Genomic DNA, 52,231 nt, shown 5'->3' with positions numbered 1-52,231 from the left:
GGAGCGGTAGTTCAGTTGGTTAGAATACCTGCCTGTCACGCAGGGGGTCGCGGGTTCGAGTCCCGTCCGTTCCGCCACTAATTAAGAGCCCTGAGCTAACGCTCAGGGCTTTTTTCTTGCCTGCTGTTCCATTATTGCTTATTTCGCAAAAATCCTCTGCGTTCTACGATCTTTTTCCGCATAAAAACAACCGCGATAATCCTCCTCAGTTAACGACACAACAATTAATGAGGAATTCAATGACAATCCCTGCATTTGGTTTAGGTACTTTTCGCCTGAAAGACGATGTTGTTATCGCATCGGTCAAAACAGCGCTGGAACTGGGCTATCGTGCAATTGATACTGCACAAATCTATGATAATGAAGCGGCTGTTGGTCAGGCGATTGCCGAAAGTGGCATCCCGCGCGGCGAGCTGTACATCACCACCAAGATCTGGACTGAAAATCTCAGCAAAGAGAAGCTGATCCTGAGTCTGAAAGAAAGTCTGGAAAAACTGCGCACTGATTATGTGGATCTGGCATTGATCCACTGGCCGTCACCAAACGATGCGGTATCTGTCGAAGAGTTCATGCAGGCGCTGCTGGAAGCAAAAGAGCAGGGACTGACGCGCGAAATCGGTATTTCTAACTTTACTATCCCGTTGATGGAAAAAGCCATTGCCGCTGTCGGCGCAGAAAACATTGCGACTAACCAGATTGAACTGTCTCCGTATCTGCAAAACCGCAAGGTCGTGGATTGGGCAAAACAGCATGGAATTCACATCACCTCTTACATGACGTTGGCTTATGGTAAGGCACTGAAAGATGAAGTGATTGCCCGTATTGCCGCTAAGCACAATGCGACTTCGGCGCAGGTGATCCTTGCATGGGCAATGGGAGAAGGCTACTCCATAATTCCTTCTTCTACTAGACGTGAAAATCTGGCAAGCAACCTGCTGGCGCTCGATCTGCATCTGGATGCCGAAGATAGAAAGGCGATTGCCGCACTGGACTGCAACGATCGCCTTGTCAGCCCGGAAGGTCTGGCGCCAGAGTGGGACTGATCGGCTAACATTCTCTCTGTATCCTTAACCCTCTTTTACAGCTCCTTCGGGGGCTGTTTTTACATGATCGCTGAGAAAATCGATAAATGCCCGAATGCGGGTACTGACCGCACGATCGCTGTAATAAACGGCACTGAAAGGCATCTCTACCGGTAGGCGCTTATCGGCCATCAGCTCCACAAGCTCTCCCCGCGCGATTTCTTTATCAATCATATAGTCAGACAGGCAGGCGATCCCGTTACCACTCAGACAAAGCTGCTTGAGCGTCTCACCGCTATTTGACGACAGACCGCTGCTGATTTCATGGAGTTGTCCGTCGCTGCATGCTACAGGCCATGTATTGAGCGAAGCCGGTTCAGTGAATCCGAGACATAGATGCTGTTTTAACTCTTCAATGGTTTCGGGTTTGCCAAAGCGGGCAATATAATCCGGCGACGCGATAATCTTTCGATAACTGGTAAAGAGCGGGCGGGCGCGCAGGCTTGAATCGGTCAGCGTCCCGGCACGTATGGCGACATCGACCTTTCGTTCAATCAGATTGATGAATGTTTCTGAGGAAACCAGTGATAGCGTCATTTCTGGATAACGCTCGCGAAAAGGCTTAACCAGCGGCATCAGAAAGTGCAGTATCACCGGCGTGGCGGCGTCGATACGCAACAGACCGCGTGGAGTGCTTCGCGTTTCCATCACCTCCGTTTCAGCGGCGGCCATGTCTTGTAGTATTGACTGCACGCGACGAAAATAACGTTCGCCTTCTTCCGTCAGACTCAACTGGCGTGTTGTGCGATTAAGCAGACTCACGCCCAGTTTCATTTCCAGCTTTTTGACCGCCCGGCTGACCGCAGAATTCGCCTGTCCAAGTTGCTCCGCAGCGCGGCTAAAGCTACCGCTTTCGACTACGGCAACAAATATCACGAGTTCTTCTGAAGTGGCTTTCATTTTTGCACCTGAAGCAAAATTACATTGATATTTTGGCTATTTTTTCATTAAAACATCCTGGGCTGTTGGTTTCAATCTGCGCGTGAGGTGTGGTGGCCGGAGCGCCTGTTCTGACGGCGTTAACCTGTGATCGGTTGGATAGGCCAGTTCGCGCTGTTCCTGGTTAAATTTACGGAGGTAAGCGCTTGCTTACAAAACAATATGTAACTGCTCGTTGAAAGTGTGAGCTAAAATCCCTATAACAGAATAACCAGTCCGTGCCCGGGCTGGTTGACGTTACAGAGGTTTTAAAGTCAAACGTGCGAAAAAATACTTATGCCATGCGCTATATTGCCGGACAACCCGCCGAGCGGATTTTACCGCCTGGGTCGTTTGCGAGTATTGGCCAGGCATTACCCGCTGGAGTGCCGTTAAGCAGTGAAGACCGCATTCGGATTCTGGTGTGGAATATCTTTAAACAGCAGCGGGCCGAATGGTTATCGGTGCTGAAAAACTTTGGCAAAGATGCGCACCTGGTTTTATTACAGGAAGCGCAAACCACGCCCGAACTGGTGCAGTTTGCGACCGCTAACTATCTTGCAGCCGATCAGGTTCCCGCTTTTGTGTTACCTCAGCATCCTTCGGGTGTTATGACGCTTTCTGCTGCTCATCCCGTCTACTGCTGCCCGCTGCGCGAACGTGAGCCTATCTTACGTCTGGCGAAGTCAGCGCTGGTGACTGTTTACCCTTTGCCTGATACGCGATTGTTGATGGTGGTAAACATTCACGCCGTTAACTTCAGTCTTGGGGTGGATGTGTATAGTAAGCAGTTACTTCCTATTGGCGATCAAATTGCACATCACAGCGGCCCGGTGATTATGGCCGGTGATTTTAATGCCTGGAGCCGACCACGAATGAACGCGCTGTATCGCTTTGCGCGCGAGATGTCCCTGCGGCAGGTGCGTTTTACTGACGATCAGCGCCGACGGGCGTTTGGCCGTCCTCTTGATTTTGTGTTTTATCGAGGTTTAAACGTTAGCGAGGCTTCCGTACTGGTCACGCGCGCGTCCGATCATAACCCGCTACTCGTTGAATTCAGTCCCGGCAAACCTGAGCAATAAGGTGTGTCAGGTCTGCCGTGGGGCAGACCTGAAGTGGTGCTGCCCTTTATTTTGCAAACAACCAAAGGACAACACGATGACAACACACTCCCACCATGACAACGTCGAAAAGCAGTTTGGCTCTCAGGCAAATGCCTATTTAACCAGTACCGTTCATGCTTCTGGTCGTGACTTACAGCGACTGGCGGAACGGCTGTCCTCTTTTCCGCATGCCAGCGTACTGGATATGGGATGTGGCGCCGGGCACGCCAGTTTTATTGCTGCGCAGAACGTAAAGCAGGTGGTGGCTTACGATTTGTCTTCGCAGATGCTTGAGGTCGTCGTACAGGCGGCGAAAGAGAAAGGTTTAGAAAATATCGCGACCCGACAGGGGTATGCTGAAAATCTGCCGTTTGAGGATCACGCTTTTGATGTGGTGATTAGCCGCTATTCTGCACATCACTGGCATGATGTTGGGCTGGCACTGCGTGAAGTCAACCGGGTTCTGAAAGCGGGTGGCGTGTTGATTATGATGGATGTGATGTCGCCTGGGCATCCGGTGCGCGATATCTGGTTACAGACTGTAGAAGCGTTACGCGACACTTCTCATGTACGTAACTACTCCAGCGGTGAGTGGCTGTCCCTGGTGAATGATGCGAATCTGATTGTCGATACGTTGTTAACGGACCGCTTACCGCTGGAGTTCAGTTCATGGGTAGCGAGAATGCGTACGCCTGCGGCGCTGGTTGAGGCTATTCGTTTGTATCAGAAGAGCGCATCCGCGGAGGTAAAAGCGTATTTCGCTTTGCTGGAGGACGGTTCGTTTACCAGCGATACGATTATGGTTGAGGCGCATAAAGCGGCATAAATAAAAAAGGCACTGGGGGGAAACCAGTGCCTTTTCTGAGTCATGCTATCAGGAGTCAGGTGTGCTGCTGTTCTTCACAAACAACGTTAGCTGATCTCCTGGTTGCAGATTTGCTGTATCGCTGTTCCAGCGCATCACATCTTTGATGTTCACCCCGTGACGTTTGGCGATACTCGAAAGCGAATCACCTTTCCGCACACGATAGGTAATGCTATCGCTGTTGTTGGCCAGACGCTGTGCGCTACTGCCTGCGCCAATCGTCAGACTTTGGCCCACTTTCAGGTTAGATCCGCGCAGACTATTCCACTGCTGCAAATCTTTCGTGCTCACGCCAAGGCGTGCCGCGATGCCGGAAAGCGTATCGCCAGAGCGAACTTTGTAGCTACGGCTGTTCAGCGGCGTATTGTCTGCGACCAGCGTAGACTGTACGGCAGCAATTTCGCCTGAAGCCAGAGACTCACGCAGTTGTTCTGCATGCTTCTTTGGCACCATCACGTACTGTGGGCCGCTAACACCTAGCGTAGAGCCTTTCACGCCAGCATTAAACGCCTTCAGCTTGGTGACGGACATGCCCGCCATATCTGCAACTTGTGCCATCTCAACCGGGCTGCTCAAACGAACGCGCGCCAGCGCACGACTTTCGTCTGTGGTTGGCAGACGCACGCCATAGCGTTTGCTGTTTTTGAGAATATCGCTCAATGCCAGCATTTTTGGCACGTACAGCTTCGTTTCCTGAGGTAACGAAAGCGACCAAAAGTCGGTGGCTTTGCCACGCGCCTTATTCGCTTTGATTGCCTTCATCACGCGACCTTCGCCGCTATTATAAGCTGCAACGGTCAACAGCCAGTCGCCATCAAACATCTTATTCAGACGCTGCATCATGTCTAACGCGGCCGTTGTGGAAGCCACAACGTCACGACGCGCATCATAATTGCGGGTCTGTTTCAAACCATAATTGCGCCCTGTGCTCGGAATGATCTGCCAGATGCCTGCGGCATTGGCGCCAGACGTTGCGTGTGGGTCAAAAGCGCTCTCCACTATGGGTAGTAGTACCAGTTCCATCGGCATGTTACGTTTCTTAACCTGCCCGGCTATCCAGTACATATACGGCTCTGCCCGTAAAGTTACATCGTGGAGATAGCTCTTATTGCGTAAATACTTCTGTTTCTGTTCGCGTATCCGGTTGTTCTCCGGAATTCCCATCTTTAGCTCGTCGCCAATGAAAGCCCACAAGTCTTGATCCGGCGCGAGAGACGTCCCATCGTCCATCCATCGTGCCTGACTCGTAAACTTTCCTGCTTCCCCTTGACCAGCTGCAGAAAGGCTCTGTGCGTGCTGTTGGACGTTGCCAGTGTTCTGAGACGACTGGCACCCCACAAGCAGGACAGAGGCGAGTAATATCGCTTTTGCCTTCATGTGTGTGTCAATAGTTGCTTAAAAGACGACCGATCATAACGGCGAAGTTCGCCAATGACAAGTAGGAATTGTCAGAAGCTGTCTTTCTTTGACCTTAACCAGGCAAAACGCTCTTCAGGTTGTTGCAACTTTGTTTCTTTGTTTATTTCATTAATTAAATCAGGATCTTCCGTTCTCAAAAAAATATTACTTTTCCGCTCATTTTTCAGAATTACGGGGAGTGTAATTTGGTTTTTTGCGCGTAACTCATTAACTTTACGATAATATTCATTTATGAACGAATCGTGCGGTAGGATGCTCAATGCAAACTTCATGTTTGCTAAAGTATACTCATGTGCGCAACAAATCAGCGTATCGTCGGGAAGGGCGCTGATTTTTTTAAGTGATTGATACATCTGTGAGGCTGTACCTTCAAACAGGCGTCCACAGCCTCCAGAGAAAAGGGTGTCGCCGCAGAAAAGGTAAGGATGGCTAAAGTAACAGATATGTCCTAAAGTGTGACCCGGTGTGGCAAATATACTAAATTCATGCCCTAAAACGAGGGCGCTATCGCCATCTTTGACTACGTGCGTGGTTCCCTTATCTTGTGTTTCTGCCGGTCCGTAAACCACTACGTGCGGAAAATGTTGAAGAAGTTCTTTCACGCCGCCAACATGGTCGTGGTGATGGTGAGTGAGGAAAATCGCTTCCGGCTGCCAGTTCTTCTCTTTGATGGCGTTTAGCACGGGAGCCGCTTCGCCAGGATCAACGATCAGACAACGTCCTTCATTATTACTCAGAACCCAGATGTAATTGTCCTGAAATGCGGGAATACTGTTAAGATTCATAAATTACCTCTTAGTGCGTAGCGGAAGGTTGTGATGAAACCGGCAAGGATCCCTCAAACAGTCATAGCTCCCCATCGCTGGGGCGATTTGCCCTGGGGTGAATACTATCGTGAGGCGCTGGAGCATCAGCTTAACCCGTGGTTCGCCAAAATGTATGGTTTTCATTTGCTTAAAATTGGTAATTTAAGCGCAGAAATCAACTCTGAAGCGTGCGCCGTTTCTCATCAAGTCAATATTTCCCTGCAAGGCGCGCCCGTCCAGGTTCAGGCCGATCCTTTACATCTTCCCTTTGCCGATAAGTCTGTTGATGTTTGTCTGTTGGCGCATACGCTACCGTGGTGCGTCGACCCACATCGGTTACTGCGTGAAGCCGATCGGGTGTTAATTGATGATGGTTGGCTGGTTTTGAGTGGTTTTAACCCGATTAGTCTGATGGGCCTGCGTAAGCTGGTGCCCGTCTTGCGTAAATCTTCACCTTATAACAGCCGGATGTTTACGCTGATGCGCCAACTGGACTGGCTCTCGTTATTGAATTTTGAAGTGCTGCACTACAGCCGTTTTCATGTTTTACCCTGGTCAAAGCAAGGGGGAAAGCTGCTGAGCACGCATATTCCGGCGCTGGGCTGCCTGCAACTGATTGTGGCGCGTAAGCGAACCATCCCGCTTACGCTTAACCCGATGAAACAAAATAAAAGCAAAGCGCGGATTCGCCAGGCCGTGGGTGCGACCCGGCAATACCGTAAGCCAGACGCTTAAGCCTCTGCCTGATAGCCAACGTCTTCCTGCGTAGGATTCATCGCTGCCGCACGCGCCAGCTCATCGCAACGTTCGTTTTCAGGATGGCCGGCATGGCCTTTTACCCATTCCCATTTGATTTGATGTTGGCCCAGCGCGGCATCAAGGCGCTTCCAGAGATCGACATTCTTTACCGGCTTTTTCTCTGCTGTTTTCCAGCCGCGCTTTTTCCAGTTGTGGATCCATTGCGTAATTCCCTGACGGACATACTGGCTGTCCGTGCTTAATGTGACTTCACAATGTTCTTTTAACGCTTCCAGCGCGACGATGGCCGCCATAAGCTCCATGCGATTGTTAGTTGTGAGGCTATATCCTTCGCTAAAGGTTTTTTCATGGCCGCGATAGCGTAAAATAGCGCCATAACCACCTGGACCTGGATTTCCCAGGCAAGAGCCATCGGTGAAAATTTCTACCTGTTTAAGCATCTCTGGTAGACTTCCTGTAATTGAAATCGATCGTAAAACGACAAGTCTGACATAAATGACCGCTATGAGCACTGCAATTACACGACAGATCGTCCTCGATACCGAAACCACCGGTATGAACCAGATCGGCGCCCACTACGAAGGCCATAAGATCATTGAGATCGGTGCAGTCGAGGTCGTGAACCGCCGCCTTACCGGCAATAACTTCCACGTCTATCTAAAACCGGACCGACTGGTGGACCCGGAAGCGTTCGGCGTACACGGTATTGCGGATGAATTTCTGCTTGATAAACCCGTTTTTGCCGATGTGGTTGACGACTTCCTGGAGTATATCCGTGGCGCGGAACTGGTGATCCATAACGCATCGTTTGATATCGGCTTTATGGATTATGAGTTCGCCAAACTCAGTCGTGGTATTCCGAAAACAAGCGAGTTCTGCAAAATCACCGATAGCCTGGCGCTGGCGAGGAGGATGTTCCCCGGCAAGCGTAACAGCCTTGATGCGCTTTGTTCACGCTATGAGATAGATAACAGCAAACGTACGCTGCACGGCGCATTGCTCGATGCCCAGATTCTGGCCGATGTCTATCTGGCGATGACCGGTGGGCAAACGTCGATGGCCTTCTCAATGGAAGGGGAAACGCAGCAACAGCAGGGTGAAGCGACAATCCAGCGTATTGTCCGCCAGGCCAGCAAGTTACGCGTTGTTTTAGCGACTGATGAAGAGCTGATGGCGCATGAGTCGCGTCTCGACCTGGTGCAGAAGAAAGGCGGAAGTTGCCTCTGGCGGGCGTAATTCGGGGTTTTACGACGTAAAAATAGCCGTCCGGGTGATTTTTACAGCAAACGATTCAAAACGTGAGAAAAACCGTTGACGAGGTGCGAGGCAATCCGTAATATGCGCTTCGTTCCCAAGAGGAACACAACGCGGAGCGGTAGTTCAGTTGGTTAGAATACCTGCCTGTCACGCAGGGGGTCGCGGGTTCGAGTCCCGTCCGTTCCGCCACTATTCAGAAAGCCTGAATCAGAAATGATTCAGGCTTTCGTCGTTTTAGCCTTCAACAAAAATTATCCTTCTCTGTAGAAATGCCAGAATCGTTGCAGAGAAGGATGAACAATCATCAGCGTAACGTGAATGGGTCGGCGTCCTGCCATGCCGGAAATTTCTCGCGGTATTCCCGTAACGCCGTGAGTGACAGATCTGCATCAATACGTGTCGCCTGATGTGGCTCGGCGGTGGCGATAATCTCTCCTTGCGGGTTAATCACCCGACTGTCCCCACGGTAATGGTGCCCGTTGCCGTCAGTGCCAACACGGTTGCAGCCTGCAACATAGGCCTGATTTTCAATCGCGCGTGCGGTGAGCAGCGCCTGCCAGTGTAGCGAACGTGGAGCAGGCCAGTTCGCTACATACAGCGCCAGGTCATAATCATTAAGATTGCGGGACCATACCGGAAAACGCAGGTCATAACACACTAACGGCAGAATACGCCAGCCGCGCCATTCAACGACAACACGTTTATCGCCCGCCTGGTAATGATGATGTTCATCCGCCATGCGGAACAGATGGCGTTTATCATAGCAATGAACGTTGCCGTCAGGTTCAACCAGTAAAAAACGGTTTACCGGGCCACGTTCGGTTTGCAACGCAGCGCTGCCCGCAATCAGGGCATCAGTCTGTTGTGCTTTGGCCAGCATCCAGTCGATCGCATCTTCTTGCGGGAGTGACTGAAGTGCGGCTTCCATTGCAAAACCGGTGGTAAACATTTCAGGTAAAACAATGACGTCACGTCCGGTGATGGTTTCCAGCAGTCTGTCAAAATGACGTAAATTGGCCGGACCGTCCATCCAGACCAGCGGTTGTTGCAACAGGGTAATTTTCAAACCAGGCACGATCGGGGCTCCTCGTTGAACAGCATTTTTACACTGTAGCATGAGCATCAACGAAAATGTGGCAATAAAAAGCCCCGCAGAAGCGGGGCTTTCAGGGGAGATGAGGATTAAGCGGCTTCTACTTTACGCACTTGCTTCTCTGGCAACTTTACCGGCTGAGTCGCCAGCGCGTCGGCATCAAAATCATCAACGTTAATGCTGCGCAGACGGCTTTCTTCCGCTTTCACCAGAATGGCGGCTTCATCGTTATCAATCAGCCCTTTTGCCAGCGCGTTATGCGCCAGTTCATCCAGACGGGTAAACGGCAGATTTTTACCCAGCTCTTTGCAGATCCGCTGGTGGATAGGATCTGCCGCTATTACGTCCAGCAGCGCTTCTTCCAGCAAACCGACCGGGTTATGCTCGCTCGGCGTCAGGTATTGACCGCGACCGATACGTGAACGGGTTGCGCTCGGTACTTGTAGAATCTGCGCGACCTTATGATCCAGCTTGTCGGAAGGGGCAAGGTAGTGACGACCGGTTGGGAAGATCACCACGTTCAGCAGACCCGCAACAAAACGGTTCGGGAAGTTTTGCAGCAGTTCATCCATCGCTTGCTCCGCCTGATACAACGCATCCTGTACGCCCCAGTGCACCAGCGGCAGATCGGCTTCGTTACGGCCTTCATCGTCATAGCGTTTCAGCACGGCGGAGGCCAGATACAGCTGGCTTAAAATATCGCCCAGGCGTGCGGAGATACGTTCACGACGTTTCAGGCTACCGCCCAACACCGCCATTGAGACATCAGACAGCAGGGCCAGGTTGGCGCTCAGTCGGTTAAGGTGCTGGTAATAACGTTTCGTTGCGTCGCTGGTTGGGGTGTAGCTGGTCAGGCCGCGGGTCAGACCGAGCCAGAAGCTGCGTACTTTGTTGCTACCGACATGGCCGATATGTTTAAACAGCAGATTGTCGAACGCATTCACATCGTTGCTTTGCGCGGCGGCCATCTCTTCCAGAACATACGGATGGCAGCGAATCGCCCCCTGACCGAAGATCATCATGCTGCGGGTCAGGATATTCGCACCTTCAACGGTGATGGCGATAGGCGCCCCCTGGTAAGAACGCGCCAGGAAGTTGCTTTCGCCGAGCATAATGCCTTTACCACCGGTAATGTCCATTGCGTCGATGATGGACTGCTGGCCGCGATGGGTACAGTGGTACTTGACGATAGCTGACAGCACCGCCGGTTTTTCACCCAGCATAATGCCGTAGGTAATCAGCGACGCTGCGGCGTCCATTACGTAGGCGTTACCGGCAATGCGCGCCAGCGCCTCTTCAATACCTTCCATCTTGCCGATAGAGATTTTGAACTGGCGACGAATATGGGCATATGCCCCGGTTGCCAGCGCGACGGATTTAACCCCGCCGGTCGAGTTGGACGGCAGCGTGATACCACGGCCTACCGACAGGCATTCCACCAGCATACGCCAGCCCTGGCCTGCCATCTTCGGCCCGCCAATGATGTAGTCGATCGGCACAAAGATATCTTTGCCGTGCGTAGGCCCGTTCTGGAACGGTACGTTCAGTGGGAAGTGACGGCGACCAATTTCTACGCCAGGCGTTGAGGTCGGGATCAGCGCACAGGTGATACCCAATTCTTCTTCGCCACCCAGCAATTTTTCCGGGTCAGAGAGTTTAAAGGCCAGGCCCAGCACGGTCGCGATAGGGGCCAGCGTAATGTAACGTTTGTTCCAGGTCAGGCGCATACCCAGTACCTGCTGGCCCTGCCATTCGCCCATGCAGACGACGCCGGTATCAGGAATTGCGCCCGCATCGGAGCCCGCTTCCGGGCTGGTCAGCGCGAAGCAAGGGATCTCCTGACCACGCGCCAGACGCGGCAGGTAATGGTTTTTCTGCTCTTCAGTACCGTAGTGTTGCAGCAGTTCACCTGGGCCTAATGAGTTAGGCACGCCCACGGTAATCGCCAGAATCCCGGAAACGCCGGAGAGTTTTTGCAGCACGCGAGACTGCGCATACGCCGAAAACTCCAGGCCGCCGTACTCTTTCTTGATGATCATCGCGAAGAAGCGATGCTCTTTCAGGTAGTCCCACAGCTCCGGCGGCAGATCGGCTAATTCGTGCGTGATCTGGAAATCATTCGCCATACGGCAGGCTTCTTCTACCGGGCCATCCAGGAACGCCTGTTCTTCAGCAGTCAGATGCGGTTGCGGATAGTTGTGCAATTTTTTCCAGTTAGGTTTGCCCTGGAAGAGATCGCCTTCCCACCATGTTGTACCGGCATCAATGGCCTCTTTCTCCGTGCGCGACATCGGCGGCATCACTTTACGGAAGCTACGAAACGCTGGCGCAGAGATCATCGACTTACGCATCGGCGTAACGTTAAACGGTACGAGGATAATGGCCAGAGGAACCAGCACCCAGATAGACCACAGGCCAGCAACGCCCAGCGCGGCTGTCCATGCGAGTAAAATCAGGCTGCTGAGGAATAAGCTCACGCGGTGATAAAACAGCGCGCCGAGCAGAACAACCGTTGCGAGAATACTCAAAATCATCATAACGAAAAGCTCCCTTGCTTGTAGGAGGTCTGACCACTTGTGATGATATGGTTGTAGTGGATGTCATTTCTTTTAGCAATGTGTTTACAAAATAATTACAACGAAGCTCACATTGTTGCCGTTTTCACCGGCACAAAAAATCAAAAGCCAGCGGCATTCCTGTGGCTTGTACTTCTCGCTTTCTGCGCTATCCGGTACACTGCATCTGTCAATTACATTCATGCTGAAGGATATCCTCATGTACCAGGATCTTATTCGTAACGAACTGAACGAAGCGGCGGAAACGCTGGCCAATTTTTTAAAAGATGAAGCCAATATTCACGCTATTCAGCGCGCGGCGGTCCTGCTGGCAGACAGTTTTAAAGCGGGTGGCAAGGTACTTTCCTGCGGTAACGGCGGCTCTCATTGCGACGCGATGCATTTTGCCGAAGAGCTGACCGGTCGCTACCGCGAAAACCGTCCAGGCTACCCGGCGATCGCTATTTCTGACGTCAGTCATATCTCCTGTGTCAGTAATGATTTTGGTTACGACTATGTTTTCTCTCGCTACGTTGAAGCGGTTGGCCGTGAAGGGGATGTGCTGTTAGGGATCTCAACTTCGGGCAACTCTGGTAACGTGATTAAAGCGATTGCCGCAGCACGCGAGAAGGGAATGAAAGTCATCACCCTGACCGGGAAAGACGGCGGTAAAATGGCAGGGACGGCGGATATTGAAATTCGCGTGCCGCATTTCGGTTATGCTGATCGTATTCAGGAAATCCATATCAAAGTGATTCATATCCTGATCCAATTGATCGAAAAAGAGATGGTTAAGTAAGCGGATAATTCTTTACTGTGTTTTTGCCGGATGACGACGTTAAAGCGTCTTATCCGGCCTACATTTGATTTGTCCAGGCCTGATAAGCGCAGCGCCATCAGGCGGTTCAGCGTTTTAAGGTAGGTGATGTATGTGCGAACTGCTCGGGATGAGCGCCAATGTGCCAACCGATATTTGCTTTAGTTTCACCGGGCTGGTTCAGCGTGGTGGAGGAACCGGGCCGCACAAAGACGGCTGGGGCATTACGTTTTATGAAGGTAAAGGGTGTCGCACATTTAAAGATCCGCAACCCAGTTTTAATTCGCCCATCGCCAGACTGGTGCAAGACTATCCCATTAAATCCTGTTCCGTCGTCGCCCATATTCGCCAGGCGAATCGTGGGGAAGTGGCGCTGGAAAATACGCATCCGTTTACCCGTGAGCTTTGGGGGCGTAACTGGACGTATGCGCATAACGGGCAGCTCAACGGCTACAAATCGCTTGAAACCGGTAATTTTCGCCCGGTTGGTGAGACGGACAGCGAAAAAGCGTTCTGCTGGCTGCTGCATAAGCTGACGCAGCGTTATCCGCGTACGCCGGGCAATATGATGGCGGTATTTAAATATATTGCGACGCTGGCAGAAGAACTCCGTAAGAAAGGTGTCTTCAACATGCTGCTGTCAGACGGGCGCTATGTTATGGCCTATTGCTCGACCAATTTATTCTGGATCACCCGCCGCGCGCCGTTTGGCGTTGCCACGCTGTTGGACCAGGATGTGGAAATCGACTTCAGTTCACAAACCACACCGAATGATGTGGTTACCGTGATTGCAACGCAGCCGCTGACGGGAAATGAAACCTGGCAAAAGATTATGCCAGGCGAATGGCGATTATTTTGTCTCGGGGAGCGTATAGTTTGACGCCAGCTGTGGCTGAACCACTTCATGGCTCAACGGTTTGCTGACCACGTAACGGCCATCAACAACGGAAACTGTTGGTGGCTTACGGGTTTGCTCAAAGTAGTCGTAGCCCGGTTTTAGCTGCGTCCAGAAATCTTTGTAATACGAATACTTATGGCGCTGCATATTTGCATCGGTCATGCGGAAGGGATAGATGCTCACCTGTACGCTGGATTGCCCGAATACCAGGGCGCCGGTTACAAACTGGAAAATCTCATCAATGCCGCTGTCGGTCATGGCATAGCAACCGACGGAAACGCAGGCGCCGTGGATCATCAGATACTTACCTTCATAACCGTGTGCGCGGTCATAGGCGTTCGGAAAACCGATATTAATGGCCTTATAGAAACGGCTGTCCGGTTTGAGCTGATTACGCTGGACGCTGTAAAAACCTTCCGGGCTTTTAAAGTCACCCTGGCGCTGTTTGGGGCCTAAGCCACCGGAATAGTTGCAAATTTTGTAGCTGTCGAGCAATTGATATTGCTCACCCATCTTGACGTACAGATCGAGCGTACGCTCTTCTTTAAAGATCTGAATATAGACAGGCGACCCCATCAACTGCTGCTTATATTCTTTACTGACTGGCGTGGTTGGGCTGCTACTGCTTAGCAAACCGGCAAATGAGACGCACGGGATCAGAAGCATCGCAAGAAAAAATGCGATTTTACGCATACTGCTTATTCCTTGATAAAACGGTTACACACGCCAGAACGGCAAACAGAGTCCCCAAATCAGACTAATCCGTATTTGGTGCGCTCACATTATCACCACGGCAGTTTTTCGCAAGCCCCAGGCGATGCGTTTACAATTTAGTTTCTCTTTATACTGAAATTTAGCCGTCAAGGCAGTCAGAACCCGGCGCATTCTGCCGCGGCTTAATTTCCACTCGCTTCTCACAATACAAAATATACTGTATACTTAAACAGTATTGCAGAGGTGAGCCATGCGCAAAATCATACATGTTGATATGGACTGTTTTTACGCGGCGGTTGAAATGCGCGATAACCCGGCCCTGCGTGATATTCCCATTGCTATCGGCGGCAGCCGCGAGCGCAGGGGCGTTATCAGTACGGCAAATTATCCCGCCCGCAAATTTGGCGTGCGCAGCGCGATGCCGACCGGTATGGCGCTTAAGCTTTGCCCGCACCTCACGCTATTGCCGGGGCGGTTTGAGGCGTATAAAGAAGCGTCGCAGCATATCCGTGAAATCTTCTCTCGTTATACCTCGCGTATAGAGCCGCTTTCGCTGGATGAAGCCTATCTGGACGTCACCGACAGCACTTATTGCCACGGCTCCGCCACGCTTATCGCTCAGGAAATCCGTCAGACGATTTTTAACGAACTCCAGCTCACCGCATCAGCAGGTATTGCTCCGGTTAAGTTTCTGGCAAAAATTGCTTCTGATCTTAATAAACCGAATGGGCAATATGTGATTACCCCCGCCGATGCTCCTGAGTTTCTCAAAACCTTACCGCTGGGGAAAATTCCGGGGGTGGGTAAAGTGTCTGCGGCCAGGCTGGAAACGATGGGGCTGCGTACCTGTGAAGACGTGCAAAAGTACGATCTGGCGATGTTACTCAAGCGCTTTGGTAAGTTTGGCCGCGTGTTATGGGAGCGTAGCCAGGGGATTGATGAGCGGGATGTGAACAATGAAAGACTGCGTAAATCGATAGGCGTTGAACGTACGCTGGCGGAGGATATTCACGAATGGGCGGAATGCGAGGCGATCATTGAGCGGTTATATCCAGAGCTGGAAAGGCGGCTGGCAAAAGTGAAGCCTGACCTGCTCATCGCCCGTCAGGGGGTTAAATTAAAATTTAACGATTTCCAGCTGACCACTCAGGAGCACGTCTGGCCGCGTTTAAGCAAGGACGATTTAATCACGACGGCGCGTAAAACCTGGAATGAGCGGCGGGGAGGGCGGGGCGTGCGGCTGGTAGGGTTACACGTTACGCTACTGGATCCGCAACTGGAAAGACAGCTTCTGCTGGGGCTGTGACTTTGATGTATTGCCGGATGGCGGCGTAAACGCCTTATCCGGCCTACAAATCAGCGTGTAGGCCGGGTTAGTTGTAGGCCGGATAAGCGCAGCGCCATCCGGCATTTAGCGCAGAATTTTACTTCGCCGGAATAGACTTCAGCAGTTCAGTCAGAAGCCGCCAGTAGTGACCGACGCTTTCGATATGAACCTGCTCATCTGGAGAGTGCGGGCCGGTAATGGTTGGCCCGATAGAGACCATGTCCATATCCGGGTACGGTTTTTTGAACAGACCGCATTCCAGACCCGCGTGAATAATCTGGATGTTCGGCGTCTTATTGAACAGACGCTGGTAAGTTTCACGCACCAGGTGCATTACCGGCGAGTTCGCATCTGGCTGCCAGCCCGGATAGCCGCCTTTTGCTTCGGTTTTCGCGCCAGCCAGTTTACCCAGCGAATCCAGCATGCTCACCACGTAGTCTTTACCGCTGTCGATCAGCGAGCGGATCAGGCAGTGGATTTCCACGTTGTTGTCGGTCATGGTCACAACGCCCACGTTCAGGGACGTCTCAACCACGCCTTTCGCTACGTCGGAATTGCGAATCACGCCGTTTGGCGTGGCGTTCAGCAGACGGATAAAGCCGTCGCGGGACGAAGCAGTCAGCGCCGCTTTGTCGTTAGCGGCAGCTTCCAGCAGAACCGCCAGATTCTTCTCTTTCTCTGCCAGCTCGTTTTTCAGGATCTCCTGATAAGCGTTCACCCGCGTTTTCAGCGCATCGACGTTATCTGCCGCTACGGCAACGGTGGCGAAGGCTTCACGCGGGATAGCGTTACGCAGCGTACCGCCGTTGAAATCAACCAGACGCAGACCCAGTTCTTCAGCATGATCCGCCAGGAAGCGCACCAGCAGCTTGTTGGCATTGCCGAGACCGACGTGGATTTCGCCGCCGGAGTGGCCGCCTTTCAGGCCTTTCAGCGTCAGTTTAAAGCTCTGGAAGCCCGCTGGAATGGCTTCACGGGACAGCGGCAGGTTAGAGGTAAAATCGATACCGCCTGCACAGCCCATGTAGATCTCACCTTCTTCTTCGGAGTCGGTATTGATCAGAATATCGGCCTGTAGCCAGCCAGACTGAAGGCCGAATGCGCCGTCCATACCGGCTTCTTCCGTCATGGTCAGCAGCACTTCCAGCGGGCCGTGTGCGACGTTGTCGTCAGCCAGAACGGCCAGCGCAGAAGCCATACCTATGCCGTTATCCGCGCCCAGCGTGGTGCCGCGGGCTTTTACCCACTCGCCGTCAATATAAGGCTGGATCGGATCTTTGGTGAAGTCGTGTACGGTGTCGTTGTTTTTCTGCGGAACCATATCCAGGTGCGCCTGCAAAACCACTGGCTTGCGGTTTTCCATACCTGCGGTGGCAGGCTTACGAATCAGGATATTACCGACCCGATCGCGCTCAGCGTGGAAACCTTTCTCTTTGGCCCAGCCCATAATGTGTTCAGCGAGCTGCTCTTCATGGTAGGACGGATGAGGAATAGAACAGATTTTTGCAAAAATATCCCACAGCGGTTGTGGAGATAATTGAGACAGTTCAGACACGATAAGTCTCCTTGACGATGTCCTGCAAAACTTTCTTGCAGGCCACAGGGTTAGCAGATTGATTGTCACCACAAGTCGGGCTTGCGAGATGCGATTGAGAATACCACTTTCCTGGTCTTCGGGTAGTATAAAGCACGTAAAAAGAGGGCTGGATTCCGCGAAACACTGGTTTTTAGCGCGTCAGGTCTCTATAATCTCGCGCAACCTGGTTCACCCTCAATTTTTAAGCCGTAGATAAACAGGCTGGGACACTTCACATGAGCGAAAAATACGTCGTCACCTGGGACATGTTGCAGATTCACGCACGCAAACTGGCAAGCCGCCTGATGCCTTCTGAACAATGGAAAGGCATTATTGCCGTCAGCCGTGGTGGTCTGGTACCGGGCGCATTGCTGGCGCGTGAGTTGGGTATTCGCCATGTCGATACCGTTTGCATCTCCAGCTACGACCACGACAACCAGCGCGAACTGAAAGTGCTGAAACGTGCGGAAGGCGATGGTGAAGGTTTCATCGTGATCGACGATCTGGTCGATACCGGCGGTACTGCTGTTGCTATCCGCGAAATGTACCCTAAAGCTCATTTCGTCACTATCTTCGCTAAACCGGCTGGCCGCCCGCTGGTGGATGATTATGTGATTGATATCCCGCAGGACACCTGGATTGAGCAGCCGTGGGATATGGGCGTGGTATTCGTCCCGCCAATCTCTGGTCGCTAATCACTGAAATTTTCAACGCCTGGCAATGCCGGGCGTTGTTTTTTTTAGCCGCACACACGTTACAATAGGCCTCAGTAAGTACCCTTGGAGGCTGCACGAATGTCACAGGCTAACCTCAGCGAAACCCTGTTTAAACCCCGCTTCAAACATCCTGAAACGTCGACGCTTGTCCGGCGCTTCAATCACGGAACGCAGCCGTCCGTGCAGTCCACTCTGGATGGTAAAAACGTGCCGCACTGGTATCGCATGATCAACCGTCTGATGTGGATCTGGCGCGGTATCGATCCGCGAGAAATCCTTGATGTGCAGGCGCGTATCGTAATGAGCGAAGCCGAGCGAACCGACAAAGAGCTGTACGACACGGTGATTGGCTACCGTGGCGGTAACTGGATCTTTGAATGGTCGAAACAGGCGATGGAATGGCAGCAGAAAGCCTGCCAGGAAACAGACCCACAGCGCAGCGGGCGTCACTGGCTGCACGCTTCCTCGCTCTACAACATTGCGGCTTACCCACATCTTAAAGGGGATGAGCTGGCGGAGCAGGCGCAGGCCCTGGCGAACCGCGCGTATGAAGAGGCCGCGCAACGCTTGCCGGGCTCGCTGCGTGAAATGGCGTTTGCGATCCCCGGCGGCGCGCCTGTCACTGCGTTTTTGCATATGCCGAAAGGGGATGGCCCGTTCCCGACCGTACTGATGTGCGGCGGCCTGGACTCCATGCAAACGGACTATTACACCCTGTTCGAACGTTACTTCGCGCCGCGCGGTATGGCGATGCTGACGCTGGACATGCCGTCGGTTGGATTCTCGTCAAAATGGAAACTCACCCAGGACTCCAGTCTGCTGCATCAGCATGTGTTGAAAGCGCTGCCTGGGGTGCCGTGGGTTGATCATACCCGGGTGGCGGCGTTTGGTTTTCGTTTTGGCGCTAACGTTGCGGTACGTCTGGCCTACCTGGAAGCGCCGCGACTGAAAGCGGTAGCCTGTCTGGGGCCGGTGGTCCATGCGTTGTTAAGCGATTCACAACGTCAGGGGACGGTGCCGGAAATGTATCTTGACGTGCTGGCAAGCCGTCTGGGGATGCATGATGCGTCAGATGAAGCGCTGCGCGTTGAGCTAAATCGTTATTCACTGAAGGTGCAGGGGTTGCTCGGCAGACGCTGCCCAACGCCGATGTTATCTGGCTTCTGGAAAAACGATCCGTTTAGCCCGGAAGAGGAGTCCCGGCTCATCACCTCGTCATCTTCCGACGGTAAGCTGATGGAGATTCCGTTTAATCCGGTGTATCGCAATTTTGACACTGCGCTGAAAGAAATTACCGGTTGGATCAATCACAGATTGTGTTAATGGATTGCTAAATTTTATTGTTTTGGTAAAACAGTTGCTTCACCAAAGGAGATCGCAATGACGTTACCGAGTGGACACCCGAAAAGTAGATTGATCAAGAAATTCACTGCGCTTGGCCCGTATATACGCGAAGGGCAGTGCGAAGATAATCGTTTTTTTTTCGATTGCCTGGCTGTTTGCGTCAACGTGAAGCCAGCGCCTGAGAAACGTGAATTCTGGGGCTGGTGGATGGAACTGGAAGCGCAGGAAAAACGCTTTACCTACAGCTACCAGTTTGGCCTGTTTGACAAAGAAGGTAACTGGACCGCCGTGCCGATTAAAGAGACCGAAGTGGTTGAACGCCTGGAGTACACCCTGCGCGAGTTTCATGAAAAATTGCGTGCACTGCTGACTTCGCTGAATCTGGCGCTGGAACCCGCCGATAACTTCAAAGAACCGGTGAAGTTAACGGCGTAACATAGAATAATGCCGGATGACGCTACGCTTATCCGGCCTGCAACAGTGCAAAAGAGTAGGCCGGATAAGACGCCTGAGCGTCGTCATCCGGCAAATTAAGACAATCAGAACTGGTACGTCATACCAATCGCGACGATATCATCGCTGCTTACGCCCAGCTTGTTATCATCGTCAATCTGGTTGATTTTATAATCAACGAACGCAGACATATTTTTATTGAAATAATATGTTGCGCCCACATCGATATATTTCACGATATCTTCATCACCGATACCTTCAATATCTTTGCCTTTAGACTGAACATAGCCCAGGGAAGGACGCAGACCGAAATCAAACTGATACTGGGCAACCGCTTCGAAGTTTTGCGCTTTATTGGCGAAACCACCGGAAATAGGCGCCATGTTGCGGGTTTCAGAATAGATAGTCGCCAGGTAAATGTTATTGGCGTCATATTTCAGGCCCGTCGCCCAACCTTCCGCGTTTTTACCTTGTCCGCGAGATTGCAGGTTCTGCTCATTGGTGCGGTCTGAATTGGCGTATGCGCCGATGATGGCGAAGTCGCTGCCGCCGAAGTCATAGCTCAGAGATGTGCCGAAACCGTCGCCATTCTGCTTTTTGACGTCGCGGTTTTCGTTTTTACCCTGATATTGCAGGGTTAAGTTCAGACCATCGATAACGCCGAAGAAATCGGTGTTACGGTAAGTTGCCAGGCCACTGGCGCGTTTGGTCATAAAGTTGTCGGTCTGTGCAAGGCCGTCGCCGCCGAATTCAGGGAACATATCCGTCCACGCGGCAACGTCGTACAAGGCGCCCAGGTTACGACCATAATCTAACGAACCGAAATCGTTCAGCTTCAGACCCGCAAAAGCCAGACGGGTTTTCTGACCGCCTTCGCTTTCTGTTTTGTTACCGGCGAACTCAGCTTCCCAGCGACCGTAACCAGTCAGCTGATCGTTAATCTGCGTTTCGCCTTTAAAGCCAAAGCGGATATAAGTCTGGTCGCCATCTTTGCTGTCATCATCACTGATGTAGTGCATCGCTTTTACTTTGCCATACACGTCCAGTTTATTACTGTTTTTGTTATACACTTCTGCTGCCTGCACGGATGCCGATGCAACAATACCCATCACCACTAATGCCAGAGTGCTCTTTTTCATTTTCATTCCTGATTTAAAATTACGCGCTAATATTCGCTGGGAGTGATCCCCGTGAAAAACAGGATGGTTTTTAACGCTCTGCAATGAAGGTTTTATGACAAATTAAGAATATTTTTAAAAAAGGATGATTTATTATTGCGGTAATAAAATTGTCAGAAACTGCCGCTACGCTTGCTGATCCTGCGCAACAAAATTTCATGCTTTGTGCTCTGGTTGTTGGCAACCGGGGCCAGTCCTGCTAAAACGTTCGTTTGATATCATTTTCCCCTATTTTGAATGGCAGAGAATCATGAGTGACAGCCAGACGCTGGTGGTAAAACTCGGCACCAGTGTGCTAACGGGCGGATCGCGCCGCCTGAACCGTGCCCATATCGTAGAACTTGTTCGTCAATGCGCGCAGCTACATGCCGCAGGCCATCGTATTGTGATCGTCACGTCGGGCGCTATCGCCGCCGGGCGTGAGCATCTTGGCTACCCGGAACTCCCGGCGACCATAGCGTCTAAACAACTGTTGGCGGCGGTGGGGCAGAGTCGTCTGATTCAGCTTTGGGAACAGCTATTCTCTATCTACGGTATTCACATCGGGCAGATGCTGCTGACGCGTGCGGATATGGAAGACAGGGAGCGCTTCCTGAACGCGCGTGACACCCTGCGTGCGCTGCTGGACAACAATATTGTCCCTGTCATCAATGAAAACGATGCCGTGGCGACCGCTGAAATAAAAGTGGGCGATAACGACAACCTTTCCGCGCTGGCCGCCATTCTGGCGGGCGCCGACAAATTGTTGTTACTGACCGATCAGCAAGGGTTGTTTACCGCCGATCCGCGAACCAACCCGCAGGCTGAACTGATTAAAGACGTGTACGGCATTGATGATGCGCTGCGTGCGATTGCGGGCGACAGCGTCTCTGGCCTGGGAACCGGGGGAATGGGCACCAAATTGCAGGCTGCCGACGTTGCCTGTCGTGCCGGAATCGACACCATCATCGCGGCGGGCAGCAAGCCGGGCGTGATTGGCGATGTTATGGCAGGCATTTCTGCGGGAACCCGTTTCCATGCGCAAGCCTCCCCGCTGGAAAACCGCAAACGCTGGATCTTTGGCGCGCCGCCTGCCGGTGAAATCACGGTGGATGAAGGGGCGACATCTGCGATTCTGGAACGCGGTAGCTCATTATTGCCAAAAGGCATTAAAAGCGTGACAGGTAACTTCTCGCGTGGTGAAGTGATCCGCATCCGTAACCAGGAAGGGCGCGATATCGCCCACGGCGTCACCCGTTATAACAGCGACGCGCTGCGCCGTATTGCTGGTCACCACTCTCAGCAGATTGACGCGATTCTTGGCTATGAATATGGCCCGGTCGCTGTCCATCGCGATGACATGATTACCCGTTAAGGAGCCGACGTATGCTGGAACAAATGGGCATTGCTGCCAAAGCGGCGTCCTACAAACTGGCGCTACTCTCCAGCCGCGAGAAGAATCGCGTACTGGAAAAAATAGCGGACGAACTGGAAGCGCAAACTGAAAGCATCCTGAGCGCTAACGCCCAGGACGTTGCCGAGGCGCGCGAAAACGGCCTCAGCGAAGCGATGCTGGATCGTCTGGCATTGACGCCGGCGCGCCTGAAAGCGATTGCCGATGACGTCCGTCAGGTGTGTAACCTGGCCGACCCGGTCGGACAGGTGATTGATGGCGGTCTGCTGGACAGCGGGCTGCGTCTGGAACGTCGTCGTGTTCCGCTGGGCGTCATTGGCGTGATTTACGAAGCGCGTCCCAATGTGACCGTTGACGTCGCCTCGTTGTGCCTGAAAACCGGCAACGCGGCGATTCTGCGCGGCGGTAAAGAGACGTATCGCACCAATGCGGCAACGGTTGCGGTGATTCAGCAAGCGCTGGAAGCCTGCGGCTTACCTGCTGGCGCAGTTCAGGCGATCGACAGCCCGGATCGCGCGCTGGTCAATGAAATGCTGCGTATGGATAAATACATCGACATGCTGATCCCTCGTGGCGGCGCGGGCCTGCACAAGCTGTGCCGTGAGCAGTCGACGATCCCGGTGATCACCGGCGGGATTGGCGTATGCCATATCTTTGTTGACGACAGCGTGGAGATCGAACCGGCGCTGAAGATCATCGTCAATGCGAAAACCCAGCGTCCGAGTACCTGCAATACGGTGGAAACGCTGCTGGTGCATCAGGATATCGCTGCGCGTTTTCTGCCTGCGCTGAGCAAGCAAATGGCGGAAAGCGGCGTCACGCTGCATGCTGACGATGCGGCGCTGGCCCAACTGAAATCAGGCCCGGCGAACGTGGTAGCGGTGAAAGCCGAAGAGTATGACGACGAGTTCCTGTCGTTGGATCTGAATGTGAAAATCGTGGCCGACCTGGATGATGCGATTGCGCATATTCGTGAACACGGTACTCAACATTCCGATGCGATCCTGACGCGCACTCTGCGCAACGCCGATCGTTTTGTGAATGAAGTAGATTCGTCCGCCGTTTACGTCAATGCTTCTACCCGATTTACCGATGGCGGACAATTTGGCCTTGGCGCGGAAGTGGCTGTCAGCACGCAAAAATTACACGCACGCGGCCCAATGGGGCTGGAAGCGCTGACCACCTACAAGTGGATCGGCATCGGTGACGATACCATTCGTGCGTAATTAAAACCGGAGTGATGCAAAATCAGCCACTTGATTCACAAGGCTATTGACGCATCACCCGGTTAGTTTTAACCTTCTACCCCGTGATTCACACTCGTGGTCATGTCCTTTCAGGGCCGATATAGCTCAGTTGGTAGAGCAGCGCATTCGTAATGCGAAGGTCGTAGGTTCGACTCCTATTATCGGCACCATTTCAAACTCCTCCCAGGTCTACCGAACTCAACTAAAAGCCCGTATACTGCGGTTCCTAGCCCGTATCTTATCTCCTGTTATCAACTGTACTCAACCAGAATCAAGTCACAGTTGGGGGCATAAGTGGGGGCATTCTGTGTTCGGTCCAGGGAGATGCCCCCAATGAAGCTTAATGCCCGACAGGTAGACGCTGCTAAACCCAGAGAGAAAGCCTATAAGCTGGCAGATGGTGCTGGTTTGTATCTTGAAGTCGTTCCCTCTGGTTCACGATACTGGCGGATGAAGTATCGCTTCAATGGAAAAGAGAAGCGTATGGCTTTTGGTGTCTATCCAGCAGTGTCCCTTGCACAAGCGAGGGCACTACGTGATGAAGCCAAGAAAAAACTGGCCGAGGGTATCGATCCATCGTTTGCTAAGAAAGAAGAAAAGCTGGTTCGCGATGTGCAGCTCAACAATACGTTTCAGGCAGTGGCGCTTGAATGGCACGGAACGAAGCCGATGGTCAGAAGGGTATGCTTCTGACGTTCTGGAGGCCTTTAGGTTCTACTGAATGTGCTACGTCGAATGGAAAGCCGTGGCGCGACAGAGAAGGCAAAGAAGGTTCGCCAGCGTTGTAGTGAAGTCTTTCGCTACGCTATCGTTTAAACTTATAGTTCCGAAGGAACGATACCGCATCTGTGTGAACACGTTCACATACGTTATCTTCCTCATCACGCCATCGCTGTACTATATTGATATCAAGCTCAATACCTATATTTCTGTCGGCCGGTAATTTATTGCGCATGACAGCCCCACCACTTGGATGGGTTTCAATATAAGTATGGTGCTGCGGCATAATATTAATGAGCCGCTGAAAGCACTTGCTTTTTCCGCCTGGATATTTCATTACTCAATCATCGCCATAAATGATGATATAAAGTTATTGTCCCGTTCATTATATCTCTCATCATGTAGTTAAATTCATGACATTTACTCTGTCAGGTGTTGACATTGCACATGATGGGGTCCGTTTGGAAAAAGGAAAATATCTCAAGCTAAGACTTTTTTGTACTACCCAGTGTCAACTGTGCGTAATGACCGATGCCCAAATATTTGCAGCCTTTTACCGTCATTACTTTCAGTTTTTTGGGTTGTCTCTACGGAGGTGTTTGCACTCGATGTCACTGCGTATCATCGCGTTCAGTTTCATATGTCTGAAGAGGAAGCTGCAAAGTCGCTGAAGCAGATTACTCCGCCTGCAGGTTAACCAGCGTATATACCGGGTGGTCAGAATTAGCAAATGTAAGCGCGAGGAAGATCTGACCATTTTGTTGCATAAGATGGTGAGAGCATTTCACTATTCATTTGCCATTCCGGCGCTATCCCTCCGAGGTTGTAACTCGTCAAACAGGTTAAGCTGAGAAACGCCAGAAGGGGTAAAGTCATTCAGCATCACACCTGCCTTCGCGTAACAATGGCCCTCAAGAAAGATACGATCCAGAGCCTTTACAGCGGCGGTGATGATGTCACATGTATCGTGGGTGGGAAGACGCAACTTTTCGCTGGCCACGTTGCTGTAGTAAGTCTCTTTGACTGCAAATAGTGACGTTTTTTGACGTGCCGGCAATATTGTCGTTCTCCTCGCAGCTTAGCGGTCTTTCCGGGGATCTCTAACCCATGTATTTCCCAGTATCCTGGCTTGTGCTTAAATAGCTAAATCGGTTTAACGTTATTTAGCTATGAGGATTACATGGAAAAGATCTGGGTGCTTGGCGACGCGGTTGTGGATCTTCTGCCGGATGGTAAGGGCAGATTACTGCAATGCCCCGGGGGCGCACCGGCCAATGTCGCGGTTGGCATTGCCCGCCTCGGCGGCAAAAGCGCGTTTATCGGCAGAGTCGGTGATGACCCATTCGGCAGGTTTATGCAAAAGATGCTTGCGGACGAACAGGTCGACGTTCAGTGGATGCGGCGGGACCCGCAGCATCGCACATCAACGGTGGTGGTTGATCTGGACGAACAGGGTGAACGCTCGTTTACGTTTATGGTACGCCCGAGCGCCGATCTGTTCCTGACATCTGATGATCTCCCGCCATTTCAGGTTGGGGAGTGGCTGCATGTCTGTTCGATTGCCCTGAGCGCAGAACCCTCTCGTTCCGCTACACTTCAGGCAATGGAAACCATCAGAAAGACCGGTGGTTTTGTCAGCTTCGACCCCAACATCCGCCACGATCTCTGGCGTCATGATGCCGAGTTGCGCCAGTGCCTTGCGCAGGCATTGACCAAAGCCGATGTGGTGAAACTTTCCGTGGAAGAGTTGAGCTATTTAACGGGGGAGCATCAGGTACAGGACGGTCTGACGGCGTTAATGCAAAGCTGTCCTGCCAGTCTGGTGCTGGTAACTCGGGGTAAAGAGGGGGTGATTACCTGGCATGAGGGCACGATGACCCACTATCCCGCGACGTCAGTGGAATGCGTTGACACCACCGGCGCAGGGGATGCCTTCGTGGCGGGACTTCTCTACGGACTGGCGTCAGCAGGCTCTGCCATTCCCCATCATCTCCCCCCGATAATCGGACTCGCACAACGCTGCGGCGCACTCGCCACAACGGCCAAAGGGGCAATGACTGCACTGCCGTATCTCCACGAACTGTAATATCCCTCCGCAGGCTGCCTATCGGTGGCCTGAATTGTTGCCCTGATCACAATTGTTAAACCGGTTTAGCAAAAAGCATTGCCGATTCAGAATCCATCAGTTTAGTATCACTTGCCTAAACCGGTTTAGCTGATTAGCAATATTCAATAACTTCTTTCAGGATGCGACAAAATGTATAAAAAACGCAGAATTGCCGTGATGATAGGCATGCTGATCGGCAGTACCTCTGTTCTTGCCCAGACGGATATGACGAGTATCGAATCACGCCTTGCGGCGCTGGAGCAGCGTCTTCAGGAAGCAGAAACCCGCGCACAGGTGGCTGAGAAACGTGCCACAGCAGCAGAACAAAAAACGCAGCAGTTGGTTGCCGCCCAGCAACAGGCGCAAACCATCACCCGGGAGGTGGCGCAGCGGACTACCGCGCTGGAAAAGAAAGCCGATCAGAGTAGTGGATTTGAGTTTCACGGCTATGCTCGTTCCGGCCTGCTGATGAACGACGCAGCCTCGAGCAGCAAAAGTGGCCCGTACCTGACGCCAGCCGGGGAAACAGGCGGGGCGATTGGGCGTCTGGGGAATGAAGCAGATACCTACGTCGAGCTAAACGTGGAACACAAGCAGACCCTGGACAACGGCGCAATCACGCGCTTTAAGGCCATGCTGGCCGACGGGCAGAAAACCTATAACGACTGGTCAGCGGACAGCAGTGATCTCAATATTCGCCAGGCCTTTGCTGAACTGGGCAATTTGCCTGATTTTACCGGTGCGCTGAAAGGCAGTACCTTCTGGGCGGGAAAACGTTTTGACCGCGATAACTTTGACATTCACTGGCTGGATTCTGACGTGGTGTTCCTGGCCGGTACGGGCGGCGGTGTGTATGACGTGAAGTGGGACGACACGCTGCACAGTAACTTCTCTGTCTATGGGCGCAATTTTGGCAGCGAGGAGGAGATCGACAACAACGTTCAGAACTACATCCTCAGCATGAACCACTTTGCCGGACCGTTCCAGCTGATGGTGAGTGGTCTGCGGGCTAAAGACAACGATGACCGTAAAGACAGCAACGGTGACCTGATTAAAACTGATGCGGCGAATAACGGTGTTCACGCTATGGCTGGCCTGCACAACAAGAGTTTCTACGGCCTGCGGGAGGGATCTGCCAAAACGGCGCTGCTGTATGGCCACGGCCTGGGTGCGGAAGTAAAAAGTATTGGTTCCGATGGCGCACTGCTGTCTGAAGCTGATACCTGGCGCTTTGCCAGTTATGGTGTCACGCCTCTGGGCGGCGGCTGGCATATTGCACCTGCAGTCCTGGCGCAGAGCAGTAAAGACCGTTACGTCAAAGGCGACAGCTATGAATGGGTCACGCTCAACACTCGTCTGATTAAAGAGGTCACGCAGAATTTCGCCCTGGCGTTCGAAGGCAGCTATCAGTACATGGATTTGAATCCTGAAGGCTACAAAGACCGTAATGCGGTCAACGGGAGTTTCTACAAGCTGACTTTCGCCCCGACATTAAAAGCAGGCAAGATCGGCGATTTCTTCAGCCGTCCGGAGCTGCGTCTGTTCGCCACCTGGATGGACTGGAGCAGCAAACTGGATAACTACGCCAGCGATGACGCCTTTGGCAGCAGCGGCTTCAATGCTGGCGGGGAATGGAACTTTGGGGTTCAGATGGAAACCTGGTTCTAAGCCTTCACGCTCCTGCGTGGCGGGAGCGTTTTAAACACCATAAAAATGAAGTCAGGCAGAGGTATATATGGATTTTGATAATATCGCCCGCGAACTCATCCCGCTGCTCGGAGGCAAAGAGAACATCGCAAGCGCCGCTCACTGCGCAACGCGTCTGCGTCTGGTTCTGATTGACGACGCGCTTTCCGATCAGCAGGCCATTGGCAAGGTCGAAGGGGTGAAAGGCTGTTTTCGTAACTCCGGGCAGATGCAGGTGATTTTTGGTACCGGTGTGGTTAACAAGGTCTACGCCGCGTTTATTCAGGCTGCGGGGATTAGCGAATCCAGCAAGTCCGAAGCTGCAGATATCGCCGCACGTAAGCTGAACCCGTTCCAGCGTATTGCTCGTCTGCTGTCTAACATCTTCGTGCCAATCATTCCTGCCATTGTGGCGTCCGGTTTGCTGATGGGCCTGCTTGGGATGGTAAAAACCTACGGCTGGGTGAATGCGGATAACGCGCTTTACATCATGCTGGATATGTGCAGCTCGGCGGCGTTTATTATTCTGCCGATCCTGATTGGCTTTACCGCAGCCCGGGAATTTGGCGGTAACCCGTATCTGGGGGCGACGCTGGGTGGCATTCTGACGCACCCGGCGCTGACCAACGCCTGGGGCGTGGCGTCCGGCTTCCACACCATGAACTTTTTCGGTTTTGAAATCGCCATGATTGGCTATCAGGGAACCGTGTTCCCGGTACTGCTGGCGGTGTGGTTTATGAGCATAGTGGAGAAACAGCTGCGCCGGGCGATCCCGGATGCGTTAGATCTGATCCTGACCCCGTTCCTGACTGTTATTATCTCCGGCTTTATTGCGCTGTTGATCATTGGCCCTGCGGGCCGCGCGCTGGGAGACGGTATCTCCTTCATCCTGAGTACCCTGATTGCTCATGCAGGCTGGCTGGCCGGGCTGTTGTTTGGTGGTCTGTATTCGGTAATTGTTATTACCGGTATTCACCACAGCTTCCACGCCATCGAGGCCGGACTGCTGGGGAATCCGTCGATAGGCGTTAACTTCCTGCTACCAATCTGGGCGATGGCGAATGTGGCGCAAGGCGGGGCGTGTCTGGCGGTGTGGTTCAAAACCAACGATGCCAAAATCAAAGCCATTACATTACCGTCGGCGTTCTCTGCGATGCTGGGCATCACCGAAGCGGCGATTTTTGGTATCAACCTGCGCTTCGTGAAGCCGTTTATCGCGGCGCTGATCGGTGGCGCGGCGGGCGGTGCTTGGGTGGTGTCGGTGCATGTCTACATGACCGCCGTGGGACTGACTGCTATTCCGGGCATGGCAATAGTACAGGCCAGCTCGCTGCTTAACTATATTATCGGCATGGTGATTGCTTTCGGTGTGGCGTTCACCGTCTCCCTGCTGCTGAAATATAAGACGGACTCTGAATAATGACTTTAGCTTCCCGCTGGCCTGCCGTGTTGCAGGCAGTAATGCAAGGCCAGCCGCGTGCACTGGCGGACAGCCATTATCCGCAGTGGCATCCCGCGCCGGTAACGGGGCTGATGAACGATCCGAACGGGTTTATCTGGTTTGCCGGGCGCTACCACCTGTTTTATCAATGGAACCCACTGGGCTGCGATCATCGCTATAAGTGCTGGGGACACTGGAGCTCCGTGGATCTGGTGCACTGGCAGCACGAGTCAATTGCCCTGATGCCCGACGAAGAGTATGACCGTAACGGCTGTTATTCCGGCAGCGCCGTGGATAACAACGGCGTGCTGACCCTGTGCTACACCGGCAACGTCAAGTTTGACGACGGCGGTCGCATCGCCTGGCAGTGTCTGGCGGTGCAAAATGACGATGGCAGTTTTACCAAGCAGGGGCCAGTGTTGCCCCTGCCGGAAGGGTACACCGGGCATGTACGGGACCCGAAGGTGTGGTGCCATGATGGGCAGTGGTACATGGTGCTCGGTGCGCAGGATCTGCAAAAGCAGGGCAAAGTGCTGCTGTTCACATCCGATGATTTACACCACTGGCAGCCCTGCGGTGAGATTGCTGGACAGGGCGTGAACGGTCTTACGGACTCCGGGTATATGTGGGAGTGTCCGGATCTGTTTGCGCTTGATGAAACACATGTGTTGATCTGCTGCCCGCAGGGGCTGGCGCGCGAACCGCATCGCTATCTCAATACCTATCCGTCAGTCTGGATGAGCGGGGCATTTGATTATGAAACGGCTTCGTTTGCCCACGGCGAGCTGCATGAGCTTGACGCCGGTTTCGAGTTTTATGCGCCACAAACCACGGTGGCGGAAGACGGAAGACGCATCCTGATCGGCTGGATGGGCGTGCCGGACGGTGAAGAGATGCTTCAGCCCACATGTGCGTACGGCTGGATCCACCAGATGACCTGCCCGCGGGAATTGAAGTATCGCGACGGCAGGCTCTGGCAAACGCCTGCCAGAGAACTTGAACAGCTTCGCGAAGCCGAACACCAGTGGCAGGGCCGCGCCAGCGATGCGCCAGAACTGGAGGCGACACGTCTTGAGTTTGAACTGAACACTTCGTACGTGAATGCCGATTTTGCCGGCGCGTTGCGTCTCACGGTCGATGACCACGGTGTGCGTCTGGAACGCGCCAGTCTGAAAACCAGTGAAACGTTGACCCGCTACTGGCAGGGCGACGTCAGCCATTTACGCGTTCTGTGCGACAGCTCCAGTATTGAAATTTTCATCAACCATGGCGAAGGGGTGATGAGCAGCCGCTATTTTCCTGACCATCCGGCCCGGGTACGCTTCGAAGGTGCGTCCGACATCACATTACGCTACTGGTCGCTGCGCCGCTGCATGATAGAATAGGAGTTTTGGCAGCCGGATCTAAGTCGTTGTGAGAAAAACAAAACGCGTCACAATAAAAGACATCGCGGAACTGGCGGGGGTCTCAAAAGCCACCGCCAGCCTGGTACTGAACGGACGCAGCAAAGAGCTACGGGTGGCGGAAGAAACACGGGATCGTGTACTGGCTATTGCAAAAGAGCATCACTACCAGCCCAGCATTCACGCCCGCTCGCTGCGTGATAACCGCAGCCACACCATTGGTCTGGTGGTTCCGGAAATCACCAACTACGGTTTTGCCGTCTTTTCTCACGAACTGGAAACCCTGTGCCGGGAGGCGGGCGTTCAGTTGCTGATTTCCTGTAGCGATGAAAACCCAGGCCAGGAGACCGTAGTGGTCAATAACATGGTGGCGCGCCAGGTGGACGGGTTGATTGTCGCCTCCAGTATGTTGAATGATGCGGATTACCAGAAACTGAGCGAGCAGATGCCCGTGGTTCTATTTGATCGCCACATGAACGATAGCTCTCTGCCGCTGGTCATCACCGATTCGATTACTCCCACGGCTGAACTGGTGGCGGATATCGCCCGCCAGCATCCTGACGAGTTCTACTTCCTCGGCGGTCAGCCGCGGCTTTCCCCGACGCGTGACCGTCTGGAGGGGTTTAAGCAGGGGTTACGTGAAGCCAACGTTGAACTGCGCCCGGAGTGGATCATCCACGGCAACTATCACCCTGGTTCCGGTTATGAGATGTTCGCTGAACTTTGCGCCCGACTGGGACGTCCACCTAAGGCGCTGTTCACCGCCGCCTGCGGGCTGCTGGAAGGGGTGCTGCGCTATATGGGCCAGCACAATCTGCTGCAAAGTAACATGCGGCTGGCCAGCTTTGACGATCACTATTTGTATGACTCACTCACTATTCCTGTCGATACCATCCGCCAGGATAATCATCAGCTGGCATGGCACTGCTTTGATCTTATTGGCAAATTGATTGAAGGGGAAAACCCGGAACCTCTCCAGCGTAAGCTGAAAGCAACACTGCAACGGCGATATAAAACAGAAAAACAGACGCAATAGTCTGTCCTGACACGTTAATAAAAAGAATCGGAGAACCACTGGCTAACGGTATTTTTTTCAGACACGAAACTCAAATTTTAAACTCTTCGGGATAACGCTTACCGTCCATGGGCACCTCTTTTTAAGCCATCTTAAACGACTCTGAGGTGTCTGTTAAACCCGTGGCGATTCAGGATTCAAGCCATTCGGCACCTATATTGATAAGAAGTCTGCGTATCCGTGGCGATTCATATTGGTAAAACGGATAAAGTTAACTGTGCCCCCAGTTGAGTCCAGCATTCAGTCATGTTTTCATCGGATCAATACCAATTATTTTACTTGAATTTAATGGGGTTTTAGAGTGAATGCCAAAGAAGTATCGGTGAACCTACCAACATTATAAGATTTTTTTCGCCATTAGGGCTGTGGGTTAAAAGCCTTACCACCCGGCAGGAAGGCGGTAAGGTCAGGAAAAAAGTGGCATAAAAGATGAGAACAAATACCTGAAAGGAGGGGGATGAAACTCTCTGTCAAAGTGCCTTAAAGGACGTAACGAACGCCGAACACAAATTCATTGTTGACCAGGCGTCCACGCATATTTTCATCCTGTAGAGCACGGGCGTTTACAAAGGTGTTACGGCCGCTTTCGATATTGCCCATATCGACATAACGATAAGTGGCGTACAGGGTCAAATCGTTAATAACTTCATAAGAAGCACCCGCACCAACGGAGTACGTAAAGTTGGTTTGCGTGTTGCCGGCGAACTCGCGGGTGTCATTACCCTGCCAGCCACCTACTTTCACTTTCGCTACACCGGCGCCAGCCGTTGCGTACAGGGCGAATTTATCGGGAAACTTAAACTGCGACTTGAACAGCGAGACCGTGACAAGGTTGGCCGCATGGCACACCGGATTAACGGCGGTGCACGGATGATGAATTATACGCCGCTGAAAGAGACCTGTGAGGCGCTTGAAGTTGCCTGCAATAACGAGCAGGACTGGGAAACGATTGAACAGTTGGTCGAATGTGTGCTGGAAGATATGGTGCGCTTTAATAAGTGGCTGGCAGAAAAATCTTAACCCCCTCCGGGCATTCATGAGCTGTTTGAAAGAGGGCGATAAACAGCAGCTGTCTGGCTGACGCCTTCTGCGCCAGCATGCGGTTCTGCCGCTCAGGGATATATTACCCACTGCGGTTTATAGCCCGTATCTTATTAACAGAGTCATTTAGCCGAAAGTTCTCTTCGGATGATTTCTGCGCCTGCGCTTAGGGCATCGAGCTTACCTCTGGCTACCTGACGAGATAAGGGAGCCATACCACAGTTGGTAGAAGGATAGAGCTTGTCGGCATCGACAAACTGAAGCGCTTTGCGTAACGTACTGGCGACTTCTTCTGGTGTCTCAATGGTGTTGGTTGCCACGTCAATGGCCCCTACCATGACTTTTTTACCGCGAATCAGTTCAAGCAGATCCATTGGAACATGCGAGTTATGACATTCCAGTGAGATGATATCGATATTAGACGTTTGCAGTTTGGGAAAAGCTTCTTCATATTGTCTCCACTCTGACCCCAGCGTCTTTTTCCAGTCGGTATTGGCTTTGATGCCATATCCATAGCAGATATGCACAGCGGTTTCGCATTTTAGCCCTTCAATGGCTTTTTCTAACGCGGCGATCCCCCAGTCATTCACTTCATCAAAAAACACATTAAATGCGGGCTCATCAAACTGGATAATATCGACGCCGGCAGCTTCTAACTCTCTGGCTTCCTGATTGAGAATTTTTGCAAATTCCCAGGCCAGCTTTTCGCGGCTTTTATAGTGAGCATCGTAGAGCGTATCGATCATCGTCATAGGCCCTGGCAGCGCCCATTTAATCGGCTGACGAGTGAGCTGGCGTAAATACTTTGCATCTTCAACAAAAACGGGTTTTTGACGCGCTACCGCATCAACAACGGTCGGTACGCTCGCATCATAGCGATTACGAATTTTAACAATCTGACGTTTCTCAAAATCAACGCCGCTGAGGTGTTCAATAAACGTGGTGACAAAGTGTTGGCGCGTTTGCTCGCCATCACTAACAATATCAATACCTGCCCGTAGTTGATCATCCAGGGACAAACGTAGCGCATCTTGTTTTCCCTCGATTAATTCCTCATTTTGCAATTTCCAGGGCGACCAAAGCGTCTCAGGTTGAGCAAGCCAGGAAGGTTTAGGTAAACTGCCAGCGGTTGAAGTGGGTAGTAATATTTTCATAATCGATGACCTTTTATTTTCGGTTAATCAGAGAGCGTAGTGAGCAGACCACTTTTCAAGAATATCCTTGTATGGTTTGATGAAGTGCTCTTCTGTAAACTTTCCTTGCTCAATAGCCAGCTGGCTGCGTTCTTCCCGATCATAAACAATTTTTGTTAATGAATGATCCTGGTGGTTCAGATTTGGTTGATAGCATTGACCTGCTGCGGCGTTAGCATTGTAAATTTCAGGTCGGTAAATCTTCTGGAACGTCTCCATCGTGCTGATGGTGCTGATAAGTTCAAGATTCGTGTAATCACTAAGTAAATCACCAGAAAAATAAAAGGCTAAAGGTGCAACGCTATTTTGGGGCATAAAATAGCGAACCTGCAAATCCATTTTTTTGAAGTATTTCTCAGTTAACGAAGAACCACCTGGCTGGTATTCGATACCCAATACAGGATGCTGATTTCCAGTCCGATGATAGATATCGTTACTTGACACGCTGAGGCATATCACAGGTGGTTTTTTGAAATGCTCTTTGTATTCATTTGAGTTTATGAAATGTTTAAATATGTTCCCATGCAAATCACCAAAATTATCTGGAATGCTAAACTCAGGTTTGTTTTTGTTATGTTCTGGCAGTAATACGCTAAAATCATAATCTCGTACGTAAGAGGAAAAATTATTCCCGACAATACCTTCAAAACGTTCGTTGTTCTTTTTGTCAATAATATTGGTTTTTAATATTTCAATAGCGGGGAATGTATCGCTGTTGCTATCAACGTTAATATTCATCGCAACAGAAATGATATCAAGTTCCACAGAATAACGATCGCTTTTGGGGTTATCCCAATACGCCAGTGTATTGAAGCGATTGTCAATCATCACTAACGTGTTGCGTAAGTTTTCCTGGCGGTTCTTTCCTCTGGCCAGATTTGCAAAGTTGGTAGTAATACGCGTATTTTCCGAAGGGTTATAATGTTCATCGAAGCGACTGCTTTTGATCGTAAATGTAAAATCGTTATTCATCGTGATCCTGCATCCTAAGTCATGATATGAAAACTGAATTAATTTATTGATTTTACAGAGTTACCTGACTTTATTATTTAGCAGTCTTCATGTTATCAATAAGTGAGTAAGGTCTCTTTTATGCCAGAGTCACTGGATGAGTGAAAGAGACTTAATTTCATTACAACATGAGTCATATTCATGGTCTGCTGTACAGTCAAACCCGGTCATGCTTGTAATCGATTAAGTTGAATAGTGATTCTTCCACCTGACCGGTTCACCTGGCTCTGTTATTCAAGCGCAGCTGGCAGGAGGCTGTGCAGCAGAACATTAGCGCCTTTTTCTGCCCATTCCGGCTGAATGTTTTCTGCCTCGTTGTGGCTGATGCCTTTTTCGCAGGGGATAAAAATCATGCTGGCGGGCGCGATTTTGCTGATATAACAGGTATCGTGACCGGCGCCGGACACCATCCGTTTGCTGCTGTATCCCAGTGCCTGGGCCGCGTTTGCGCTGCGCTGTAGACAGGTCTCGTCAAATGCGATGGGGGCGTAATCGAAGATACGTTCCACGTCGAGCTGAATGCCGCGCTGATTCAGATCGGCGGTTGCCTTGCGAAGCGCCGTTTCCATTGCCTGGAGGGTGGCAGTCTGTGGATGACGAAACTCCACGCTGCAATGTACTTCCCCTGGCACTACGTTACGCGATCCCGGTGAAATCTGCGCCATACCGATTGTCGCTCTGCCGTTTGGTTCGTGCTGATTGCCAATATCCTCCACCGCCAGCGCCAGACGGGCGAAGGCGGTCAACGCATCGCGGCGGCTGGCCATTGGCGTGGTGCCGGCATGGGCGGCAAATCCGCGGATTACAACGTTGAACCAGCGCTGGCCCATAGCGGCATGCACCAGGCCGATATCAATACCTTCCTCTTCGAGAATCGGGCCTTGCTCGATATGTAGCTCGTAACAGGTGTAGACAGGGAAGGCGACGGTGGGCTGGTCGCCACGGTAACCGATGGCCTCAAGCGCTTCGCCGACGCTGATGCCATCCTGATCTTCACGCGCCCACGCGTATTGTTGTGTGAACTGCCCGCTCCAGACGCCGGAGGCCAGCATTGCTGGCGCGAAGCGTGCGCCTTCTTCATTGGTCCAGTTGACCAGTACAATATCGCGTTCGGTCTCAATGTTCTGATCGTTTAAAGTACGCAGCACTTCCAGCCCGGCCAGCACGCCGTAAATTCCATCATATCGCCCACCCAGCGGCTGAGAATCAACGTGTGAACCGGTCATCACCGGCGCAAGCTGTGGTTTTTTACCGGTGCGGCGAATAAACATGTTGCCCATGCTATCGATTTCGCAGCGAAATCCGGCTTCCTGCGCCCAGTCGCGCAGTAAATCACGGGCGAGGCGATCCTCATTGCTTAATGCCAGTCGGGTGACGCCACCGGCTGGCGTGCCGCCGATTTGCGCCATTATCTCAAGCGTTGACCATAAACGCTCTGCGTTCACGCGGATCATACGTCTTCCTTTTTGGTGCGATAGCGAAAGTCACAGCATGCGCCACCCTGCATGATGGTGGTCGTACGGGTCAGCTCCACGTCGGGCGCGTAGCCGACGATAAATTTCTCATCTCGGGCGCAGGAGAGCAGGTGACCAATCTCACCGAGGCCCATCTCGTGGTACATCTCGGCATAACGGCAGCGGGTGACGTTATAGTTGTACTGCTTGTCGTCGGCGTCGATCACTTTGACATCCAGCGCGTTATCCTTCTCCCACAGGTATTGCAGGGCGATAAAACTCTTCACGTCTGTGCCATTCGGCTCCTTGCGCGCAAATTCTTTACCGGCATCGATCGCCGCCTGCTCAATGGCTTCGCCAATGACCGCCTGGGCGCGGGCTTTCCCTATCTCGCGCACCAGGATTTCATAGATTGGTTTAATAATCTCTGCTTCTATTTTGCGGCGGGCGAGAATGCCCAGCTCATTATTATCACTCATCACATTGCCTCACTGCGTTACTTCGTTTTGGCGCCGCCCAGTACCGTTTGCGGCTGCCATTTACCATCCACGACTTTGTAGACGGTGAAAGACGGCGATTTCAGGTTGCCTTCATTATCAAAAGCGATCTGCCCGGTAACGCCGGAATAGCTTATTGCGCGCAGAACCGGCAGATACTCAGCCGGATCGACAGAGTCGGCTTTTTCCATCGCGGCAACCAGAACGCGGGTGGCGTCATAGGCGAATGGGGCGTGGAGTTCAATATGGGTGTGGTAGCGAGACTGATACTCTTGTTCGAACGCCTTACCGCCCGGCATCTGCTCAACCGGCAGGCCCGGCTCCAGCGCCACGACGCCTTCACCTTCTTTCTGGGCCAGTTGCAGGAAGGTCTGGCTGACGAAGCCGCCTGCGCCCATCAGCGTGGCGTTCATACCCAGCTGTTTGATACGACGCGCCAGCGGCGCGGCCTGGCTATCCACACCGCCGAAGAAGATCAGGTCAGCGTTTTTGCTACGAATGGCGGTCAGCACGGCGCTGAAATCCACGGTTTTGTCGTCAACGTACTGGCGGTCAACAATCTTCACGCCCTGCGCTTCAAGTGATTTTATAAACTCGTCAGCCAGCCCCTGACCGAATGCGGTACGGTCGTCGATCACGGCAATACGTTTTGCTTTCAGGGTATTCACCGCATACTGACCGGCAAACTGGCCGCCGTCGTCGTCATGCCCCATCACACGGAAGCTGGTATCAAAGCCCTGTCTGGTATAGGCATGGCCGGTGGCAACGGGCGCGACCTGGGCGATACCCGCATCGTGATAAACGCGTGCCGCCGGAATACTGGTGCCGGTATTCCAGTGGCCGACCACGCCCGCCACGCCGCTATCGACCAGACGCTGCGCCACAGCCACGGCAGTGCGCGGGTCAGACTGATCGTCTTCAGATTGCAGCCTGAAGGTCACCGCTTTACCACCGATGGTCGGGTGCTGCTTGTTGATATCGTTAATCGCCAGTTGGGCGCCGTTCTCCAGATCTTTACCAATACGGGCAGACGGGCCGGTAAGCGGGCCTGCAAGACCGATGGTCACGGTTTCGCTTTCCGCTGACCATGCACCTGTAGAGGCAAAATTACTGAGCAGAATAGCGGCGCTGAGCGCACTGATTTTTACTGTTTTCATTGTTTTTCCCTGCTGTTGGTGAGTGTGTTAAACAGGCATTTCGCCCAAATAAATCTGTGCAATTTGATCGTCATTAAGCATCGCTTTCGACTCGCCGTGATGCACAATGCTGCCGCTGTCCATCACCCAGGCGCTGTCGGTTACTTCCAGCGCCAGTCGGGCGTTTTGTTCAATGAGCAGCAGGGCGACGCCGCATGCGCGCAGCCCGGCGATCACGGTAAAAATGTTTTCCACCATCCTGGGGGCTAACCCCATAGATGGCTCGTCGAGGATCAGCAAACGCGGGCGGCTCAGCAGGGCGCGGTTGAGCGCTAACAGCTGCTGTTCGCCGCCAGAGAGCAGTCCTGCAAGCTGGTGCTGGCGTTCGCCAAGACGCGGGAAACGCTCAAAAATCTCTGCCATTTCGCGCTTAATGGCGGCGTCACGCCTTAACCATGCCCCCATCTGCAAATTTTCAAGCACCGTCATGCGGGCAAAGATGCCGCGACCTTCCGGCACCATCACCAGCCCGTTGCGCAGCAGCGTCTCCGGTTTCTGTTTGCGTACGGCTTTGCCATTGAACTCAATGTTGCCGTTAAAACTTTCCAGCCCGGTGATGGCGCGCACGGTGGAACTTTTACCCGCGCCGTTGGCGCCAATCAGCGTGGCTTGTTCACCCTCATGCAGGGTAAAGGAGATATCGCGAACGGCCTGAATACCGCCGTAATGCACATCCAGGCGTTCCACCTTCAGTAACTCAGACATGCTTATTGCCTCCAAGCCAGGCTGCGATAACTGCCGGGTCGCGACGCACGCTATCCGGCGTGCCGCAGGCCAGCGTTTTGCCGTAATCGAGCACCGTCAGGCGGTCGCAGATGTTCATCACCAGCTTGACGTCGTGCTCGATCATCAGCAGGGTTTTGCCATCTTCACGAATACGGATTAACAGCTCGCCAAGCGCGACCTTCTCGGCGGCGTTCATCCCCGCAGCAGGTTCGTCAAGCGCCAGAAGCAGCGGATCTGTAGCCAGCGCGCGGGCGATCTCAAGACGACGCTGGTGGCCATAGGCCAGATCGCAGGCGCGGTAATGGGCAAACTTTGCAATGCCGGTGTACTCCAGCCAGCGCCAGGCCTGTTCGCGGGTTTGCGCTTCTTCCTCACGGGCGCGTTTATGGCGGCTCAGTGCAGCCCATAGCCCATTACGGGTGCGAACGTGGCGACCGACCATCACGTTTTCCAGCACCGACATCTCGTTGAACAGACGCACGTTTTGAAAAGTGCGTGCAATCCCGGCGGCGGTGACTTTCTCTATCTGTTTTGGGTAATAGGGTTGGTCTGCAATAAAAAACGCCCCCCTGTCTGCCGGGTAAAGCCCGGTAATCAGGTTAAAACAGGTGGTTTTTCCGGCTCCGTTGGGGCCGATCAGACCGTAGATCTCGCCTTTATTGATGGAAAGCGAAACATCGTCCACGGCGGTCAGGCCGCCAAAGCGTTTGGACATATTGCTCACGGTTAACAGGCTCATGCTTTCACCTCTTTGTGGCGAACCGGCCAGATACCGGATGGGCGAACCAGCATCACCAGCACCAGTGCAAGGCCGTAGAAGAGCTGACGCAAAATTTCCGGGTCAATCAGTACCGTGCCGAACAACATCTGTTGAACAGGGGCCGCCTGGCTACGGAGCAGTTCCGGCAGGGCGGTCAGGAGTACCGCACCGAGGATCACGCCGGGGATATGGCCCATACCGCCCAGCACCACCATCGCCAGCACGGCAATGGACTCTTGCAAGGTGAAGGATTCCGGGGAGACAAATCCCTGAAACGCGCCAAACAGTGCGCCAGCGACGCCGCCAAACGAGGCGCCCATAGCAAAAGCCAGCAGCTTATAGTTACGCACGTTAATGCCCATCGCGCGGGCCACGTCTTCGTCCTCACGAATCGCGTGCCAGGCGCGGCCGATACGTGAGTGTTGCAGGCGCAGGCAGACAAAAATGATCGCCACAATGACCAGCATCAGCAGGTAGTACCACAGCCACAACGCGGGCACTTTAAAGCCGAGCCAGTGATAAACACCGCTGAACTTCAGGCCAAACAGGTTAAGCGTATCCACGCCGGTGATCCCTTTGGCACCGTTGGTGATATTCACCGGGCGATCGAGGTTGCGCATCAGAATGCGGATAATTTCGCCAAAGCCCAGCGTAACAATTGCCAGATAATCCCCGCGCAGCTTCAGCGTCGGTGCGCCAAGCAAAATGCCGCATACGGCAGCGACCAGTGCCGCAGCCGGAACGATCAGCAGATACGAGGTATGTAGCCCGTTCGGGAACCAGACGGTGAGGATTGGGAACACCTCAGACAGATGGGGAGAGGCCAGCAGAGCGGCCAGATAAGCCCCAACGGCATAAAAGGCAATAAACCCCATATCCAGCAGGCCGGTATAGCCCACGACGATATTGAGCCCCAGCGCCAGCATGATGTAGAGCAGGGCGAAATCGATCACGCGGACCCAGTAGTTACCGCCAAGCTGGCTGGCAACGACAGGAGCAATCAGCAATGCGATGCAGAACAAGGTCATACCTGACCAGAATTTGCGCGTCGTGGCTGGAGCTTGCAGTTGTACGGTTGTCATTGATTTTCCCTTACGCTCTGTGCGCCACGCGCTCGCCCAGCAAACCTGCCGGACGGAATACCAGCACCAGGATCAACACGATGAAGGCAAACACGTCCTGGTAATTACTGCCAAAGACGCCGTTAGTGAGCTCACCGAGATAGCCCGCACCCAGCGCTTCTATGACACCCAGTAAAATCCCGCCGATCATCGCACCGCGAATATTGCCAATGCCGCCAAGCACGGCGGCGGTGAACGCTTTAATTCCGGGGAGAAAGCCCATTGAGAAGCTGGCGTTACCGTAGTTGCTCGCCATCATCACGCCGGCCAGCGCCGCAAAAATGCCGCCGATAGCAAACGTCAGGGTGATGATGGCGTTTGGGTTAACGCCCATCAGCGTGGCGACCCGCGGATTCTCTGCCACTGCGCGCATGCCTCGCCCGAGGCGAGTGTATTCAACCAGCAGCCACAGACCGGTCATGACTGCCAGCGCCAGCCCGACGGTGACAATGCCGGTGAGAGTGATAATCGCGGGTGGATGAGTTTCGCCGCCGGAGGTCACGGCGATCGGGGCCATCGACAGGATCTGCGGGAACATCAGCGGGTTGCGGGTCCAGACGATCATCGCCACGGTTTGCAGTAATACGGAAACGCCGATACCGGAGATCAGCGGAGCCAGCCGTGGGGCGTTACGCAGCCTGCGATAGGCGAAACGTTCTACCGCCATTGCCAGCAGGGCGCAGACGGCCATCGCAATGAGCAGCGCTACACCGAGTTGCAATAACTGCGGCATAGCAGGGAAGGTATGATTCAGGACATTGATGGCGGAGAGCGTAGTGAGCGCGCCAACCATCAGGATATCGCCGTGAGCAAAGTTAATAATACGCAAAATACCATACACCATGGTATAGCCCAGCGCGATCAGCGCGTAGATGCTGCCCAGCATCACACCGTTTATCAGTTGTTGTATGAGTGTGTCCAACGTTTGTACCCGACAAATTGCTCTTTCAGTGGGTACCATCCAATAATTGAATAAAATTGTAAAATACACATATATTATTTCTTATGATAAACAGATATTTTCATATCTTAATGATTAATATGATGATTTTATTAATCACAAAACAAGGTTACAGCCTAAAGAAATCAATATATGAATAAAACAGAACAATTGACGACATTGCCCTCCTTTGCGGAGAGTCGCCTTGCCAACGATCCTCCGTTGCGGGCGGTGCGCGCCTTTGAAGCCATTGCCCGGTTAGGAAGCGTGACGCAAGCCGCGAGGGAACTGGCGATTTCGCCATCTGCGGTTAGCCATCAGCTCAAATTGCTTGAGGGATATCTGCAAATCGCGCTCACCGAACGGCATGGGCGACGACTGGCGCTGAGCCAGCAAGGGCGTGAATATTATCGTTCGATCCGTGCGGCGTTTAACGTTTTGCGTCAGGCGACGGAGCATCTGGTGGAGCAGGAGCAGACCCGGCAGGTAACGATTAGCCTGATTCCGCTTTTTGGGATGGGCTGGTTTATTCCTCGTCTGCCGATGTTTATGCGCGCGAATCCGCATACCGAGATTAACGTGGTGTATGCCAATCACCGCAACTATCTGAGTGACGCTTCAGACATGTCGATCCGCTTCGGCAATGGCAACTGGGCGGGATACCAGAGTGAAAAACTGATTTCCGGGCGCATGGTGCCGGTATGCAGCCAGGCGTTTTTGCGACTGCATGGTCATATTGATACCCCGGAGCAACTGATGCAGATGCCGCTGCTGCATGATGAAGAACGAACCACCTGGCATCAATGGTTTATTCAGCAGGGCGTGAAGCGTTCCCCGCCGCGCAGCGGCCCCTTGTTTGAGGACGGTCTGCTGACGCTGGCGGGCGTACAGGCAGGACTGGGATGCGCCCTGATGCGCGAACCCCTCATTATGCCGTACCTGGACAAAGGCGAGCTGGTGAAGATTTTCGATCTGCCAATAGATGACGGGCGCGACTACTATTTGTGCGTCCGCCAGGATAGTGAAATGACGCAGGATGGCAAACTATTACAGAACTGGTTAAGGCGCGAAGCGGCTACCGTATAACGATGTCACTGCGGATGAAGCGAATAGGGGCGACATAATGAAATGCCGTTTTCAGCGCAGCGTTGCATAGCCTCTGGAGAACGCAATTTCTTCCCGGTCGCAGACGACTTGCCAGGCGTCTGCTGACGGGGTGGTAAATCCCCGCAGCCCCAGAGGCCGTAATAGCGTGGCGTCGCGTTCTGTATTCAGCGTTAGTAGCGCCGTTTGCAGCGCCGCAATGGCCTGTGGATTAACGGTATCGCTTGCCACCAGTAAAGGCATCGGTGCGGGAACGCTGCGCGTCAGTATGCGCACATGGCGCGTTAGTTCCGGCTCATACCGGCACAGAAGCGACCAGGCATAGCTGTCCAACGGGCCGACATCCGCTTCGCCCGCTGCCAGCGTTTCCACCACGCGTCGCGGGGTGATTAGCGGCCCGACAAGCGTGCGATAGAGCGTCTTTCGCGTCTCGTTAATGTATGCCGACAGATGATAGCGTACCGCGTTATAGCCGGAGTGCGACTCCGGGTTGGTATACGCCAGCCGCCCGCCGAACGTCTCTTCCAGACATCTGGCGGTAGACGATGTTGGCACCATAAATAGGGTGCGGTAGTGCCCTGGAATCCCTTCCCTGGCGGCCTCTTCCGTAACCGGCGCGGCCACCGGGCGTACCGGAAAGCGCCGCTGCGCGAAGGGCCAGCCGCACATGAATACCGCCAGCAGATCGGAACGAGTCCATAGCCCCTCCAGCCTGGCCGGGGCCGGGTAGTCAACAATCTCTGCCGTCAGCCCGGCGCGGCGCACGGCTTCGGGCAGGAGTCTTTTCCACCCCTCCGCCGCTGCCGGAGTTACCGAGTACATTCTTGCGTTAACAATCATCGGTAACGTAGCTCCTGACCAATACCCAGCGCATGCGCTTTCTTAAGCATCGTATGCCCCAGCGCAATATCGCTTAGCGACAGCCCCCGGTGCCAGAAGAGGATGGTTTCATCATCATTTTCACGGCCTGGCTTCGTGCCCGCGACAATGTCGCCCAGCTCGGCATGCAGGGTATGCTCACTTAATTTTCCCGCTTCTACGTGGGCTCGCAGTGAACCAAACATGCCGCCTTTGCACTGCCCCCAGTCGTCCACTACCAGCTTGTCCATCATGTCGGTGAGCGACAGCTCCACGGCGCTCATGGTGCCGTAGGGCACAACAAAGGCGCCGGGCTTTATCCATTCTGTTTTTAACAGCGGCGTCGGCGCATTAAGACGCGAGGCTTCGACCACAATATCCGCGCCGCGCACGCAGCTTTCCCAGTCATCGGTAACGATGATTTTTTTGCCGAGATCCTGCTCCAGACGGCGGGCAAATGCGGTACGGCTTTCCGGGCGACGCGAATGAATGCGGATTTCATCAAAATCATAAATGCTGTTGAGCAGGCGAACGTTCCACCAGGCGGTTCCCCGCGCGCCGATATGTCCCAGCACTTTACTGTTGCGGCGGGCAAGGTGGCGTGCGCCCAGCGCGGTAAGCGCGCCGGTGCGCATATCGGTGATCGCTGACGCGTCCAGAATGGCGACCGGCATTCCGGTGCGCGGATCGAACAGGTTCAGTAGCGCCATTTCCGAGGGCAGCCCGAGCGTATAGTTATTGACGTAATCGCCGACGATTTTTACCCCGGCGAGTCCAAGCGGTTCGATATAACCGCGCAGCACGTTAAAGTGGCCGTTAAACGCTTTATCGGGAATTAAATGCATGCGCGGTTCAATGACTGTTTTTTTCTCTCCCTGTGCCCGCAGCCCGTCCTCCACCGCCGTGAGGATTTCTGTATCCGTGAGCTTCAGTTGGTCAACGTCGGGGCCGTTTAGCCAGGTTAAATGGATGGGTTGAGTCATAGATTTCTCTCACTGGTAGCATGGTTCGCATCGGGTCGTACGTGGGTGAAAAGCCGCTGGCGAGTTAATACGCCAACGGGCGCGCCGCATTTGGTGACGGTGATGCTGTCGGCGCGCCGGGAAAGCATCAGCGCCAGCGCGTCTTTCAGGGTAGCGTTGACGTCAAGCCGTTGTGGATGGTCAGCGCTCAGAGACGTTTCCATCGCCTGGGCGACCGGGGTAATAGCAAGAAGTTTCAGCGCCGCATCGCTGCCGACAAAAGCCGCGACGAACTCATCCGCCGGAGCCGAGAGCACTTCAGCGGGCGGGGCATACTGGCACAGGCGTCCTTCGCGCATAATGGCGATGCGATCGCCCATTTTGATGGCCTCATCAAGATCGTGAGTGACGATAATCACCGTCTTTTTCACGCGTTGCAGAATCTGCTTAAACTCGGTCTGTAATCGCCCGCGAACCAGCGGATCGATGGCGCCGAACGGTTCATCCATCAGCATGACCGGCGGGTCCGCCGCCAGTGCGCGGGCAACGCCGACCCGTTGCCGCTGACCACCGGAAAGCGCGGCAGGAAATCGGCTGGCGTATTGCCGGGCATCCAGCCCGACCAGCTCCAGTAATGTTTCCACTCGCGCCTGAATACGCGAGGCGCTCCAGCCCAGCAGGCGCGGCACCGTGGCGATGTTGTCCGCGACGGTCATATGCGGGAACAGTCCGACGTTTTGAATAACGTAGCCGATATGCCGACGCAGCATCACCGGATCTTCCGTTGCGACGTCGCGCCCGTTTACCCGGACACGCCCGGAAGTGGGTTGTTCCAGCCGGTTGATTAAGCGCATGGTGGTGGTTTTACCGCAGCCGGAAGGGCCAATCAGGGCCGTGGTGGTTCCCTCTTCAAACGTCATGGAGAGATCGTCAAGCGCTTTACGCGGCGATCCAGGATAAATTTTGCTAATATTTTCCAGTGTAATCATTGTATTAGCCCTTTACGTCGGCTGAGAAAACAGGCGCTCAAGCAGGGCGAAAAGCGCTTCGATAGCCACAGCGAGCAGAATAATCGGCACCGCGCCGACCAGCAGGCGCGACATGTCCATGATGGCAATGCCGGTGGTGACAAAATCCCCCAGACCGCCGCCACCGATAAATGACGCCAGAGCCGCGCCGCCGACAACCTGTACGGCGGCGGTACGGCAGCCGGCGAGAATGCCGGGAGCCGCCAGTGGCAGTACGATTTTGCCTGTGACCTGCCAGGGCGTGAGCCCCATGCCGTGCGCCGCTGAGAGCGTATCCGGGTTCACGGACTGAATGCTGGTGCAGGTGTTGAGCAAAATCGGCGGCACGGCCAGCACCACCAGCGCGACGACTGAAGGCAGCAGGCCAATACCGAGAAACGGCATGACCGCCGCAAGGATCGCCAGACTTGGGATCGTCCGCAGCGTGCTGGCGCCGCTGGTGATGATAAAAGCGAGGCGAGGGATGTTCGCGATCAGCACGCCCGTCGGGATAGCAATAATCAGGGCGATGCTGAGCGCCAGCCCGCACATCATCAGATGCTGCCACACTGCCTGCCAGAACAGCGGCTGGTTATCCAGCACCCATAGCCATGCCTGGGTTATCATTGGTCTCTCTCCTGTAAAACGCGCCGCTGTAGCCGGACAAAAAACAGATCCGCGCCGATCGCCAGCAGTGACGTCAGGCCGCCGCCGATAAATATTTTCTCTGGATAGCGCTGATCCAGCCCGGCGAGAATAATCGCGCCAAGTCCACCGGCGTTGATATATGCCGCGACCGTAGCGATGCCGATAAGCGTGGTGGTGGCAATGCGCAGTCCGGTGATGATGAACGGTAGCGCCAGCGGCAGTTCCACTTCGCGCAGATTGCGCCAGGCGCCATATCCCATTCCGCGCGCCGCTTCGCGGACGTCCAGCGGAATGGCATGAAAACCGGTGGCAATATTGCGGGTCAGGATCATCAGCGCATAGGCTGTCAGCCCGACAATAGCCGGGAGCATTCCGATGCCGAGCCACGGGATGAGCAGTGCGAATAGCGCCAGCCCTGGAATGGAAAAAATCATGCCGGTGACCGCCATCACCAGCGCATACAGTCGCGGGCGGCGGGCGGTGGTAATGCCGAGAAACAGTGAAATGGCGAACGCCATCAGCATTGCGGCGCCGACCAGTACCAGATGCTGCCAGAGCGCCAGCAGAATGTCGTCATAGTGTCGCGTCGCCCAGCGCATCAGGAGGTCTCCAGCAATACGGCCTGGCCTGCAAGCCATTCCGGCTGCATTATTGCGTCGGCCAGAACGGAAATGTCGCCAGCGCTGGCGCGATCTTCATCCAGCGGCGCCACCCGAGCGCGAATCTTGTCGTGTAATGCCGTTGCATAGCGTCCTGGCCGTGGCGACGCCTGAAGATCCAGCGCCTGCGCGGCGACCAGCAGTTCAATGGCCACCAGATAGCGCAGGCTTTCCAGTAGTCGTGTGGTTTTGGCGACCACCCCCATTGCCTGCGAGGCGTAATCTTCAATCCGATCGGCTACCGGCATCGTCAGCGGGGAGAGCGGCTGGGCATGATGGGCGATATCGCTGACCAGCGCGGAAACCGTTTTTTGCAGCGTGGCGAAGCCTGTCTGCCCGGCGTGGCGGGTGAGAAAACGCGGCAGGCCGCTGGCGGCGGGTGACATCAGTTTCATGATGCGTTCGCCGCTGCATGCGGCATGGCGGGCGAGAGCCAGCCCGAGGCTTTCCAGCGCCAGCGCCAGATGCGTGGCATCAAAATTGGCATTTGCCAGGACCTGTTCAGACTCAGCCAGCAGGCCGGGATTGTCGTCGGCGCTGTTGAGTTCCAGTTCCACCGCCGCGCGGGCATTCAGCCAGGCGTGGTGAACGCAGGCCAGCACCGGCGCGACGCAGCGGAAGCTGAGCGGGTCCTGCAACGAACGCGCGCTGCCGGGCTGGAGTAGCGAGCTGCCTTCCAGCAGCGCCAGCAGATACGCGGCGGTCTTAGCCTGTTGCGGTGCGGGGCGCATCCGCGCCGCCCAGGGCGTCAGCGGCGAGATATTAGCGCGAAACGCTTCAAACGAGAGCGCGATAGCGCCCGCGTGGGCGTTCATAAGCCGGGCGGCGTCGTGCAGCAGCAGCGCGGCGAGGCCGACGCTGGCGGCGTTAGACGACACCAGCGCCAGCCCGTCTTTTCCACGCAGCGGCGCAGGCGTCAGACCAGTCTGGTTCAGCAGTGCGGAGACTGGCGCCACCGTACCCTGATATTCCGCTTCGCCATCGCCGATGAGCGCGCATCCGATATGCGCCAGCGGCGCGAGATCCGCTTCGCCGATAGATCCGATAAGCGGAACGCGCGGATGGATGCCTTCGTTGATAAAGGCCAGCAGCGTCTGCGCCACGGGCAGAGAAATACCCGATGCGCCCTGCACGAAACCCGCAAGACGCGCCAGCATGATCGCGCGAACCTGTGCGGGCGTTGCCTGCTGGCCGACGCCGACCGCCCGCGCCAGCGGGATCCGTCGCTGAATCGCCTGTAGCAGATCCTCATCGTGACGGTCATTTTGCGTGTGCAGCAGCGTCGTATCGACATTAGCGCCAAGCCCGGTGGTGACGCCATAGATATGCTTTCCGGCGCTGATGCTGTGCAGCAGAAAATCAAAGGACGCGCTGATGGCCTGCTGCGCCAGCGCCCCCAGCGCGACAGTCTGGCCGCAGTCAGCGACAGCTCGCACGTCATCAAGCGTGAGCGGCGCGTCGCCCAGAAAAAGTGTCGTTGTCACGGTCGTACCCTATTTAATTACGCCTTTTGCGCGCAAAAAGTCTTCCGCCACATCGCGCGGTTCTTCTTTATTCTTTTCCACTTCCGCATTCAGTTTTTGCATCGTGGCGTTATCAAGCAACTGGCTGATGTTATTTAAAATGTCGCGAACCTGGGGATGTGCCTGTAGCGCGGCATCGCGCACGACCGGCGCAACTTCGTAGGGAGGGAAGAGGTGTTTATCGTCTTCCAGTGCGACATACTGGTTTTCCGCGATTTGCCAGTCGGTTGCGAAGCCGTTTGCGACGTCTATTTGCCCGGCAGCAAGGGCGTCGTAGCGCAGGCCGACTTTGGCAAACTGGCGGAAGGCTTTAAATTTAATGCCGTAGGTCTGCTCCAGCCCTTTCAGGCCGTCCTGACGGTCGCCAAACTCCGCACCTGCGCCGATGGTCAGTTCCGGCGCGGCTTTGGCGAGATCGGAGAGCGTTTTCAGGTGGTATTTCTCTGCGGTTTGTTTGCTCACCAGCAGTGCGTAGCCGTTGTTCACGCGGGCTGGTTGCAGCCAGGTGAGATGATATTGCTGCTGGTAGGCGTCGCTGACCTGCTTAAACACCTGTGCGGCATCGGAGGAAGGCTTTCCTTTGACCACTGCGCTGAGCGCCGTACCGGTATATTCCGGGTACATATCAATTTCGCCTTTCAGCAGCGCGGCGTGGGCGATTAACGTCCCGCCCAGGTTTGTTTTGCGTTCAACGGAAAGACCGGATTGCTCCAGTGCCTGGGCATAGATTTCCGCCAGAATATATTGTTCGGTAAAGTTTTTGCTGCCCACAACGAAATCCGCTGCCTGCGCCTGCGCTGCGAACAACCCCAGCGCCAGCCAGGAGGCTGCCAGTTTGTTTTTTATGCTCATCCCCGTTTCCCCGCAAAGAAATGCATGAATTTACTTGTATATACAAACCAGCGAAGCTAGCAGCATATTGACGGCGCATGAAATAGGGATTCGTTCTTTCTTATAACGAAACTTTAAATGTTTACTATTTGGCTGACTTCCCCATGATGTGCCGTTTATTGATGCTGATTACAATATGGATAATGGGTTCGAACGTGTGAAACCGTAAATTTCAGGGAAGGGAGTTGTATTATGGAAAGGAGTAAAGCCATTTTTTGATAATGGCTTAGTCAATGGGGAATACCCGCTTACCCCGCTAAATGATGAAGGGTAAAGGCCCGATTGCCGCAGAATGTATACGCAGGCCGGAGAGCAGGCTCCTGAATGTTATTCACCTATCGGTTGATAACCCTGCCATTCTGGTTGGTCACGACGTCCTGTCGGGCAGGGTGTCAGATGAATAAATAGCCCGCCTACCTTTTCAAGTAACAGACAATCATCGACATCCTTCAGATTGTCTTTATGTTGCTGTTCAACGCCGCAGAGCAACGTTTGTAGTGCATTCTTCCTGGCCTGTTGTGCGTCTTGCGCGACAAAAAGATCAAATTCATGTAATTCAGCTAACGTATCAGGCCGGTATCCACCAACGTTAACAAAAAATAACCTGTTCGCCGTTGGGGAGGGTTCAGGAGAGAGTGTGACAGAATAGCCATTCACCCACGTAATACGGCTGTAACCATCAATGTGAATCTTATCCTTGTCACCAAACCATGCTTCTCTTAGCGCAGGCCAGGCGTCTTGTGGCTCGTTGGCTGCGACAAACTGAATATCGTGTACTTCGATATTGGATTTACCGGCATTTCCACCGATATAAAACATATACAGGTTCATGGAAACTCTCTTTTAGCATTGATGTCGTTATGTATTTGACTACATAACGATTGTGGTCGCAACCTGATAAACAATATCGGGAGTCTGGGTATCCCCGGTATCAAAGCGTACCAGCATCGTCAGACAAGTTTCAGGTGGGGCTCAGTGCCGTTGAATGGTCTTAACGGCGGAGAGCGCCGGGTGGATACATAAGTAATTTTGGCTGCTCAGTAATCCCATCTTTTTTAATGCCGACCTCTTGTAGTAAGAGACCGTTTTTTCAGAGATGTTTATTGCGCTGTACATTCGTTTCACATTCCCGGCGCGGACTAACTCGCTGAGAATAAAAAACTCTTTGTCAGTGATGGTGTTACTTTCCGTATTTTTTCTATTTGAAATAGCTATCAGAATATCGTTTAATTCTGATAATGTTTTGTTTTTATTGAAGTAATATACACCGTACTGGCAAAAGAAATGGCGACGGGAATGCAGGCCTGACGGTGATATGCACAGCGTAACCTTACTAAAGAAAAAGGTTATTAACCTGTCGAGTAAACCCGGCTCTCTGACGGAGAGCAACACAACGGTATCTTTTGATAGCGAAAAAGAGGTGGTTAGCGTGAAACGTTCAAACTCGCCAGCATCGCTTAAAAAAATGCTCTCAACACGCGTACCTGACTCTTTCATCCCTTTCGATATACCCGTCAGATAATAGACGTCATCAGACACTATCACTATTTTCGACTTCATTTGAATCCCTTTTTTATATTTGAAATATGCTGGTTTCCTTAATATTTAAATCGTTATTACGAATGATTCTCGCTCATCAACGGGCCAGAGAAACCCCTGGGCATAATGTACGTCGCTCTCCGAAATAAAGCGGTGCTGGTATTCGTTTTCAACGCCTTCCACCAGAACATGATCCGTCAGATATTCCACCTGTCTTACCAGCGTTGTCATTGCTGAGGTATCCTGTTCAGCGGATATTCTCCAGAGTTCATGTTTATCAATCTTAATCCCATCAAAGCGAAAGGGGAGTTGCGCAATTAACGGAATATGCCTGACATAGAGATCGTCCAGCCAAAGTTGAGTATTAAAAGCGCGCATTAGGGTCAGAATTGCATCAATATGTGGCACAAGTCGTGGAAAATAAGACTCGCTTTGCTGGCAATCAATTTCAATGACCTTTGGGCCGGGTAACATGGCAAGAATCGATCTGAGCCACACCAGATTCATAAGCAATGGAATCGTAATATTCAAAAATAAAATGCCATTGCGATCGTGCTGATTTGCTACTCCCGTGCATATCTGTTCCTGAACAATATGTGACAGGAGTTCTGGCGAAACAGAGCGGAAAAATAGCTCTGGATCTGCCCCTTCCGGCTGGCAGAGCACCTCACCGCCAATCCGTCTACCGGTCTGGACATGAATGATAGGTTCGATACGGCACATGAGTTTCATAATAATGGCATATCCTTTTTAATTATAAACGGTGCATCGGGCTTTTCTGGGATTAATTAAATCGGTCGCGATAAGATATGCTTGCACTTTTTAGTGGATTACTGTTTATCGCTTTCAGCATTTTTATGTGTTCATTTTTAGTGCTTAGATGCAGCTTTTTATTGATCTTTTTGATGTAGTAAAAAAGCGTGTGATAGCGTTTATTTATTATTTTTGCGATGTCATGGGTAGGCGTGCTGTGGGCCAGTTCGGTCAGCACGGTCCATTCAATGTCGTCAAAAGAATCCGGCTGTTCTATTTCAGCCATGAGATCGTTAATGTACTGGCTGTAAAAAGCCTCATCCAGCCAGCAGGCATGAACGGCATGATTAAGCTCGGACATGGGTTCATACTTAGAAACGATATTGATATAATGAA

General features: G+C 53.2%; 50 protein-coding genes, 3 tRNA genes and 3 pseudogenes (1 of these 56 only partly in view). 24 read left to right on the top strand and 32 right to left on the bottom strand.

The genetic code is table 11. From position 1 onward, the window contains the following. Both OGV83_RS03640 and dkgB read left to right on the top strand, forming a co-directional pair. A tRNA-Asp gene (locus OGV83_RS03640) sits at positions 1-77 on the top strand. 162 nt (positions 78-239) lie between these two features. Beyond that, positions 240-1,043, top strand: coding sequence for a 2,5-didehydrogluconate reductase DkgB (dkgB, locus tag OGV83_RS03635; protein WP_286463157.1), 804 nt, complete (start codon positions 240-242; stop codon positions 1,041-1,043). A gap of 24 nt (positions 1,044-1,067) precedes the next feature. Here dkgB and yafC read toward each other — a convergent pair whose 3' ends face one another. After that, the gene (yafC, locus tag OGV83_RS03630) at positions 1,068-1,982 is read right to left on the bottom strand and encodes a DNA-binding transcriptional regulator YafC (protein ID WP_012133790.1); all 915 of its coding nucleotides are present in this window, start codon (positions 1,980-1,982) and stop codon (positions 1,068-1,070) included. Between the two features lie 299 nt (positions 1,983-2,281). Here yafC and OGV83_RS03625 point away from each other — a divergent pair, with 299 nt between their 5' ends. Together OGV83_RS03625 and OGV83_RS03620 are read left to right on the top strand one after the other, a co-directional pair. Continuing rightward, positions 2,282-3,082 carry an endonuclease/exonuclease/phosphatase family protein gene (locus tag OGV83_RS03625; protein ID WP_024130650.1) on the top strand — a complete coding sequence of 267 codons (801 nt, stop codon included), beginning with the start codon at positions 2,282-2,284 and terminating at the stop codon, positions 3,080-3,082. A 76-nt stretch (positions 3,083-3,158) separates the two neighbouring features. Next, positions 3,159-3,929 (top strand): class I SAM-dependent methyltransferase, encoded by a 771-nt coding sequence (locus tag OGV83_RS03620; protein ID WP_286463156.1) that lies wholly within the window; start codon positions 3,159-3,161, stop codon positions 3,927-3,929. Between the two features lie 48 nt (positions 3,930-3,977). On the opposite strand, the gene mltD is transcribed toward OGV83_RS03620, so the two are convergent. Further along, on the bottom strand, positions 3,978-5,345 hold the full coding sequence (gene mltD / locus OGV83_RS03615) for a murein transglycosylase D (RefSeq protein WP_047458772.1): 1,368 nt from the start codon (positions 5,343-5,345) through the stop codon (positions 3,978-3,980). A gap of 71 nt (positions 5,346-5,416) precedes the next feature. Next, on the bottom strand, positions 5,417-6,172 hold the full coding sequence (gene gloB, locus OGV83_RS03610; RefSeq protein WP_286463155.1) for a hydroxyacylglutathione hydrolase: 756 nt from the start codon (positions 6,170-6,172) through the stop codon (positions 5,417-5,419). Between the two features lie 33 nt (positions 6,173-6,205). Between gloB and OGV83_RS03605 the strand changes: the two genes are divergently transcribed. Then, on the top strand, positions 6,206-6,928 hold the full coding sequence (locus tag OGV83_RS03605) for a class I SAM-dependent methyltransferase (RefSeq protein WP_012133785.1): 723 nt from the start codon (positions 6,206-6,208) through the stop codon (positions 6,926-6,928). Here OGV83_RS03605 and rnhA read toward each other — a convergent pair. After that, on the bottom strand, positions 6,925-7,392 hold the full coding sequence (gene rnhA, locus OGV83_RS03600; protein WP_012133784.1) for a ribonuclease HI: 468 nt from the start codon (positions 7,390-7,392) through the stop codon (positions 6,925-6,927). The two genes, OGV83_RS03605 and rnhA, sit on opposite strands and share 4 nt — an antisense overlap. 64 nt (positions 7,393-7,456) lie before the next feature. Between rnhA and dnaQ the strand changes: the two genes are divergently transcribed. Both dnaQ and OGV83_RS03590 read left to right on the top strand, forming a co-directional pair. Further along, positions 7,457-8,188 (top strand): DNA polymerase III subunit epsilon, encoded by a 732-nt coding sequence (dnaQ, locus tag OGV83_RS03595; protein WP_024130648.1) that lies wholly within the window; start codon positions 7,457-7,459, stop codon positions 8,186-8,188. A gap of 133 nt (positions 8,189-8,321) precedes the next feature. Then, a tRNA-Asp gene (locus OGV83_RS03590) sits at positions 8,322-8,398 on the top strand. Positions 8,399-8,513: 115 nt separating this feature from the next. On the opposite strand, the gene OGV83_RS03585 is transcribed toward OGV83_RS03590, so the two are convergent. Both OGV83_RS03585 and fadE read right to left on the bottom strand, forming a co-directional pair. Beyond that, positions 8,514-9,284 (bottom strand): amidohydrolase, encoded by a 771-nt coding sequence (locus OGV83_RS03585; RefSeq protein ID WP_024130647.1) that lies wholly within the window; start codon positions 9,282-9,284, stop codon positions 8,514-8,516. Between the two features lie 107 nt (positions 9,285-9,391). Next, complete coding sequence (fadE, locus tag OGV83_RS03580) at positions 9,392-11,839, bottom strand: acyl-CoA dehydrogenase FadE (protein ID WP_286463154.1); 2,448 nt, start codon at positions 11,837-11,839, stop codon at positions 9,392-9,394. Positions 11,840-12,077: 238 nt separating this feature from the next. Between fadE and lpcA the strand changes: the two genes are divergently transcribed. Beyond that, the gene (lpcA, locus tag OGV83_RS03575; RefSeq protein WP_024130646.1) at positions 12,078-12,656 is read left to right on the top strand and encodes a D-sedoheptulose 7-phosphate isomerase; all 579 of its coding nucleotides are present in this window, start codon (positions 12,078-12,080) and stop codon (positions 12,654-12,656) included. A 130-nt stretch (positions 12,657-12,786) separates the two neighbouring features. Further along, positions 12,787-13,554 (top strand): class II glutamine amidotransferase, encoded by a 768-nt coding sequence (locus OGV83_RS03570; RefSeq protein WP_012133779.1) that lies wholly within the window; start codon positions 12,787-12,789, stop codon positions 13,552-13,554. Here OGV83_RS03570 and dpaA read toward each other — a convergent pair. Next, positions 13,525-14,265: a peptidoglycan meso-diaminopimelic acid protein amidase gene (gene dpaA / locus OGV83_RS03565; protein WP_012133778.1), complete on the bottom strand. Its 741-nt coding sequence runs from the start codon at positions 14,263-14,265 to the stop codon at positions 13,525-13,527. The two genes, OGV83_RS03570 and dpaA, sit on opposite strands and share 30 nt — an antisense overlap. A 271-nt stretch (positions 14,266-14,536) precedes the next feature. Between dpaA and dinB the strand changes: the two genes are divergently transcribed. Then, on the top strand, positions 14,537-15,592 hold the full coding sequence (gene dinB / locus OGV83_RS03560; RefSeq protein WP_286463152.1) for a DNA polymerase IV: 1,056 nt from the start codon (positions 14,537-14,539) through the stop codon (positions 15,590-15,592). Here dinB and OGV83_RS21595 read toward each other — a convergent pair. Beyond that, positions 15,548-15,697 (bottom strand): annotated as a pseudogene (locus tag OGV83_RS21595) (hypothetical protein); the annotation flags it as partial. The gene dinB and the pseudogene OGV83_RS21595 overlap by 45 nt on opposite strands. 13 nt (positions 15,698-15,710) lie before the next feature. After that, positions 15,711-17,168 carry a cytosol nonspecific dipeptidase gene (gene pepD / locus OGV83_RS03555; protein WP_286463151.1) on the bottom strand — a complete coding sequence of 486 codons (1,458 nt, stop codon included), beginning with the start codon at positions 17,166-17,168 and terminating at the stop codon, positions 15,711-15,713. Between the two features lie 257 nt (positions 17,169-17,425). On the opposite strand from pepD, the gene gpt reads away from it, so the two are divergent. From gpt to crl, 3 genes are all read left to right on the top strand, one after another. After that, the gene (gene gpt / locus OGV83_RS03550; protein WP_006685917.1) at positions 17,426-17,884 is read left to right on the top strand and encodes a xanthine phosphoribosyltransferase; all 459 of its coding nucleotides are present in this window, start codon (positions 17,426-17,428) and stop codon (positions 17,882-17,884) included. Between the two features lie 99 nt (positions 17,885-17,983). Then, entirely contained in the window at positions 17,984-19,228 is a 1,245-nt protein-coding gene (gene frsA, locus OGV83_RS03545) for an esterase FrsA (RefSeq protein WP_058668603.1), read from the top strand. Positions 19,229-19,285: 57 nt separating this feature from the next. Beyond that, positions 19,286-19,684 (top strand): sigma factor-binding protein Crl, encoded by a 399-nt coding sequence (crl, locus tag OGV83_RS03540; RefSeq protein WP_047458752.1) that lies wholly within the window; start codon positions 19,286-19,288, stop codon positions 19,682-19,684. Positions 19,685-19,788: 104 nt separating this feature from the next. On the opposite strand, the gene phoE is transcribed toward crl, so the two are convergent. Beyond that, on the bottom strand, positions 19,789-20,841 hold the full coding sequence (gene phoE, locus OGV83_RS03535; protein ID WP_024130644.1) for a phosphoporin PhoE: 1,053 nt from the start codon (positions 20,839-20,841) through the stop codon (positions 19,789-19,791). 289 nt (positions 20,842-21,130) lie between these two features. Here phoE and proB point away from each other — a divergent pair, with 289 nt between their 5' ends. From proB to OGV83_RS03515, 4 genes and pseudogenes are all read left to right on the top strand, one after another. After that, entirely contained in the window at positions 21,131-22,234 is a 1,104-nt protein-coding gene (proB, locus tag OGV83_RS03530) for a glutamate 5-kinase (protein WP_012133771.1), read from the top strand. Positions 22,235-22,245: 11 nt separating this feature from the next. Further along, positions 22,246-23,499, top strand: a complete 1,254-nt coding sequence (gene proA, locus OGV83_RS03525) for a glutamate-5-semialdehyde dehydrogenase (RefSeq protein ID WP_286463150.1) — start codon at positions 22,246-22,248, stop codon at positions 23,497-23,499. Between the two features lie 115 nt (positions 23,500-23,614). After that, a tRNA-Thr gene (locus OGV83_RS03520) sits at positions 23,615-23,690 on the top strand. A gap of 163 nt (positions 23,691-23,853) precedes the next feature. After that, positions 23,854-24,333: pseudogene (locus OGV83_RS03515) on the top strand (tyrosine-type recombinase/integrase); the annotation flags it as partial. A gap of 630 nt (positions 24,334-24,963) precedes the next feature. Here the strand turns inward: OGV83_RS03515 and OGV83_RS03510 are convergent. Next, a pseudogene (locus OGV83_RS03510) lies at positions 24,964-25,320 on the bottom strand (DUF4113 domain-containing protein); the annotation flags it as partial. Positions 25,321-25,420: 100 nt separating this feature from the next. Between OGV83_RS03510 and cscK the strand changes: the two are divergent. The 5 genes from cscK to OGV83_RS03485 all read left to right on the top strand — a co-directional run bounded on the left by cscK (position 25,421) and on the right by OGV83_RS03485 (position 31,913). After that, positions 25,421-26,326 carry a fructokinase gene (cscK, locus tag OGV83_RS03505; RefSeq protein WP_012133766.1) on the top strand — a complete coding sequence of 302 codons (906 nt, stop codon included), beginning with the start codon at positions 25,421-25,423 and terminating at the stop codon, positions 26,324-26,326. A gap of 171 nt (positions 26,327-26,497) precedes the next feature. Next, a complete protein-coding gene (locus OGV83_RS03500) occupies positions 26,498-28,015 on the top strand; it encodes a carbohydrate porin (protein WP_012133765.1) in 1,518 nt (505 codons plus the stop codon). A 67-nt stretch (positions 28,016-28,082) separates the two neighbouring features. Next, positions 28,083-29,453 (top strand): sucrose-specific PTS transporter subunit IIBC, encoded by a 1,371-nt coding sequence (locus OGV83_RS03495; RefSeq protein ID WP_012133764.1) that lies wholly within the window; start codon positions 28,083-28,085, stop codon positions 29,451-29,453. After that, positions 29,453-30,859: a sucrose-6-phosphate hydrolase gene (locus OGV83_RS03490; protein ID WP_286463149.1), complete on the top strand. Its 1,407-nt coding sequence runs from the start codon at positions 29,453-29,455 to the stop codon at positions 30,857-30,859. The genes OGV83_RS03495 and OGV83_RS03490 overlap by 1 nt, the downstream gene beginning before the upstream one ends. 28 nt (positions 30,860-30,887) lie before the next feature. After that, the gene (locus tag OGV83_RS03485; RefSeq protein ID WP_012133762.1) at positions 30,888-31,913 is read left to right on the top strand and encodes a LacI family DNA-binding transcriptional regulator; all 1,026 of its coding nucleotides are present in this window, start codon (positions 30,888-30,890) and stop codon (positions 31,911-31,913) included. Positions 31,914-32,432: 519 nt separating this feature from the next. On the opposite strand, the gene OGV83_RS03480 is transcribed toward OGV83_RS03485, so the two are convergent. Next, on the bottom strand, positions 32,433-32,801 hold the full coding sequence (locus OGV83_RS03480; protein ID WP_024130640.1) for an outer membrane protein: 369 nt from the start codon (positions 32,799-32,801) through the stop codon (positions 32,433-32,435). Here OGV83_RS03480 and OGV83_RS03475 point away from each other — a divergent pair. Next, a complete protein-coding gene (locus tag OGV83_RS03475) occupies positions 32,793-32,972 on the top strand; it encodes an Hpt domain-containing protein (protein WP_047458716.1) in 180 nt (59 codons plus the stop codon). The two genes, OGV83_RS03480 and OGV83_RS03475, sit on opposite strands and share 9 nt — an antisense overlap. A 143-nt stretch (positions 32,973-33,115) precedes the next feature. Here OGV83_RS03475 and OGV83_RS03470 read toward each other — a convergent pair whose 3' ends face one another. The 9 genes from OGV83_RS03470 to OGV83_RS03430 all read right to left on the bottom strand — a co-directional run bounded on the left by OGV83_RS03470 (position 33,116) and on the right by OGV83_RS03430 (position 41,873). Further along, positions 33,116-34,147 carry a methionine synthase gene (locus tag OGV83_RS03470; RefSeq protein WP_130029246.1) on the bottom strand — a complete coding sequence of 344 codons (1,032 nt, stop codon included), beginning with the start codon at positions 34,145-34,147 and terminating at the stop codon, positions 33,116-33,118. Positions 34,148-34,174: 27 nt separating this feature from the next. Beyond that, on the bottom strand, positions 34,175-35,158 hold the full coding sequence (locus OGV83_RS03465; RefSeq protein WP_200023549.1) for a DUF1852 domain-containing protein: 984 nt from the start codon (positions 35,156-35,158) through the stop codon (positions 34,175-34,177). Between the two features lie 269 nt (positions 35,159-35,427). Then, the gene (locus OGV83_RS03460; RefSeq protein WP_286463148.1) at positions 35,428-36,651 is read right to left on the bottom strand and encodes a Zn-dependent hydrolase; all 1,224 of its coding nucleotides are present in this window, start codon (positions 36,649-36,651) and stop codon (positions 35,428-35,430) included. Further along, on the bottom strand, positions 36,648-37,130 hold the full coding sequence (locus OGV83_RS03455) for an L-2-amino-thiazoline-4-carboxylic acid hydrolase (RefSeq protein WP_012133757.1): 483 nt from the start codon (positions 37,128-37,130) through the stop codon (positions 36,648-36,650). The genes OGV83_RS03460 and OGV83_RS03455 overlap by 4 nt, the downstream gene beginning before the upstream one ends. A gap of 17 nt (positions 37,131-37,147) precedes the next feature. Then, positions 37,148-38,305, bottom strand: a complete 1,158-nt coding sequence (locus OGV83_RS03450) for a branched-chain amino acid ABC transporter substrate-binding protein (RefSeq protein ID WP_199971288.1) — start codon at positions 38,303-38,305, stop codon at positions 37,148-37,150. Between the two features lie 27 nt (positions 38,306-38,332). Next, positions 38,333-39,049, bottom strand: a complete 717-nt coding sequence (locus tag OGV83_RS03445) for an ABC transporter ATP-binding protein (protein WP_286463147.1) — start codon at positions 39,047-39,049, stop codon at positions 38,333-38,335. After that, complete coding sequence (locus tag OGV83_RS03440) at positions 39,042-39,809, bottom strand: ABC transporter ATP-binding protein (RefSeq protein WP_012133754.1); 768 nt, start codon at positions 39,807-39,809, stop codon at positions 39,042-39,044. Before OGV83_RS03440 ends, OGV83_RS03445 begins: the two co-directional genes overlap by 8 nt. Next, positions 39,806-40,912 (bottom strand): branched-chain amino acid ABC transporter permease, encoded by a 1,107-nt coding sequence (locus OGV83_RS03435; protein WP_200030849.1) that lies wholly within the window; start codon positions 40,910-40,912, stop codon positions 39,806-39,808. The genes OGV83_RS03440 and OGV83_RS03435 overlap by 4 nt, the downstream gene beginning before the upstream one ends. Positions 40,913-40,922: 10 nt before the next feature. Then, positions 40,923-41,873, bottom strand: coding sequence for a branched-chain amino acid ABC transporter permease (locus tag OGV83_RS03430; protein WP_024130638.1), 951 nt, complete (start codon positions 41,871-41,873; stop codon positions 40,923-40,925). Positions 41,874-42,044: 171 nt separating this feature from the next. On the opposite strand from OGV83_RS03430, the gene OGV83_RS03425 reads away from it, so the two are divergent. Then, positions 42,045-42,977 (top strand): LysR substrate-binding domain-containing protein, encoded by a 933-nt coding sequence (locus tag OGV83_RS03425; protein ID WP_047458702.1) that lies wholly within the window; start codon positions 42,045-42,047, stop codon positions 42,975-42,977. 51 nt (positions 42,978-43,028) lie between these two features. On the opposite strand, the gene OGV83_RS03420 is transcribed toward OGV83_RS03425, so the two are convergent. The 11 genes from OGV83_RS03420 to OGV83_RS03370 form a co-directional block, all read right to left on the bottom strand. Then, the gene (locus OGV83_RS03420; protein WP_286463146.1) at positions 43,029-43,835 is read right to left on the bottom strand and encodes a phosphate/phosphite/phosphonate ABC transporter substrate-binding protein; all 807 of its coding nucleotides are present in this window, start codon (positions 43,833-43,835) and stop codon (positions 43,029-43,031) included. Next, positions 43,832-44,836 (bottom strand): ornithine cyclodeaminase family protein, encoded by a 1,005-nt coding sequence (locus OGV83_RS03415; protein ID WP_110494633.1) that lies wholly within the window; start codon positions 44,834-44,836, stop codon positions 43,832-43,834. The genes OGV83_RS03420 and OGV83_RS03415 overlap by 4 nt, the downstream gene beginning before the upstream one ends. Beyond that, entirely contained in the window at positions 44,833-45,804 is a 972-nt protein-coding gene (locus tag OGV83_RS03410) for an ABC transporter ATP-binding protein (protein WP_071260027.1), read from the bottom strand. Before OGV83_RS03410 ends, OGV83_RS03415 begins: the two co-directional genes overlap by 4 nt. A gap of 12 nt (positions 45,805-45,816) precedes the next feature. Further along, the gene (locus tag OGV83_RS03405) at positions 45,817-46,449 is read right to left on the bottom strand and encodes an ABC transporter permease (RefSeq protein WP_115609584.1); all 633 of its coding nucleotides are present in this window, start codon (positions 46,447-46,449) and stop codon (positions 45,817-45,819) included. Next, a complete protein-coding gene (locus tag OGV83_RS03400; RefSeq protein ID WP_286463145.1) occupies positions 46,446-47,069 on the bottom strand; it encodes an ABC transporter permease in 624 nt (207 codons plus the stop codon). The genes OGV83_RS03405 and OGV83_RS03400 overlap by 4 nt, the downstream gene beginning before the upstream one ends. Next, positions 47,069-48,613 (bottom strand): HAL/PAL/TAL family ammonia-lyase, encoded by a 1,545-nt coding sequence (locus OGV83_RS03395; RefSeq protein ID WP_286463144.1) that lies wholly within the window; start codon positions 48,611-48,613, stop codon positions 47,069-47,071. Before OGV83_RS03395 ends, OGV83_RS03400 begins: the two co-directional genes overlap by 1 nt. 9 nt (positions 48,614-48,622) lie before the next feature. Beyond that, on the bottom strand, positions 48,623-49,504 hold the full coding sequence (locus OGV83_RS03390; protein WP_047458689.1) for a glycine betaine ABC transporter substrate-binding protein: 882 nt from the start codon (positions 49,502-49,504) through the stop codon (positions 48,623-48,625). A 366-nt stretch (positions 49,505-49,870) separates the two neighbouring features. Beyond that, positions 49,871-50,374: a DUF1543 domain-containing protein gene (locus OGV83_RS03385; protein ID WP_049009514.1), complete on the bottom strand. Its 504-nt coding sequence runs from the start codon at positions 50,372-50,374 to the stop codon at positions 49,871-49,873. A gap of 141 nt (positions 50,375-50,515) precedes the next feature. Beyond that, positions 50,516-51,103 (bottom strand): LuxR C-terminal-related transcriptional regulator, encoded by a 588-nt coding sequence (locus tag OGV83_RS03380; RefSeq protein ID WP_110494629.1) that lies wholly within the window; start codon positions 51,101-51,103, stop codon positions 50,516-50,518. A gap of 45 nt (positions 51,104-51,148) precedes the next feature. Beyond that, positions 51,149-51,814 carry an EAL domain-containing protein gene (locus tag OGV83_RS03375; protein WP_104869041.1) on the bottom strand — a complete coding sequence of 222 codons (666 nt, stop codon included), beginning with the start codon at positions 51,812-51,814 and terminating at the stop codon, positions 51,149-51,151. Between the two features lie 52 nt (positions 51,815-51,866). Continuing rightward, positions 51,867-52,231, bottom strand: partial view of a hypothetical protein gene (locus OGV83_RS03370; RefSeq protein ID WP_123907353.1) — the end only. 418 nt of this gene lie beyond the right edge of the window; 365 of the gene's 783 nt are visible here — the last part of the coding sequence; the start codon falls outside the window, past its right edge — the gene reads right to left on this strand; it ends in the stop codon at positions 51,867-51,869.

Source organism: Citrobacter sp. CK189 (genome assembly GCF_030333505.1).
Classification (GTDB): Bacteria; Pseudomonadota; Gammaproteobacteria; order Enterobacterales; family Enterobacteriaceae; genus Citrobacter_B; species Citrobacter_B koseri.
Note: the sequence above shows the minus strand (reverse complement) of the source record. Positions and strands in the feature narration are given on the sequence as shown.

Excerpts from the sequence above, each read along its gene's own strand:
- proB (WP_012133771.1), top strand. The coding sequence starts at position 21,131 with ATGAGTGACAGCCAGACGCTGGTGGTAAAACTCGGCACCAGTGTGCTA.
- dnaQ (WP_024130648.1), top strand. The coding sequence starts at position 7,457 with ATGAGCACTGCAATTACACGACAGATCGTCCTCGATACCGAAACCACC.
- phoE (WP_024130644.1), bottom strand. The coding sequence starts at position 20,841 with ATGAAAAAGAGCACTCTGGCATTAGTGGTGATGGGTATTGTTGCATCG.
- OGV83_RS03425 (WP_047458702.1), top strand. The coding sequence starts at position 42,045 with ATGAATAAAACAGAACAATTGACGACATTGCCCTCCTTTGCGGAGAGT.
- OGV83_RS03420 (WP_286463146.1), bottom strand. The coding sequence starts at position 43,835 with ATGATTGTTAACGCAAGAATGTACTCGGTAACTCCGGCAGCGGCGGAG.
- OGV83_RS03400 (WP_286463145.1), bottom strand. The coding sequence starts at position 47,069 with ATGCGCTGGGCGACGCGACACTATGACGACATTCTGCTGGCGCTCTGG.
- OGV83_RS03495 (WP_012133764.1), top strand. The coding sequence starts at position 28,083 with ATGGATTTTGATAATATCGCCCGCGAACTCATCCCGCTGCTCGGAGGC.
- OGV83_RS03460 (WP_286463148.1), bottom strand. The coding sequence starts at position 36,651 with ATGATCCGCGTGAACGCAGAGCGTTTATGGTCAACGCTTGAGATAATG.
- yafC (WP_012133790.1), bottom strand. The coding sequence starts at position 1,982 with ATGAAAGCCACTTCAGAAGAACTCGTGATATTTGTTGCCGTAGTCGAA.
- OGV83_RS03450 (WP_199971288.1), bottom strand. The coding sequence starts at position 38,305 with ATGAAAACAGTAAAAATCAGTGCGCTCAGCGCCGCTATTCTGCTCAGT.
- dkgB (WP_286463157.1), top strand. The coding sequence starts at position 240 with ATGACAATCCCTGCATTTGGTTTAGGTACTTTTCGCCTGAAAGACGAT.
- rnhA (WP_012133784.1), bottom strand. The coding sequence starts at position 7,392 with ATGCTTAAACAGGTAGAAATTTTCACCGATGGCTCTTGCCTGGGAAAT.
- OGV83_RS03620 (WP_286463156.1), top strand. The coding sequence starts at position 3,159 with ATGACAACACACTCCCACCATGACAACGTCGAAAAGCAGTTTGGCTCT.
- OGV83_RS03475 (WP_047458716.1), top strand. The coding sequence starts at position 32,793 with ATGGCACACCGGATTAACGGCGGTGCACGGATGATGAATTATACGCCG.
- gpt (WP_006685917.1), top strand. The coding sequence starts at position 17,426 with ATGAGCGAAAAATACGTCGTCACCTGGGACATGTTGCAGATTCACGCA.
- mltD (WP_047458772.1), bottom strand. The coding sequence starts at position 5,345 with ATGAAGGCAAAAGCGATATTACTCGCCTCTGTCCTGCTTGTGGGGTGC.
- OGV83_RS03440 (WP_012133754.1), bottom strand. The coding sequence starts at position 39,809 with ATGAGCCTGTTAACCGTGAGCAATATGTCCAAACGCTTTGGCGGCCTG.
- OGV83_RS03490 (WP_286463149.1), top strand. The coding sequence starts at position 29,453 with ATGACTTTAGCTTCCCGCTGGCCTGCCGTGTTGCAGGCAGTAATGCAA.
- OGV83_RS03385 (WP_049009514.1), bottom strand. The coding sequence starts at position 50,374 with ATGAACCTGTATATGTTTTATATCGGTGGAAATGCCGGTAAATCCAAT.
- OGV83_RS03470 (WP_130029246.1), bottom strand. The coding sequence starts at position 34,147 with ATGAAAATATTACTACCCACTTCAACCGCTGGCAGTTTACCTAAACCT.
- OGV83_RS03380 (WP_110494629.1), bottom strand. The coding sequence starts at position 51,103 with ATGAAGTCGAAAATAGTGATAGTGTCTGATGACGTCTATTATCTGACG.
- frsA (WP_058668603.1), top strand. The coding sequence starts at position 17,984 with ATGTCACAGGCTAACCTCAGCGAAACCCTGTTTAAACCCCGCTTCAAA.
- proA (WP_286463150.1), top strand. The coding sequence starts at position 22,246 with ATGCTGGAACAAATGGGCATTGCTGCCAAAGCGGCGTCCTACAAACTG.
- OGV83_RS03465 (WP_200023549.1), bottom strand. The coding sequence starts at position 35,158 with ATGAATAACGATTTTACATTTACGATCAAAAGCAGTCGCTTCGATGAA.
- OGV83_RS03415 (WP_110494633.1), bottom strand. The coding sequence starts at position 44,836 with ATGACTCAACCCATCCATTTAACCTGGCTAAACGGCCCCGACGTTGAC.
- lpcA (WP_024130646.1), top strand. The coding sequence starts at position 12,078 with ATGTACCAGGATCTTATTCGTAACGAACTGAACGAAGCGGCGGAAACG.
- OGV83_RS03390 (WP_047458689.1), bottom strand. The coding sequence starts at position 49,504 with ATGAGCATAAAAAACAAACTGGCAGCCTCCTGGCTGGCGCTGGGGTTG.
- gloB (WP_286463155.1), bottom strand. The coding sequence starts at position 6,172 with ATGAATCTTAACAGTATTCCCGCATTTCAGGACAATTACATCTGGGTT.
- OGV83_RS03405 (WP_115609584.1), bottom strand. The coding sequence starts at position 46,449 with ATGATAACCCAGGCATGGCTATGGGTGCTGGATAACCAGCCGCTGTTC.
- OGV83_RS03435 (WP_200030849.1), bottom strand. The coding sequence starts at position 40,912 with ATGACAACCGTACAACTGCAAGCTCCAGCCACGACGCGCAAATTCTGG.
- OGV83_RS03455 (WP_012133757.1), bottom strand. The coding sequence starts at position 37,130 with ATGAGTGATAATAATGAGCTGGGCATTCTCGCCCGCCGCAAAATAGAA.
- crl (WP_047458752.1), top strand. The coding sequence starts at position 19,286 with ATGACGTTACCGAGTGGACACCCGAAAAGTAGATTGATCAAGAAATTC.
- OGV83_RS03500 (WP_012133765.1), top strand. The coding sequence starts at position 26,498 with ATGTATAAAAAACGCAGAATTGCCGTGATGATAGGCATGCTGATCGGC.
- OGV83_RS03410 (WP_071260027.1), bottom strand. The coding sequence starts at position 45,804 with ATGATTACACTGGAAAATATTAGCAAAATTTATCCTGGATCGCCGCGT.
- OGV83_RS03375 (WP_104869041.1), bottom strand. The coding sequence starts at position 51,814 with ATGAAACTCATGTGCCGTATCGAACCTATCATTCATGTCCAGACCGGT.
- dpaA (WP_012133778.1), bottom strand. The coding sequence starts at position 14,265 with ATGCGTAAAATCGCATTTTTTCTTGCGATGCTTCTGATCCCGTGCGTC.
- cscK (WP_012133766.1), top strand. The coding sequence starts at position 25,421 with ATGGAAAAGATCTGGGTGCTTGGCGACGCGGTTGTGGATCTTCTGCCG.
- OGV83_RS03605 (WP_012133785.1), top strand. The coding sequence starts at position 6,206 with ATGAAACCGGCAAGGATCCCTCAAACAGTCATAGCTCCCCATCGCTGG.
- fadE (WP_286463154.1), bottom strand. The coding sequence starts at position 11,839 with ATGATGATTTTGAGTATTCTCGCAACGGTTGTTCTGCTCGGCGCGCTG.
- dinB (WP_286463152.1), top strand. The coding sequence starts at position 14,537 with ATGCGCAAAATCATACATGTTGATATGGACTGTTTTTACGCGGCGGTT.
- OGV83_RS03570 (WP_012133779.1), top strand. The coding sequence starts at position 12,787 with ATGTGCGAACTGCTCGGGATGAGCGCCAATGTGCCAACCGATATTTGC.
- OGV83_RS03445 (WP_286463147.1), bottom strand. The coding sequence starts at position 39,049 with ATGTCTGAGTTACTGAAGGTGGAACGCCTGGATGTGCATTACGGCGGT.